This is a genomic window from Insolitispirillum peregrinum (genome assembly GCF_900156605.1).
GTDB lineage: Bacteria > Pseudomonadota > Alphaproteobacteria > Rhodospirillales > Rhodospirillaceae > Insolitispirillum > Insolitispirillum peregrinum.
The window spans coordinates 57,672-98,548 of record NZ_FTOA01000009.1; the positions used below are offsets into that span (position 1 = coordinate 57,672).

Annotated in this window: 31 protein-coding genes (1 of these 31 only partly in view); 8 read left to right on the forward strand and 23 right to left on the reverse strand. The window is 62.4% G+C overall.

Going from position 1 to position 40,877, the window contains the following annotated elements:
- Positions 1–725: the 5' end (the start) of a tetratricopeptide repeat protein gene (locus BW995_RS18535; RefSeq protein ID WP_076401922.1), read on the reverse strand. The gene continues 1,240 nt to the left of window position 1, outside the view; the window shows 725 of its 1,965 coding nt (coding positions 1–725); it begins with the start codon at positions 723–725; its stop codon lies beyond the left edge, outside the window.
- Positions 726–1,005: 280 nt separating this feature from the next.
- On the opposite strand from BW995_RS18535, the gene BW995_RS18540 reads away from it, so the two are divergent.
- Genes BW995_RS18540 through BW995_RS18550 form a run of 3 tightly spaced genes read left to right on the forward strand, consistent with a single transcriptional unit; the run spans position 1,006 to position 4,791 of the window.
- Positions 1,006–2,232 carry a flavin-containing monooxygenase gene (locus BW995_RS18540; RefSeq protein WP_076401923.1) on the forward strand — a complete coding sequence of 409 codons (1,227 nt, stop codon included), beginning with the start codon at positions 1,006–1,008 and terminating at the stop codon, positions 2,230–2,232.
- A 49-nt stretch (positions 2,233–2,281) separates the two neighbouring features.
- Positions 2,282–4,399, forward strand: a complete 2,118-nt coding sequence (locus BW995_RS18545) for an oxidoreductase (RefSeq protein WP_076401924.1) — start codon at positions 2,282–2,284, stop codon at positions 4,397–4,399.
- Positions 4,400–4,422: 23 nt separating this feature from the next.
- Positions 4,423–4,791: a cupin domain-containing protein gene (locus BW995_RS18550; RefSeq protein ID WP_175617124.1), complete on the forward strand. Its 369-nt coding sequence runs from the start codon at positions 4,423–4,425 to the stop codon at positions 4,789–4,791.
- Between the two features lie 70 nt (positions 4,792–4,861).
- Here the strand turns inward: BW995_RS18550 and BW995_RS18555 are convergent, their stop codons facing one another.
- The 7 genes from BW995_RS18555 to BW995_RS18590 all read right to left on the reverse strand — a co-directional run bounded on the left by BW995_RS18555 (position 4,862) and on the right by BW995_RS18590 (position 11,932).
- A complete protein-coding gene (locus BW995_RS18555) occupies positions 4,862–5,887 on the reverse strand; it encodes a sulfotransferase (RefSeq protein WP_076401926.1) in 1,026 nt (341 codons plus the stop codon).
- A 14-nt stretch (positions 5,888–5,901) separates the two neighbouring features.
- Positions 5,902–6,303 (reverse strand): hypothetical protein, encoded by a 402-nt coding sequence (locus BW995_RS20875; RefSeq protein WP_076401927.1) that lies wholly within the window; start codon positions 6,301–6,303, stop codon positions 5,902–5,904.
- Positions 6,304–6,507: 204 nt separating this feature from the next.
- Positions 6,508–7,806, reverse strand: a complete 1,299-nt coding sequence (locus tag BW995_RS18570) for an arylsulfotransferase family protein (protein ID WP_084194982.1) — start codon at positions 7,804–7,806, stop codon at positions 6,508–6,510.
- A gap of 518 nt (positions 7,807–8,324) precedes the next feature.
- Positions 8,325–9,083 (reverse strand): iron ABC transporter ATP-binding protein, encoded by a 759-nt coding sequence (locus BW995_RS18575; protein ID WP_076401930.1) that lies wholly within the window; start codon positions 9,081–9,083, stop codon positions 8,325–8,327.
- A complete protein-coding gene (locus tag BW995_RS18580) occupies positions 9,080–10,030 on the reverse strand; it encodes an iron chelate uptake ABC transporter family permease subunit (protein ID WP_076401931.1) in 951 nt (316 codons plus the stop codon). Before BW995_RS18580 ends, BW995_RS18575 begins: the two co-directional genes overlap by 4 nt.
- Positions 10,023–10,979, reverse strand: coding sequence for an ABC transporter permease (locus BW995_RS18585; protein WP_076401932.1), 957 nt, complete (start codon positions 10,977–10,979; stop codon positions 10,023–10,025). The genes BW995_RS18580 and BW995_RS18585 overlap by 8 nt, the downstream gene beginning before the upstream one ends.
- A complete protein-coding gene (locus BW995_RS18590) occupies positions 10,979–11,932 on the reverse strand; it encodes a siderophore ABC transporter substrate-binding protein (RefSeq protein WP_076401933.1) in 954 nt (317 codons plus the stop codon). Before BW995_RS18590 ends, BW995_RS18585 begins: the two co-directional genes overlap by 1 nt.
- A 212-nt stretch (positions 11,933–12,144) precedes the next feature.
- Here BW995_RS18590 and BW995_RS18595 point away from each other — a divergent pair, with 212 nt between their 5' ends.
- The 5 genes from BW995_RS18595 (at position 12,145) to BW995_RS18615 (ending at position 18,905) form a co-directional block, all read left to right on the forward strand.
- Positions 12,145–13,680: a glycosyl transferase family protein gene (locus BW995_RS18595; RefSeq protein WP_076401934.1), complete on the forward strand. Its 1,536-nt coding sequence runs from the start codon at positions 12,145–12,147 to the stop codon at positions 13,678–13,680.
- Positions 13,681–14,013: 333 nt separating this feature from the next.
- Positions 14,014–16,317, forward strand: a complete 2,304-nt coding sequence (locus tag BW995_RS18600) for a TonB-dependent receptor (RefSeq protein WP_076401935.1) — start codon at positions 14,014–14,016, stop codon at positions 16,315–16,317.
- A gap of 73 nt (positions 16,318–16,390) precedes the next feature.
- On the forward strand, positions 16,391–17,077 hold the full coding sequence (locus BW995_RS18605) for a Fe2+-dependent dioxygenase (RefSeq protein ID WP_076401936.1): 687 nt from the start codon (positions 16,391–16,393) through the stop codon (positions 17,075–17,077).
- Complete coding sequence (locus BW995_RS18610) at positions 17,074–17,760, forward strand: tetratricopeptide repeat protein (protein WP_076401937.1); 687 nt, start codon at positions 17,074–17,076, stop codon at positions 17,758–17,760. The genes BW995_RS18605 and BW995_RS18610 overlap by 4 nt, the downstream gene beginning before the upstream one ends.
- Before the next feature lie 62 nt (positions 17,761–17,822).
- Complete coding sequence (locus tag BW995_RS18615; RefSeq protein ID WP_076401938.1) at positions 17,823–18,905, forward strand: alpha-hydroxy acid oxidase; 1,083 nt, start codon at positions 17,823–17,825, stop codon at positions 18,903–18,905.
- Positions 18,906–18,928: 23 nt separating this feature from the next.
- On the opposite strand, the gene BW995_RS18620 is transcribed toward BW995_RS18615, so the two are convergent.
- The 15 genes from BW995_RS18620 to BW995_RS21015 form a co-directional block, all read right to left on the reverse strand.
- Positions 18,929–20,839 carry a DEAD/DEAH box helicase gene (locus BW995_RS18620; protein WP_076401939.1) on the reverse strand — a complete coding sequence of 637 codons (1,911 nt, stop codon included), beginning with the start codon at positions 20,837–20,839 and terminating at the stop codon, positions 18,929–18,931.
- 358 nt (positions 20,840–21,197) lie between these two features.
- The gene (locus tag BW995_RS18625; RefSeq protein ID WP_076401940.1) at positions 21,198–22,184 is read right to left on the reverse strand and encodes a hypothetical protein; all 987 of its coding nucleotides are present in this window, start codon (positions 22,182–22,184) and stop codon (positions 21,198–21,200) included.
- Positions 22,165–23,214, reverse strand: a complete 1,050-nt coding sequence (locus BW995_RS18630; protein WP_076401941.1) for a S1 family peptidase — start codon at positions 23,212–23,214, stop codon at positions 22,165–22,167. Before BW995_RS18630 ends, BW995_RS18625 begins: the two co-directional genes overlap by 20 nt.
- Positions 23,215–23,250: 36 nt before the next feature.
- Positions 23,251–23,757 (reverse strand): hypothetical protein, encoded by a 507-nt coding sequence (locus tag BW995_RS18635; protein ID WP_076401942.1) that lies wholly within the window; start codon positions 23,755–23,757, stop codon positions 23,251–23,253.
- Between the two features lie 167 nt (positions 23,758–23,924).
- A complete protein-coding gene (locus tag BW995_RS18640) occupies positions 23,925–24,644 on the reverse strand; it encodes a glycine zipper domain-containing protein (RefSeq protein WP_076401943.1) in 720 nt (239 codons plus the stop codon).
- 10 nt (positions 24,645–24,654) lie between these two features.
- The gene (locus BW995_RS18645) at positions 24,655–26,199 is read right to left on the reverse strand and encodes a formylglycine-generating enzyme family protein (RefSeq protein ID WP_245821539.1); all 1,545 of its coding nucleotides are present in this window, start codon (positions 26,197–26,199) and stop codon (positions 24,655–24,657) included.
- Positions 26,200–26,212: 13 nt separating this feature from the next.
- A complete protein-coding gene (locus tag BW995_RS18650; RefSeq protein WP_076401944.1) occupies positions 26,213–27,412 on the reverse strand; it encodes an ABC transporter permease in 1,200 nt (399 codons plus the stop codon).
- Positions 27,409–28,140, reverse strand: coding sequence for an ABC transporter ATP-binding protein (locus tag BW995_RS18655; RefSeq protein WP_217696140.1), 732 nt, complete (start codon positions 28,138–28,140; stop codon positions 27,409–27,411). Before BW995_RS18655 ends, BW995_RS18650 begins: the two co-directional genes overlap by 4 nt.
- A 3-nt stretch (positions 28,141–28,143) precedes the next feature.
- Positions 28,144–30,132: a vWA domain-containing protein gene (locus tag BW995_RS18660; RefSeq protein WP_245821540.1), complete on the reverse strand. Its 1,989-nt coding sequence runs from the start codon at positions 30,130–30,132 to the stop codon at positions 28,144–28,146.
- An 11-nt stretch (positions 30,133–30,143) separates the two neighbouring features.
- Positions 30,144–31,280 (reverse strand): SEL1-like repeat protein, encoded by a 1,137-nt coding sequence (locus BW995_RS20880; RefSeq protein WP_076401946.1) that lies wholly within the window; start codon positions 31,278–31,280, stop codon positions 30,144–30,146.
- A gap of 2 nt (positions 31,281–31,282) precedes the next feature.
- The gene (locus BW995_RS18670; RefSeq protein WP_076401947.1) at positions 31,283–33,994 is read right to left on the reverse strand and encodes a putative virulence factor; all 2,712 of its coding nucleotides are present in this window, start codon (positions 33,992–33,994) and stop codon (positions 31,283–31,285) included.
- Between the two features lie 44 nt (positions 33,995–34,038).
- Positions 34,039–37,008, reverse strand: coding sequence for a virulence factor SrfB (locus tag BW995_RS18675; RefSeq protein ID WP_076401948.1), 2,970 nt, complete (start codon positions 37,006–37,008; stop codon positions 34,039–34,041).
- Positions 37,009–37,027: 19 nt separating this feature from the next.
- Positions 37,028–38,404, reverse strand: coding sequence for an SrfA family protein (locus BW995_RS18680; protein WP_076401949.1), 1,377 nt, complete (start codon positions 38,402–38,404; stop codon positions 37,028–37,030).
- Between the two features lie 92 nt (positions 38,405–38,496).
- Positions 38,497–40,260, reverse strand: coding sequence for a VWA domain-containing protein (locus BW995_RS18685; RefSeq protein WP_076401950.1), 1,764 nt, complete (start codon positions 40,258–40,260; stop codon positions 38,497–38,499).
- Between the two features lie 371 nt (positions 40,261–40,631).
- A partial coding sequence (locus BW995_RS21015) for a hypothetical protein (RefSeq protein WP_217696141.1) occupies positions 40,632–40,877 on the reverse strand: 246 nt, incomplete at its 5' end.

Here is a 40,877-nt window from a genome sequence, read left to right on the forward strand (position 1 = left end):
TCGGGGGCAAAGGTGATCGCCTGCTCCAGCAGGCCCAGCGCCTCCTCGTGCTGCTCGCGTTCTTGCAGCAGCCGCGCCAGATTGTACAGGCCGTCAGCATCCTGCGGGCGATAGCGCACGGCCAGTGTCCAGGCGGTGATGGCTTCGGTGTTCTGGCCGGTGGAGGTCAGAATTTCAGCCAGCAGGCGGTGCAGCCAGCCGAGGGTCTGCGGCGGGCTGGCCCCGCTGTCGGCGATGGCATGGCGTAGCTGCGACAGGGCGAGGGCGGGCGGCAGTTCCCGCAAGGCCGTGGTCAGGTCAGCAATCACCGCCCCGCTTGTGGTGCCGGTGCGCAGCAGATCAAGGTACAGGGCCACCGCTGCCGCCGGTTGTCCGGCCAGATGCAGGGCGGCGGCCTGTTTGTGGATCAGGCGCGCGGCGTGGGGCGACGGGTTGGCCGCCCGCCGAAAGGCTTCGGCGGCCCCGGCGTATTCGTGCAGGGCATGCAGAATGTCACCCAGCAGTTCAAGGGCGGCGGCATGGTCGGGGTCGATCTGCAAAATGCGCAGACAGGCATCGGTGGCCGGGTCGAACTGCCCGCGTCGGCACCACAGGACCGCCTGCAAATTCAGGGCGGGCAGATGGTCGGGCTGGTCGGCGAGCAAGGCGGTACACAGTGCCATCGCCTGATCGAACTTCTGGTTCTGAAAGGCGGCAACGGCCTGTTGAAAGCGCGGTTCTGGCACCAGTCTTCTCCGTTGAAACGTTCTGAACACTGATACGACCGTCCGGCCTTGTCCGGTCTGGACCGCATGGATGCACGTCTTTGGAAAAACCTAATCAAGACCGAATTAAATCATAATTTCGCTGCCCCGGTCCCTTCAGTAGAAGGGGTACAGGGCCTCAGCCATGCGGGCTGATCCTCTGGAGAGTGCGCCCCCCCCCTTGCGGGGTGGCCAGCCCTCCATCCCCCCTGTTATTCCGGCAAATATGTCGCCACAGGTGACACACACAAGGATGCCGCGCATGTCAGTAGAACACGTCGATACCCTCATCATCGGTGGCGGTCAGGCCGGATTGGCGATGAGCGAACATTTGCGCGCCGAAGGCGTGCCGCATCTGGTCCTCGAACGGCACCGGATTGCCGAACGCTGGCGGTCCGAGCGGTGGGAGTCGCTGGTGGCCAATGGCCCGGCGTGGCATGACCGCTATTCCAGCAAGACCTTTGATCACATTGACCCGGACGGCTTTGCTCCGGCCAGCATGATTGTTGACTATCTGGAAGAGCACGCCCGCCAGATCGAGGCGCCGGTTCGCTGCGGTGTCGAAGTGACCCGCGTCACCCGCAAGGCTGACGGCAGCGGATTCGATGTCGAGACCTCGCAGGGGGCGATCAGTGCGCGCTCGGTGGTGGCGGCGACCGGGCCGTTCCAGCGGCCCCTGATCCCGACCGTTGTGCCTGAAACGGCTGGACTGATGCAGCTCCACTCGGCGCAATACCGCAACCCGGCGCAGTTGCCACAGGGCAATGTGCTGGTGATCGGCGCCGGATCGTCGGGGGTGCAGATTGCCGATGAACTGCAACGGGCGGGCAAGCAGGTCTACCTGTCGGTCGGCCCGCATGACCGGCCGCCGCGTCGCTATCGCGGCAAGGATTTCGTCTGGTGGCTGGGGGCGTTGGGCCTGTGGAATGCCGAAGCCTGCGAACCGGCGATGGAACATGTCACCATCGCGGTCAGTGGCGCACATGGGGGGCACACGGTCGATTTCCGCGCTCTGGCCGAACAGGGGATCACCCTGCTGGGGCGGGCCGAGCAGTTTGCCGATGGGGTGATGCACTTTGCGCCCGATCTGGCGCGCTCGATTGCGGGCGGGGATGCCAACTATCTGTCGATGCTTGATGCGGCGGACGCCTATATTGCCCGCGAAGGGCTGGACTTCCCCGAAGAACCGGACGCCCGGCTGATGCGCCCCGATCCGGCCTGTGTGCAACATCCGCTTGAACAGCTTGATCTGGCCGCTGCCGGGATCACCACCATTCTGTGGGCGACCGGCTATGGCCTTGATTTCGGCTGGTTGCAGGTGGACAGCTTTGACGACAAGGGCCGTCCGGTCCATCAGCGGGGGGTGTCGCCGGTGCCGGGGCTGTACTTCCTCGGGCTGGCGTGGTTGTCCCGTCGGGCGTCGCCGTTTATCTGGGGCGTGTGGCATGACGCCAAATATCTGGCCGGGCAGATTGCCGCCAGCCGGTAAGCCTGTTTTTCTCCGCCCGCTTTTCCCCCGATGACCACAGGAGACATTCATGGAGGACTGGATCGCGTGGGGCCAGCCACAGGCCCGCCCCGCACGCTATGACGTCCTGTTCGAGCCGGTGAAGATCGGCCCGCTGACCGCGCGCAACCGTTTCTATCAGGTGCCGCACTGCAACGGCATGGGCTACCGCGACCCGACGGCGCTGGCGCACATGCGCGGCATCAAGGCCGAAGGCGGCTGGGCGGTGATCTGCACCGAGCAGGTCGAACTCCATCATACCTCCGAAATCACCCCCTTCATCGAACTGCGGCTGTGGGATGACCGCGACATTCCGGCGCTGGCGCGGATGGCCGACAAGATCCACGAACACGGCGCACTGGCCGGGATCGAGCTGGCCTATAACGGCATGAACGGCTCGAACCTGTACAGCCGCGAAGTCCCGATGGGGCCGGGGCATCTGCCGGTGGCGACCTTTACCTATGACCCGGTGCAGGCGCGCCAGATGAACAAGCAGGACATCCGCAACCTGCGCACATGGCATCTGCAAGCGGTCAAGCGGGCCAAAACCGCTGGCTTTGACCTGATCTATGTCTATGCCGCCCACGCGCTGGGCTTCCTGCACCACTTCCTGTCGCGCCGCTATAACCACCGCATCGACGAATACGGCGGCTCGCTGGAAAACCGCGTCCGCCTGTTGCGGGAAATCACCGAGGAAACCAAGGCCGCCGTTGGTGACACCTGTGCGGTGCCGATCCGTATTTCGGTTGATGAACTGCTGGGTGAGGGCGGCCTGTACAAGGAAGAGGTCGAAGACATGATCGGCCTGCTGGGCGACATTCCCGACCTGTGGGATGTCACGCTGGCCGGGTGGGAAAACGACAGCCAGACCTCGCGCTTTGCCGAGGAAGGGGTACAGGAGCCATTCATTGCCAACATCCGCAAGCTGACCAGCAAGCCGGTGGTCGGCGTCGGGCGCTATACCTCGGTGGACCGGATGGTCAGTCTGGTCAACAAGGGCATTCTGGACATGATCGGGGCGGCGCGTCCGTCGATTGCCGACCCGTTCCTGCCCAACAAGATCGCCGAAGGCCGCTTTGACGATATCCGCGAATGCATCGGCTGCAACATCTGTGTGTCGGGGGATTTCACCCAGTCACCGATCCGCTGCACCCAGAACCCGACCATGGCCGAAGAATGGCGCAAGGGCTGGCACCCGGAAAAGGTCCGTCGCCACAAGACCGACAAGCCGGTGCTGATCATCGGTGGTGGTCCAGCCGGGCTGGAGGCGGCGCAGACGCTGGGCAAGCGCGGTTATGAGGTGACACTGGCCGAAGCCGGAACCGAACTGGGCGGTCGGGTGCTGAAGGAAGCCCGCCTTCCCGGTTTGTCGGCATGGGTGCGGGTGGCCGACTATCGCAAGATGCAGCTTCACCAGTTGCCGAACGTGACGCCCTATTTCGACAGTCGCCTGAGCGCCGATGACGTGCTGGGCTTTGGCATTCCGCGGGTGGTGATCGCCACCGGGGCCACCTGGCGGGCCGATGGGGTGGGGCATTTCCACACCCTGCCGGTGCCGATTGCCGACGGGGCTCAGGTGCTGTCGCCCGGCATGGTGATGGATGGTCAGCGCCCGATCGGTCGGCAGGTGGTGGTGTGGGATGACGACCACTATTACATGGGCGGCATCATGGCCGAGCTGATGGCCGACAAGGGCTATCAGGTGACCTATGTCACGCCCGCCTCCGAGGCTTCGACCTGGACCCGCAACACGCTGGAGCAACATGCCATTCAGCGGCGTCTGCTGGAAAAGGGCATCGTCATCCGCACCGCGCTGGCCCTGAGTGACATCGCACCGGACAGCGTGGGGATGAGCTGTGTCTACACTGGCCGTCGTCACGAACTGGCCGCTGATGCGGTGGTGCTGGTGACCGCCCGCCTGCCCAATGACGCGCTGTCGGTCGAGCTGGAGGAGCGGCAGGCCGAATGGGCTGATGCCGGAATCGAAAGCGTCACCGCCATCGGGGACGCGCTGGCCCCGGCGACCATTGCCCATGCGACCTATGCCGGACGCCGCTATGCCGAAGAGCTGGACGAGGCTCCACCGGCTGAGGGCGAATTGCCGTTCAAGCGCGAGATCACCGGTCTGGTGCCGCTGGATACTCTTTAATTCTTCTTTTTATGGAGCGTTTGATGCTTGCCTTTCACCTTGCCATGGATCGCACCGCCCTTGATGCCTGGGGCAATCCGGAAGATATCGGGGCGACCACGGTGGCCGGTCCGATTGCCGTGTCGGGAAAAATCCTGTTCGGCAGCCTCGACAGCCCGGTTTCCGGGGGGCTTTACGCCGCCACTCAGGGCCAGTACCGGGTGACCTATCCCTTTAACGAGCACGCCACCTTGCTGGAGGGCGAGCTGGCCTTGACCGATGAAGACCGTGGCGTAACCGAGGTCTACGGTCCCGGCGACAGCTGGATCATTGCGCAGGGAACCACGGTGTTGTGGGATATTCGTTCGGCGGCAATCCGGAAAAGCTATCTGGCGGTCAGCCTGTCGGTCTGATGGAGGGGGGGCCATCCCTCTCACGGTTGACCCGGGACCGCGTAACGCTGGGCGGATGCTCAGTCAGGGATCAGTGTGTCTCGCGCAGGGAGCGCAGGTTTTTGTAGACCTCACGGGCTTCCCTTAAGAGGTCCTGATCCATGTCCCGTTCGTCGGATCGTGCCGATGAAAGGCGGTATTCATTGTCCATACCGGATGCAACCTCGAGTTTTTCGGCCAGTTGCGTCCAATAGTGCGGGTCATCGCAAAGGGTTTCGTAGCATACGAAGATGGTAGAGGCACCGCCGTCATTCCGGGTTTCCCATAAATGACGGTATACCTCCAGCCACAGCTCGAGCCAATAATTCACGGACTCCGGTGTATCGTAACAAGGCTTGTTCTGGGAAAAGTGAAAGCGCAGGTGATCCGCACCAAATTCATGATGGGCTAGCCATGACATGTATTTTCTTGTAAAGACATCTGATGATTGAAAATGATGATGCTGCCGGTGAAGGCTTGAGGCTTGGGATGCCGGGTCTCTGAAGGGGGCTACGAATGCTGCATTTGGGAAGTGCTGCTTCAGTGCGGGTAACCGCAGGATGTTGTTGTTGCCTTTTGAGAGGTATCTGTTCCGCCCGGTGAGCTGCAGGAATCTGTTCACAAGCTGCTTGTAGCCCTCCAGTGCGGCAGCGTCAGGAGTATGCGCGAGAAGAAAGGGGGGCTGGATGTAGGACTCCCCCACTGTGACGCGCCAGTAGATTTCATCCAGGGCTTCCGGGCTATTGGCATCGACGTAGATTCCGTCTTTGTGTGCCCTCTCTTCTGGTGCCATCGGCTTTGTGTTGAGCCATCTGCTCATTTTGGACCACAGGCTGGGCATGAGGACGAATGGCATATCCCGATAGGTGAAGCTGGCGAGGCCAGGATCCTTCGCCAAATGCCGAAGAACCATGGTGGTGCCGCTTCGAGCAAGACCTGCCACAAAAATGTGTTTCTCGTTGCTGCGTTCCGGACACTCCCCCTGCGATAGCTCAATATTGAGGAAGGCCCGCGCAAGATGCCTGTTATCCAGGGCCAGCCAGTGGAGAAAGCGGGATGTTTTTGAGTGGTGATGCATGCGCCCCGCCTGCCTTATCGTGTATGCCAGTGTGTGAGACGTCTGACGATCTGTTTTCTGAGAACGAGCCACAGGGATGCAAGGATAAAAGATGCCGCAATCCCCATAGGTTGCATCCATATTTCTGCGGATCCACTCTCAATGGAATTGCTGATTTCACAGGCAGCCAAGAAAAGTCCGGCGATGATACATATCTTCGTGGTCATTCTTAAGCCTGCGATGAGCAGGGTCTGAGAGTATTTCTGGACAGACTTTTCCTTCCAGCAGTCAGATACCTTTTTAAGGTTTGCCCACCACCATATTTTCTTTCCGGTTCCATGGAGTGCATACACGTCTCGTGGAAAATTCATCATAATGACGATTTCCACCAGTGCGATGACTGTGATGGTGAAGAGGATGATCTGATTGAAATTCATCTCTTGTTACTTTTGGTTATTCTTTGTTCTTTTGATTAATCTTTTGAAGGGGTACCAAATAATTCCAAATAATCCGAGGATGATGGCAAAGACGATTGCCAGAACACCAGATATGGCTCCCAGGCCCATCCCCGGGCCTATGTAGGCATGGGCTGAGTTCACCATAAGAATGGAAAGTACAAGGCCAAGAAATGCTGACTGCATTTATCTGTTCCCTTCGTTCTTTTTGCATTCAAGAGAGATTGATGATATTTCGTCTTTCGACAAATATCGACTCCAGCCAATAATTCCTGCGGTCTGGGTATCTATTGTATTGACAAAGCTCCACACTATCCCTTTCTGGGATATGCGTAGCAGTCGTCCTGCACCTTCCTCGTCAACGATGGCGGATCCATCGTCCAGAATCCGGGCGCCACCGCCCGCTGCGGTCATGACCTGCAGGCGTTTCATGATGGCATCATAGGGCGTGCTGACGGTACCATTCGAGAGATTGTAAAGGTAGATGGTGTTGTGCCCATCTTCAAAAAAGCGGTAGCCGTCTGCCCGCACGACGTCGTTGCCGAAAACGCTGATGCTGTCTTCGCCGACAAAATCTGGTCGATGTTGGTTAAGCCATGGCCCGACCTGGAGCCACAGAATCTTGTTGGTGCTCGGCCTGTACAGGAAAACGGTGCTTGTGTGCCGCAGGCTGAGAAGAAGATCGCCTTTTTTCCAGTATTTTCCGTCATACAGGGCGGGCTGGATATAGTTCAGGTGCACAGATCGTTCTTCGATAGGGATCGAGCGGGATATGTTTTGAACGCCATAGATCAGCCCGCGATATCCGTTCTCGATCAAGATATCCTTTACGGGCTTTTCATACAGTAAGTCTCCGTTAGGAGAGAATTTTGCAATTCTGTCATCTTCAAAGTCATCATTTTCTTTATGAGGACGTAGAATGGGGGCCCAGATATTGCCTTCGTGGTCAACGGAAATCGAGTGGTGGGCTTTTATGTCGGCTGCCCACATGATTTCATTGCATGCAGAAAGCCGGACAAGAGGCCCCTTTTCATCATGAAATATAATTGATCCATCCTGCATTAGGTGTGGATGGAACATTTGATATTTTTCATTGCTTATTATGGTATTTTCTTTTACTTTTTTGTTTAATTCTTTTATATCCATGGCCCATGTATGTTTCACGGTCCATGTCTTTTCTTCGACGAGATCTACGATGGGACTGCCTCGCTCCATTGAGAAGCGGGGGACCAGGACATACCCATAAGATGTGGTTTCTTTATCATACGCAGTAAAGCCGGGCGTTGAGGCGAACCGGTTGGGTACGCTTTGCGGGTAAGCGAACAAGAGATTGTATGTCTCGATGACCATGCCTGGAAAAGCCGCGATGGCACGAACAGCCGAATACATATGCAGTGGGCCACTTGCATCATGTTCCCGATGGGATTTGCGCACAATCCACGCAAATGAAATTGAAAATATTACAATGATCCAAATGGATAGCATTGTGATATATGCTCTCTGCCGCAATTCTTGGTGCCCTTTTCCTGCGTGAACACTTTATGGTCTCTGCTGAATGGAAAAGCGACGGGGATGCCCGGATTGGAGCAGGGCCATGCTTTTGTCGTAAATCCGGGTCATGGACCGAATTCTCACAGAGCCATAAACTTAAAAGTTGTTATTTGTTTAGATTTCCCTCATTAATTCTCAAGAGGGCACGTAAAATTCTTTTACGATTAAAATTCATATCATTCTGTTCTGAGAATTTCTATTGGATTTATATCCATTATTGATCTGCGTATTCACCTATGGTTTAATTATATATTATATTCATGTTGTATTGATTGTTATTGCGCCTTGATAGTCTGAGAAAGATGCCAGTTTTGCCTTTTATGAGTGTATATTCTTGCCGACTGGAATCGAACGTCATCAACTGTGGTGCGGTAACACGCGGTTTTCACCTTTTCCGCACCTTGCTCAACGTGAATTGCGTCTACGATTCTGGTTATCCACAGGGCAGGCGATCAGCGGTAATAGACACCGACCGCCTGCCCCCGGACCTGCTCGACATGAACCGGGATGTCAAAGATGTCTTCCAGTACCCCTGGCGTCATGATGTGGTCCGGGGGACCGTCGTGGACCAGACGGCCATCCTTCATCGCCAGAATCCGGTCGGAATAGGCCGAGGCAAAGTTGATGTCGTGGATCACCAGCACCACCGTCCGGCGGAATTCGTCGGCAATGCGACGGATCAGGCGCATCATTGCCACTGCGTGCCGCATGTCGAGGTTGTTCAGCGGCTCGTCGAGGAACAGGTAATCGGTGTCCTGACACAGCACCATCGCCACATAGGCCCGCTGGCGCTGGCCGCCGGACAACTGGTCCAGAAAGCGGTCGGACAGGTCGGCGAGGTCGAGAAACTCCAGCGCCTCCTGCACCTTTGCCAGATCATCCGCCCCCAGACGCCCGCGCGAGTGTGGATAGCGGCCAAAGCTGACCAGATCGCGCACTGTCAGGCGGCTGACAAAGTGGTTTTCCTGCCGCAGAACGGCCAGACGGCGGGCCAGTGTCGGGCTGTCGGTGCGGCTGATATCCAGCCCGTCAATCAGCACCTGACCGCTGTCCATGGTCAGCAGGCGGCTCATCATTGACAGCAGGGTGGACTTGCCCGCGCCGTTCGGACCGATCAGTGATACCACCCCGCCGGGCGGAATGTGGAACGACACGTCATCGACCACCCGCTTGCCGGCATAGGTCTTGGTGAGAGTGCGGACGTCGATCATAGCCGCCCCTTTCGTAACAGCATCAGCAGAAACAGCGCACCGCCGGTGAATTCGATCACCACGCTGAGGGTACCGGTCATGGCAAACAGGTGTTCCAGCACCAGTTGCCCCCCAGCGAGAAAAATCACCCCCAGCAGGGCAGAGAACGGCAGCAACAGGGCGTGGCGCTGGCTGCCTGCCAGTTGATAGGCAAGGGTGGCGGTCATGAAGCCGAGAAAGGTCAATGGACCAATCAGGGCGGTGGAGGTGGAAATAAGCACGGTGATCAGCACCAGCGCACGGGTGACGATGCGCGGGTAATCGACCCCCAGTCCGATGGCGACATCCCGCCCGAGGGCGATCACATCAAAGTCCCGGCGATAGCGCCACAGCAGGGCGACACACAGGGCGACCAGCCCCCCGGCAATGCCCAACAGACGGCTTTCGGGCAGGGTCAATTGCGCAAACAGACGGCCTTGCAGGATGTTGAATTCATTGGGGGCCATCATCCGCTGCAACAATTCGGCGGCGCTGCGGAACAGGATGCCGAACACCAGCCCGGCCAGCAGCAGGCGGTACAGGTCTTCGCTTTTGCCCACCAGCAGCCAGCGGTACAGCGTCAGGGCAAACACCACCATTGCCGAGGTTTCGATGGCAAAGCGTCCAACCACCGGCACGCTGTCCCATCTGGCCGAGCCGATAAAAAAGATGATGCTGGTCTGGATCAGCACAAACAGCGCTTCGGCCCCCATCACCGACGGGGTCAGGATACGGTTGCCGGTGATGGTCTGGAACAGCACGGTGGAAACGCCGGTGGCGGTCCCCACCAGAATCATGGTGGCGATCACCTGTGCGCGGTAGCTGAGGATATAGGATAGCTTGCCGGTCAGATTGACCCCGAGGAACAGCGCGCAGACCAGCACGGCCAGAGCCGCCAGCAGGATTAAACGGTGACGGGGATCAGCCATGGCGCGGCTCCCGCAGCAGGACCAGCAGGAACACCACCGCCCCGAACACCCCCAGCAAGGCCCCGGCGGGAATTTCATAGGGGGCACGGATCACCCGACCGGCAATGTCACACAGCAGAGTAATGCCGCTGCCCAGCAGGCAGACCCAAGGAATGGTGCGGCGAATGTGGTCGCCTTTCATCAGGCTGATCAGGTTGGGGACGATCAGCCCCAGAAACGGCAGGGTACCGACCACCACCGTCACCACCCCGTTGACCATTGCCACGATCATCAGGGCAAACAGCATGGTCGAGCGGTAATTCAGCCCCAGAGTGATGGCAACATCCCGGCCCAGCCCGACAATCGACAGGCGGTTGGCGATCAGATAGACCATCGCGGTCAGCAGGCCGACCAGCCACAGGACTTCATAGCGGCCACGCAGGATCACCGAAAAGTCACCGGACAGCCAGGCAATCAGCGATTGCAGCATTTCATAACGGACGGCGACAAAGGTGGTGATGGCCCCAAGGACGGCCCCCAGCATGATGCCGACCAGCGGGATCAGCAGTGCCGAGCGCAGCGACAAACGGCGCAGGATCAGCAGGAACAGCGCCAGCCCGGCGATGGAAAATCCGGCGGCGACCAGCATTTTGACCACCACCGGCGCGGCGGGCCAGGCAATGCCGATCACCAGAATTCCCAGCGATGCCGCCGGGACGGTTCCGGCGGTGGCTGGTTCGACAAAGCGGTTCCGGGTCAGCACTTGCAGGATCAGGCCGCTGACGCTGACCGCCATCCCGGCCAGTACCAGAGCAACCGTGCGCGGCCAGCGGCTGATCAGCAGCACATCCCATGCCGCCGGATCGGACCACAGGCGCCCCCATGGAACGGCTCCGGCCCCGGTGGCGAGGCTGGCAACCACCAGCCCGATCACCGCCAGCAGGGCAACAGGAAAGGCGAGGGCTTTCATTACGGCTTGGCAGACAGGGCGTGATCGACCATCGCGGTCAGATGGCGGAAGGTCTGCAAGCCACCGGCAACATACATTTCAGCGGAATCGAGATAGACGATATGGCCGTTCTGATAGGCCTTGGTGCGCTGGACCAGTTCGTTGTCGAGCACCTGCTGTGCCGAAGCGGTGCCTTGTGTGCCGATGGCGGCATCCCGGCTGATGACGAACAGCCACTCCGGGTTGGCCTGTTGCAGCAGTTCAAACGACATGGCGTTGCCGTGCAGGCCCTTGTCCGGCAGGTCGATGGCCGGTTTGAAGCCCAGCACATCGTGGATGAAGCCAAAGCGTGACCCCGGACCATAGGCCGACAGGCGGCCACCGTTGATCAGGATGATCAACCCGGTCCCGGCCTGTTCGGCCTTGCCGCGCACGGCGGCGGTTTTCTGGTCCAGATCGGTCAGTGCGGTGCGCGCCTGATCCTGTTGGCCGAAGATGTCGCCCAGTTGCAGGATGCGCTGGCGGAAGCTGTCGGTGAAATGCTCGTCATCGACATTCAGGTCGATGGTCGGGGCAATCTTGCTCAGCTCGCCATAGGCCTTGCTGGCACGACCTCCGCCGATGATCAGATCGGGGGCGGCGGCACTCAGCGCCTGAAAGTTCGGCTCGAACAGGCCGCCAGCGTTGAAATAGGGTTGGCCCTGATATTTGGCGAGGAACGGCGGGTAGGTAACGGTGGTCTGCGGCACCCCGGCCACCGGCAGGCCCAGCGCATCCATGGTGTCGAGCATCGCGGTATCGAACACCACCACCTTTTGCGGGTGGAGCGGAATGGGGGTCGTTCCCGCCGCGTGGGTCAGCGAGCGGGTTTCCTGACCGCTGCTGGCTGCGTCATCATCGCAGGCGGTCAGGGTGATGGCGGCCAGCAGGGCCGCCATCAGCGGCAGTTTCAATCCTCGCACCAGACCGTGCATTGGGGGCTCCTTGAAAACGTCGTTTGGCAGGGTTCCGAGGGGGATCACTCTTGCTCTCGACGACGAATAAGTATCATTATCATCTGTCCGCTATGGTTAGCGCAGTGCAGCATGTCGGGCAATGCCCCTGTTTTAGAGATGATCCAAATTGTCGGCAGCGCAAAAGGGCTGCCGCTCATTCCGATGGTGAGGATTGGAAAGGAGACCGCTTGATGGCCAAGGAGGAAAAAACGCCGGTTTCACCGCCATCCGGGCCGGAAACGCCAGCGCTGGAGTCTTTGACCAAGGGGCGGTTGCTGGTGGCCCTGAATGCCCTGCTGTCGCGGCGGAACGTCACAAAGGCAGCCCATGATCTGGGGGTGCAAACCTCGGCACTCAGCCGGATGCTGGCGCAACTGCGCGAAGAACTGGGCGACCCGCTGTTCGTCCGTTCGGGGCGGGGGCTGGTGCCGACTCCGTTTGCCGAGTCCCTGCGCCCGCGTGTCCATGCGGTGGCCAAGGAGCTGGAGGCGATTTTTGCCACTCCGGCGCCGGTCAGCCACAGTGGCGCGCCGTTTGATACCCGCTGGAACGTTCCCAGCCAGTTCAAGGCGGCGCCGCTGGCGGTGCGGCCCGCGCATTTGCTGGACGGCGAGCCGTCGCATCACGAGGTGGTGCGCAAGCTGGAACAGGTGGCCGATGATGCGCCGCCGCAAAAGCGCCTGGCCCGCCACATCGGCATGATGGGCATCGCTGGCGGTGGCAATGGCCGTCCGCTGACCATCGAGGAAGCGGAGGAAGCGCTGGACATCATTCTGGCCGGGCAGGCCGATCCGGTACAAATCGGGGCCTTGCTGGGGATGATGCGGCTGCGCGGGACCACCGCTGCCGAACTGGCCGGGGTGGTCCGGGCGGTGCAACGCCATACCCGGATGGTGTTGGGGACTCCGGCGCAGACGTCGTTAACCGCCGACCTTGATTGGCCGTGCTATACCTCGCCGCACAACACGGCGCCGCCGTGGTTCTTTCATGCCGCCCGGCTGGTGGCGCAGGCCGGGGTAACGGTGCTGATGCACGGCAGCACTGGCTCCGGGGCGGTGGCGGGCCGTTATGAGGTGATCGCCAAAGCGGTCGGGATTCCGGTCTGCACCACCGCGGTCGAATGCGCTCAGGCGCTGGCGACCCGGAATATCGCTTATATGCCGCTGGTGACGCTGGCCCCGCAGGTGTACCGCCTGTTGGGCCTGCACGGGCTGTTGGAAGTCCGCTCGCTGATTTTTGAAAGCCTGCCGATGATCCGTCCGGCCAACAGCAAAACCAGTCTGCTGGGGGTGACCAAGCCCTCGTACAAGGAGTTGCACCGCGATACGGCGATGCTGTTGGGGTGGTCTGATCTGTCGATTTTGGGCAGTGTACGCGACATCGCCCAGTTCTCTCCGTTCCGGCTGACCTCGCTGCACCAGTTGATCGACGGCAAGCCGCGTGATGTGCTGATCCCGGCCCTGATGGCCGAGCCGCCGGTGGCCCCGCGTCCGCGCGGGACGCCGCTGGAATACTGGGAAGCGGTCTGGACCGGAGCCATGCGCGACGCTCGTGCCGAGCAGATTATCGTCAGCACCGCAGCCTTTGCCCTGTTTGCCATTCCGGGACGGGCGGCGACCTTTGATGCGGCACTGGAGCAAGCGCGCGGAGTGTGGAAAGACCGCCTGACCGCGCCGACTCAGCACGGGGTTTCCTCGGTGGAAGATGGCAGGGAACGGTTGTTTTGATGGGGAAATTCTTATGCATATGATAATCACTCGCATCTGTTGCTTCGCTGCAACATGTCCGGTTGGCCATACTCATGACCGGGGCAGGGTATCGTGTGCTAATATCATGATTTAGAATTGTTTTTCCGTTCAGGGGGAATTCAAGGACGGGGGAGCAGTCTGGTACTGTCCCCCCGTTTTCATTGGGAGAACAGACTGTCAGCGGGCATTTGATTTTTGCGCTGACAGCAATTTAGATTGTTTCTTAATCTCAGGCGTTGCCGCCGCCGTGACGGCATTGTTACAGAGCCTCTCAGACCCCGTCCGTTCTTCTGGCGAAAGAGAGAGGCTCCGATGCCCCAGCCATCCGTTTCCACCCCGACATCCCTGCGCCCGGTCCTGTCCGGCGTTGCCGCCACCGCCAGTCTGGCCGTTGGCCTGTCGTCACTGTCTGCCGCTGCTCAGGCGCAGAGCGCCCCCACCGTCCCCCCGGTTGATCCGGCGCAACAGACCGTCGCCCCGGACAACAATACGGTGGTGTTGGCCCCGGTGAAGGTCAATGCCGATGCGGTGGACGAAGAGGCAAAGAGCAACGTCAACAACAGCGCCCCGCGCATCTCGCGCTTGCCGGAAACGGTCAAGGAAACGCCACGGGTGATCAACGTGGTGCCGCAAGAGGTGATCGAGCAGCAAAAGGCCACCTCGCTCGATCAGGTGCTGCGCAATGTACCGGGGATTACCGTCTCGACCGGCGAAGGCAACGGTGGCCAGAACGGCGACCAGTTCCGCATTCGTGGCCTGTCGGCCCGTGGCGACATTTATAGCGATGGTCTGAAGGACTTTGGCGTTTACACCCATGATGTGTTCAATACCGAAACCGTGCAGGTGATCAAGGGGCCGTCCGGCGATGGCTTTGGCGTTGGCAATTCGGGGGGCCTGATCAACCAGTCCACCAAGCAGGCGTCGCTGACCAGCAAGAATACCGTGCAGCAGTCGATTGGCAGCGGCTCGCTGACCCGCACCACCGCCGACATCAACCAGAAAATCAGCGATACCGTCGCCCTGCGGGTGAACGCGCTGTACCACGATCAGGAAACCCCCGACCGCGACGGTATCGAAGCCGAACGCAAAGGGGTCGCCGCCGATCTGGGCGTCGGGCTGGGCACCGATACCGTCTGGCACCTGAACTACGCCTATCTGCATGGTGACCAGACCCCGGACATGGGGCAGTCGATGGTGCGCGGTGGCGATGGCCTTTATCGCCCGGCGGCGGAGTATGGTCTCGACAGCACGATTTCCTACGCCCGCAATCTGGACCGCGACATCACCGAAAACCATGTGGTGACCTCGACCCTGTCCCACCAGATTTCAGACAGCCTGAGCGTCTATAACGACACCCGCTGGAGCCTGTACGAGCGCGACTTTGCCGCCACCAACCCGGCGGCGCTGACCAGCGTGGCGGCCCTGAACGGGAACCTGACCTACGGCGCGGGCGGCGGGATGGCCTACAAGCAGGATGGCTGGGGCATTCAGAACATCTCGGGCGTCAAGGCCGAAGGCTCGGTACTGGGGCTGAAGACCAAGGCCACCGGTGGTCTGGACCTCAACTATCAGGAAGACACCCGTCAGACCGGCACCTGGCGCAACCGCACCAATACCCAGAGCGTGCAGAATCCGACGCACTCTTATGCTGCGAATGCCTATATCGACTATCTGCCGTCGGGCATCCGCAGCTCCAGCGTGGAAAACATCGGTGTGTTTGCCAATGATCGCCTGTGGCTGACGGAAGACTGGTCGGTACAGGGTGGCGTCCGCTTTGACTACTTCCGCACCTCGTTCCGCTCGGCCAACGGCACCATCGCCAACGGCAAGGATATCGCCCACACCATCAGCCCGTCGGGTAGCGTGATTTACGAACCGACCAAAGACGCTTCGCTGTACGCCACCTATTCCCAGTCGAACAAGCCGATCGGGACCGATATCGCGGCGGCGATCACCAACGGGACGGCGGAAACCCCCAACAATAACCGCAACTTCGAGCCAGAACAGACCAACCTCTATGAATTTGGTGGCAAGGCTGACTTCCTTGACAAGCGTTTGGGCCTGAATGGCGCGGTGTTCCTGATCGACAAGAGCAACACCTATTCTGTGGCCTCGGATGGTACCGTGACCGATGGTTTCTCGGAAGCCGGGATGGGGACGCGGACCAAGGGCTTTGAAACCGGTATCAGCGGCAAGGTAACCCCGGCCTGGACGGTTTATGCCAACTATGCCTTCCTGACCGCCGAGGTGAAGGATTCCCGTTCGGCTCCGGCCACCGTCGGCAACGATGCCCCGAACACGCCGAAGCATAACGCCAGCCTGTGGAGCACCTATGACCTGAAGGACGTCATCGGAACCACACTGCCGGGGAAAATGCTGGTCGGCGGCGGGGTGCGCTATGCCTCGCAGTACTGGACCGACAGCGCCAATACGGCGGTGATCCCGGAAACCTTCACCGTTGATGCGATGGTGTCGTATGAGTATGAAAACCTGTCGCTGTCGCTGAACGGCTATAACCTGACCGATCACCAGAATTACCTGTCCGGCTTTGGGGCGACCCGCGCCGTTCCGGCATCGGGGCAGACCTGGATGCTGACCACCGGGGTCACGTTCTGATCCGGGCCTGAAAGGGGAGGGGGAATGTTTCACCCCCCCCCCCCTGTTGTGTATGAAGCAAGGAGTCCTGCTGATGTTGTTGCGTCTTCCCGATGTGCTGACCGCCGACGAAGTACGCGAGTGCCGGACCATGCTGGAAACAGCCGGTTGGATTGACGGGCGGGTGACGGCGGGTGATCAGGCGGGGAAGGTCAAGGACAACCTGCAAATCCCTGAAGACACCCCGACCAGTCGGGCGCTGGGCGAGATCATTTTGCGGGCGTTGGCCCGTTCTGCGGCGTTCTCGTCGGCGGTGTTGCCGTTGCGGGTGCTGCCGCCGATGTTCAATCGCTATGATCCGCAGATGACCTATGGCTATCACGTCGACAACAGCATTCGCAGCATCCCCGGCACTGGCGGCATGCGCATGCGGGCCGATGTCTCGACCACCATTTTCCTCAGTGATCCGGCCGATTACGACGGCGGCGAGCTGGTGATTGATGACACCTATGGCACCCACAGTGTCAAGCTGCCCGCTGGACATGCGGTGGTCTATCCGTCCAGCAGCCTGCATCAGGTCCAGCCGGTGACGCGCGGCAGCCGCTGGGCGTCGTTCTTTTTCACCCAGTCGATGGTCAGGGACGATGGTCTGCGGGCGATGCTGTACGATCTGGATGTGGCAATCATCGCCTTGCGGCAGGAACTGGGCGACCAGCACCGGTCGGTGCTGTCGTTGGTCAATCATTACCATAACCTGCTGCGGCGCTGGGCCGAGCTATGAGTGCGGCGACCTCGACCACCGATGGCTTGCTGGTGCTGGGGCAACTGGCCCTTGATCAACAGGATGGCGCGCAGGCGCTCGACTGGTTCCGCAGTGCTGCCCGCAGTGGCGATGGACGGGCGCTGAACATGGTTGGCCGCTGCCACCAGAGGGGCTGGGGAACCGCTGTCGATCCCGCACAGGCGGCAGTGTACTTTCGTGCCGCTGCCGAGCGGGGCGATGCCTGGGGGATGTTCAATCTGGCGGACCTGCTGTATCGCGGCGAGGGTGTGGCGCAGGATGATGCGCAAGCCTGCCACTGGTATTGCGAGGCCGCCCGGCTGGGCCATGCCAAGGCCCTGAACATGCTGGGACTGTTGTACGAAGAGGGCCGGGGCGTTCCGCCCAGCCTGCCGGATGCCGCCGCCTGCTTTCAGGCCGCTGCCGAAGGTGGTGATTGCTGGGGCTGTTTCAATATCGCCCGCCTGTGTTTGCAGGCTGGCCGCAAGGGACAGGCCATCCGCTGGTTCAAGGAAGCCCTGAGCTATGGCTTCCCGGATTTTTTCCGCGCGATGGCCAGCGCCTTGAGCGCCGAGCAGGATGCCTGCCTGCGGGCCTTGGCGCGGCGGGCGGAATTTTTAGAGCATTGTGCGAAAAGTGGGAACCGGTTTTCGCAACAACAATGCGGCAATACAAAAGATTAGACCAGCGTGCCTTGCATCAGATTTAACGCATGCTGGTCTAGCGCAGACAACGGGAACCGGCGATGTCCATTCCAGCCGACACGGTTAGCCTTGAGGATTATCAGCGGGTCTTTCTCCAGCGTACCGACCCGGCGATTGCCGCCTATCTGCATGGCGCGGCGGCGGATGGCCTGACCGAGCAGGACAACCGTGCGGCCTATCACCGTCTGCGGCTGATGCCACGGGCGTTGCAATCCCTGCGTGGGGCTCAGACCGGGCTGACGCTGTTCGGTCAGGCGGTACCGTCGCCGATCCTGATTGCCCCGATGGCCTTTCATTGCCTCGCCCATCCCGAGGGTGAGCGGGCTACCGCCACCGCTGCCGGATTGACCGGAACGGTGATGACCGTCAGCGCGCAGGCCAGCCAGACGCTGGAGGAGATTGCCGCCGTGGCACAGGCACCGCTGTGGTTCCAGCTCTATTTCCAGCCGCGCCGCGCGGACAGCCTGACGCTGGTGCGACGGGCCGAACAGGCAGGCTATCAGGCACTGGTGCTGACCATCGACGCCCCGGTGTCAGGGGTGCGCAACGCCGAGCAGCGGGCCGGGTTTGTGCTGCCCGCCGGAATTGCGGCGGTGAATCTGGCCGGTTTTCCGGCTCCGCAAATCCCGCGCCATCGTCCCGGAAGCCCGGTGTTTCAGGGAATGCTGGATGCTGCGCCAACGTGGGACGATCTGGCCTGGCTGTGCCAGCAGACGACCCTGCCGGTGCTGGTCAAGGGGCTGCTCAATCCGCTGGATGTGGACCCGGCGCTGGCCGCCGGAGCGCAAGGGGTGATCGTCTCCAATCACGGCGGGCGGACACTTGATGGCCTGCCAGCGACGATCGACGCCCTGCCGCCGATTGTGCAGCAGGTCGGTGGACGGGTGCCGGTGCTGGTCGATGGCGGGATTCGGCGGGGTACCGATATCGTCAAGGCGATTGCCTGCGGGGCAACGGCGGTGATGATCGGCAGGCCGGTTCTGCATGCGCTGGGCGTCGGGGGCATGGTCGGAGTCGCCCATGCCCTGACACTGCTGCAAACCGAGCTGGAAATGGCCATGGCCCTGCTGGGCAGGCCGACGCTGGCAGAGGTGGATGCCAGCGTCCTGTGGCGACGGGGGTAACTTTCCCCCCCGTCGCTGTTTCCTTACGGGCGGGCTTTGGGCTTGCCGAACGGCTTGCTCTTGCCAAACGCGCCGGATTTGGCCGGTTTGTCAGCGGACTTTTCGCGGAACGGCTTGTCGGCGGATTTGGCCCGGAACGGCTTGTCGCCGGACTTCTCACGGAACGGCTTGTCGCCCGATTTTTCACGGAACGGCTTGTCACCCGACTTTTCACGGAACGGCTTGTCGCCGGACTTTTCATGGAACGGCTTGTCGCCGTCGGTGCGCGGGCGCGGGGCGCGGCGCGGCGCATCGCTGGGGGCACCATCGAGCAGGTCGATTTTGCCTTCCGGGTGCTGCACCTGGCTGAGCGCCTGCTGGAAGCGTTCCGCGACGGCGGCGTCCACTTCAAACTGGGTTTCGCGTTCCAGAATGCGGATTGAACCGATATCGGGCTTGCTGATCCGGCCCTGACGGCAGATCAGCGGCAACAGCCAGCGCGGATCGGCATTCTTTTGGCGGCCAATGTTCAGGCGGAACCACAGGGTCGGGCGGTCGGAATCCCCACGCGGGCCGCGTTCCGGGCGTTCCCGCCGTTCGCTGTACTCACCCTTTTCGCGCTTTTGGCGCGGCAGGTCCGGGCCGGGGTTGAACACGTCTTCGGCGGCGGGAAGCTGTGAGCGATAGAGCTGCACCAGCGCGGCGGCAATGGTTTCCGGGCTGTGGACAGCGGTCAGGCTTTGCGCCATCGCCACGGTTTCTTCGTCAGCCTGTTCGGTCAGCACCGGGTGGGCCAGCAGGCGCTGTTGATCCAGCGCGCGGATGTCGTCAACGGTCGGGACGTCGGTCCAGCTCAGTTCCAGACCGGCGCTGTGCAGCAGTTGTTCGGCCCGGCGGCGACGCGACAGCGGCACCATCAGGACGCTGACCCCCTTGCGACCGGCACGGCCAGTACGACCGCTGCGGTGTTGCAGGGTTTCGGCAGTGCGCGGCAGTTCGGCGTGAATCACCAGATCCAGGCTGGGCAGGTCGATGCCACGGGCGGCCACGTCGGTGGCGACGCAGACACGGGCGCGGCCATCGCGCAGGGCCTGCAGGGCATGGTTCCGCTCGTTCTGGCTCAGTTCGCCGGACAGGGCGACCACCCCGAAGCCACGTTCCAGCAGGCTGCTTTGCAGATGGCGGACGGCTTCGCGGGTCGAGCAGAAAATCATCGTGGTCGGCGAGTCATAGAATCGCAGCAGGTTGACCACCGCGTGCTCGGTATCGGTCGGGGCAATCCGCACCGCCTTGTGCTCGATGTCGGCATGGCCCTGCGGCCCGGCAGACAGGGCAATGCGGCAGGCGTTGCTCTGATAGCGCTGGGCGAGGGTGACGATTTCCTTCGGCAGGGTGGCCGAGAACAGCAGCGTCCGGCGACCGGCCGGCGTGGTGTCGAGAATCGCTTCCAGGTCTTCGCGGAAGCCCATGTCCAGCATTTCGTCGGCTTCGTCGAGCACCACCACCCGCAGGGCTTCGCTGCGCAGGGCACCGCGTTCCAGATGGTCACGCAGACGGCCTGGGGTACCGACCACAATGTGCACACCACGGCTGAGCACGCGCTGTTCGGCGCGCGGGTCCATGCCGCCAACGCACGAGGCAACGCGGGCACCGGCCAGACCGTACAGCCAGCTCAGTTCGGTGTGGACCTGCAAGGCCAGCTCGCGGGTCGGGGCCACCACCAGCGCCAGCGGCTCGGCGGGGGCATCAAGGGTGCCGTCTTCGTTCAACAGGGTCGAGGCCATGGCCAGACCATAGGCGACCGTCTTCCCCGATCCTGTCTGAGCCGAAACCAGCAAATCGCGGTTTTCGGTGCCGGGGGCCAGCACGGCCGATTGTACCGACGTCAGATCGGTATAGGCGCGTTCGGCCAGCGCCCGGGCAAGGGGGTGATCGGAAGGAAAGAGATCCATCATGGTGGTGATACGTCTTTGCGTCAAAAGGTGAGAAGCCGCCTCCTGCTCCGTCTGAAGCAGAAGTGGCGGCATGGATGTCCGGCAGATAGAGCAAATCCCGAGCAGGTACAAAACCCTGCGACGGCGCATTCACTGGCATAACACAAGGCCAGGGCATCTGCGGTGACCGCAAAGGTACGAACAACACTCTGGACCGGAAACGGGTGCGGGCGAATCATCGGACCGCGCCTTTCTTCTAATGCATCGCGCGAAAAGTGGAAACCGCTTTTCGTCGTCTTTATGGTCTGGCCTGCCATCTGGTGGCTGCAATGCAGGCTTTACAGACTGTTTCGGTGGGAAAAGCCGACCTGTGCGGGTGTTACGGGACGGTGAAGGAGGTCACCCGCAGGTAATCCCGTCCACTCACCCGACCCTGAACGTAGCGGGCCTTGCCCTTTTCCACGACTCGCACGGTAAAGGCGCTGGTGGTCAGGCCCTGCCGCTGGCGGAACAGGTGGACGCCGACATGATAGGTGCCGCTGACCGTCGGCCGTTGTGACCAGACGATGTTTTCCACCGGCTCGGGGCTGATCGACTGGTCGAAGGCATTGCGGTCGATATCGAGAATCCCGCCGCAGGCCGCCTTGTTGGAAAAGGAAATTTCGCTGCCATCGGGGCACTCAACGTGCAGGTCCAGATCGTTGGCATCGTTCCACAGCAACGAGACAGTAATTTCGCCGGTTTTGGCTCCGGCGCGGGTCAACCGGCCAAGAAAGGACTGCTCGCGCTGACGGTGGGCGGCCTGCTCGGCGGCTTGGCGGGCGCGGTCGCGCAACCGTTGCCGCCACTGGGCGAGGAACGGGCCGACCGTATCAACCGGACGCACCGAGGCACTTTTGTTCATTCCCCAGTTGGTGACCACCGGCTGGGTGCCGACCTGAAACAGATGGTATTCGACCGGCTGCGGGAAATTCAGCAGCAGCGGCATCAACTGGGTATACAGCAGGCGGTCGCCGCTTTGCGGTTGGGTGGACAGCTCCTGTTCCATCGCCAGCACCTGCTGGCGGGTCTGCTCCAGTTGATCCAGCAATGCCGCCTGCTGGTCATCGGGCAGTTCGACAAACGGCGTCACCGCGCCTGTGTGCTGGGCAAACCACCGTACCGCCGTCCGCGCTTCATCAAAGCGGGGAATGGCAAACGGCGCTGCCGCCTGCGCACCCTGACGGCGTGCCAGCAGGGTCAGCAGCTTTTCGGCATTGACGGTGACCTTTTCGCCGCTTTCCCCGACGAACAGGTATTCGTCCAGCAGGTTGCGGTCAACGAACTGACGCGGGGCAACACCGGGCCTATTTTGCATCACAGCCATTGGTCGTCGTTTGCGGCTGAATGCCCAGCCCCTTCAGATAGGCGGCCAGATCGGAGGACGCCTGAGCGAAACCGGCGCTGGAGGCCTGTTCGACCGAGACGTTGATGAAGGTGTTGATGCCGACCACCCGGCCACAGCCATCGACCAGCGGCCCGCCGCTGTTGCCACCGGAAATCGGGGCGGAGTGGACGATCACCGGCAGGCCCTGAGTGCGGTTTTGCAGCGCCATCACCGCGCCCTGGCTCATGCCCAGTTCCGGCATGGCTTTCATGTCGCCGCGAATCAGGGCGCTGAAATTCATGTCGGTATCGAGCAGCAGGCCGGGAAAACCGGCGGCCACCACCGGCGTCAGTTCGCTGGTTTCCAGCGCCAGCGGCAACACCGTGCTGCTGCTGCCGTCCTGCACCTGCAACACCGCATAGTCGCGGCCATTCTGGGTTTTGGCGTTGGTCGAGGCGATCACGCGGGCGATTTTCGGGCTGTTCAGTCCCTTGCCCGCCACCACCACTTCGCCATTTTTGGCGGTTGCCACCACATGGCTGTTGGTGACCACGATTGACGGAGTGACGAAAAAGCCCGAGCCGGAATCCTTTTCCGCCAGCACCAGCACCACTCCCTTGTGCAGGCGGTCCACCAGCTCCTTGCGGGCGATGGCCTGAGCATCTCCGGCATGAGGAGCCTCGGCGGCAGGCTTGCCGGAGGCGGCAGCCGGGGGGGCTGCGGTGTTGGTCAGCGGCGTGCTCAGGGGCTTGCCGTCCTGTGCTGGGGTGCCATCCTGCAAGACGGCCTGCGCCTGCCGGGGATCGGCGCAGACATCCCCGGCCAGAACGCTTTGCAACTGTTCGGACCGCAGGCGCAGGGCATCCACTTCGGCCTGACGGGCGGCCAGCGCGTCTGCCGCAGGAGGGGGAGGAGAGGCCGCCGACTGGGCATGGCCGGACTGGGGCAGCCCGGCCAGCAGCGGACCGGCCAGAACCAGCAAGGCACAGAGGGTGCGGTGCGTGCGATCGCGTGGCGAACTGTGCGTCATGGTCTGTGGCTCTCCCTTCCCCGTATCGTGTGTGACTTACCGGCGGACCAGCAGATCGACTTCGCGTTCCAGCGCTTCGCGTTCCTTGCGCAGGTCGTCCAGTCGCTTCTGCTTGTCGGCATCCGGGGTAAAGGTGTCTTGCTGCAACAGCTTGATCTTCTTTTCCAGCGAGTCGATGTCACGGTTCAGCGCGGTAACGTCGGCCTTTTTCTTGCTGTTGGCCTTTTGGGCTGCCGCCAGCTTGTTACGGCTGGCCTGCAGCGACTTCTGGAAGTCGGCGTACTTGGCTTCGGCAGCCTCGCGCTGGGCCTTGACGTCGGCGCTCTGGGCGGCGAGGCGTTCGGCGGCGCGGTTCTGTTGAAGGTTTTTGTCCTGCTCGTCTTCCAGCGTCTTTTGCCGTTCGTCGATGCGGTTCTGGTAGGTGCCGTTCGACAGGTTGCTGACGCCGGACAGGAATCCGCCCTGGGCCGGGTCTTCGCTGGTGGTGCAGCCGCTGACGCCAACGGCCAGCAGGACGGCGAGGGGGAGGAGGTGGGCGCGCATGGGGGTTACTCCTCTTGGAGCGTTTATCGGAATCCCGAGAAACGCTCCCATAAAATGTTGCTTCAGCAAATACGTCGCCGCAGGGGCTTTGCCCCTGCTCGGGATTTGAGTCTGTTCATTCAGCAAATACGTCGTCACAGGGGCTTTGCCCCTGTTCGGGATTTGCTTTAGCCGACGCGGGACACGGTACGGCGCTTGGCCAGCGAGTCGCGTTCGGCCTGCAACTGGCTGATCTGGCGTTCCATATCGGCGATTTCGCTGTTCAGTTCCTTGGCCTGTGCCGATTTTCCTTTGCCTGCCAGTGTGTTGGCGGCTTCGGTGTAGTTGGCCTGCCGCTTGCGCAGCTCGGTCAGGGTGCTGTCGAGGTAGGCGGTGTTGGAATCCACCGAGGCCATCTTGCTCTTGGCCTGATCCATGGTGATCTTGCCCGCTGCCAGATCCTTGTCGATCTGCTCGATGCGCTCCTTGTCTTCGGCAACCACCTGCTCGGTGGTGGCGATGACGTTGGCGAGGCGGCCGTTTTCTTCGCGCACGTCGGCGATCATCGAATCAAGCTGTTGTTCCTTGTTGGCGTATTTTTCCTGCTTGTCGGCGACATAGGCCCCGGCGCCAGCGCCGATGCCGCCGCCAATGGCGCAGCCGATGGCGGCATGTTGCAGGCGGTTGCCCTTTTGCGCCGTCGCCGCCCCCAGCACGCCCCCCAGCACGCAGCCCAGCAGCGCGCCTTCGGCGATGGTCTGGTTATAGGTGTCGGCCTGCTGGCGCAGCCGCTGTTCGGCGGGCGACAGCGGCTCGCCGTTGCTGTTGGTGGTGGTCTGACAGGCCGACAGCAGCAACGAAGCGGACAGGGTCAGGGCGGTCACTTTAAACAGGGTCTTCATCATCATCCCTCTTCCGTTAAGGAGCCTGCAGTTTGTTCCAGTCGCCAAGCCACTGTATGCGGGCCACTTTCTTATCTTTCTGATAGGCGGCGATATGCGTAAAATACTGATCTACATAAGGTTTCAGTTCCGCCAGCCCCATGCCCTGCAATTCGACCAGCAGGATTTCGCGCTGATGTTTGAGGGTGTCGCTGCTGTAGTCTTCGGCGGTGCGGATCAGGGTGTCGGCATAATATCGCAGGTTGCCGTCCATGACCGTCTGCTCATGATCCAGCTCTTCCTTATAGCTTTTGGCGCGCGGATCATCTACCCCCCCTGTCTCGACCCGGCCCTTGTACACCTTGGCCAGTGCATCAATCGCATGGGCGTCATCGCTCAGCTTGCGGCCCAGAAAGGCTCCCAGCCGCAGCGATGCCTTGGCGGCACGGTCGCGCTGGTCATCGCGGGCGGCGATGTTGGCGCGCAGGGTGGTTTGCACCTTTTCCAGCCGGGCTTTGGTCGCCGGGTCGGTGCTGGCCTTGGCCAGCAGAGCCAGGTCTTCCAGTGGATCATCGGAGGTCTTGGCCGGAGCGGCATTGTCCGCCGCCGAGACCGCCCCCAGCTTGCTCCATTCATCCTTCAGCGTTTGCAGGCGCTTTTGCGAGGTCAATACCGGGGCGGCGACCACCACCCGAAAGCCGGTGGTCTTGCTGCGGCGAGGCGTGGCGCCTTCGTAGAACGGCACTTCCTGCCGGTCGGCGCTGCGCATGTCTTCGGCGCTGGTCATGTAATTGCCGCCGCGCACCACGAACGAGCCGCTTTGCCCGTGCAGCCGGTCCAGCCGGTTGAGGCGGAACGGTTCAAAGATGATCTCGTCCATGTTGCCCAGTACGTCGAACAGCCCCAGCGGATTCGGTTCCAGCTGGCCGGTCAGGTTCGGTTTGCCGTTGGCTGACTGGGTGCCAGCGAACCAGGCGTATTTGTTCAGGCCGCCGGTCATCGGGAACAGGCGCTCGTTGAATTCGGCGGGCGAGACCTTGATGCCGCCCCGGGCGGCAAATTCCCATTCGACCTCGGTCGGCAGGCGGACATAGCCCGCTTCACCGTCTTCGCTCGGCAGGGATTTCAGCGCGTTTTGCCGCAGCCATTGACTGTACTTGTCGGAAAAGGCGATGGCGTCAAACCAGCTGACGCCGCCCTTTGACAGCCGTTTGGCCTGTGATGGCTTGCTCTCCGGGCAGCTGTCGTTCATCACCGCGTCGTACTGGGCTTCGGTGATTTCGTATTTGCCGATCAGGTAATAGCGGGCCTTGGCCTTGCTGTCGGTAAAGCTGCCTGCGACATAGGCCGGGTGGCTGCCTTCGGCAAAGCCGCGCTCCTGATCCTGTCCGCCGACGGTGATCTGATAGTCGCTATAGGCGTCACCGCCCGGCACCTGCACCGGGCGAAACACCATCGACCCGCCGCAGGGCATCGGCAGGACGGTATCCCCCTCCAGCGGCTTGGGATTATAGACCTTGCTGTCCCACGGCTCGGGGGCGGCAAGGGCCGGGGTGATGCTGGCCAGCAGGGAAGCGGCCACCAAGCCCAATGCTCTAAATTTCACGCAGGCTTTCTGCCGGATCAATGCGCGCTGCACGATATCCCCCCAACGAAGAGGCCAACAAGGCCAGGACTACAGTCACTGCCAGCGCAACGGCGATATCGCCGGGGAGCAGCAGGCAGGCGAATTCTTCCCGGCTCAGGGTGTTGGCGAGCATCGTATTGACGATCCACGCCACCCCCCCGGCCAGAGCCGCCGACAGGCTGGTGCCAAGGATGGCGATCAGCGCCGCCTGCACCACCGGAAAAGCCATCACCGCGCCGGGTGGAAAGCCAACCAGCCGCATCAGTGCCAGATCCTTGCGCTTGCGGTCAACATTGGCCCACAGCGAGGCCGCCAGCGACAGAAGATAGCCACCGATGGCCAGCGACGCGATGATGGCAAACAGCGAGCCGAGTGTCTTGTCCACCGATTTGACCATCGCAATCTCGTCGGCCTTGGTGCGTACCTCGATGGATTGCGCCCGCAACTGGTCGGCCAGTCCCTGTACCGCATCCAGCGAGGCGGCGAACAGCCGCAGGCTGGCAAAGGTGCGGCTTTGCAAGGGCTGCGGCGTGTCGTGACCGTCGCGGAAATCCTCGACCGCCGCCAGCATGTCGAGGCTGACGAACGCCCCGTCGCGGCCAAAGCTGGCTTCGGGCAGTACGGCGCCGACAGTCAACGGCAGGCGCTGGACCTGACGGCCGCCGTTGAGGGTGCGGGCGACCAGCGCGGTGATCTGGCTGCCGGGGCTGACCGCCAGTTTCTGCGCCGCGCTGTGGCTGAGGATCACCTGATCCCGTCCGTTCGGCGGTGCCTGTCCGGTCAGCAGCGGATCGCCGCTGGCGGTGGGCACCAGTTCCGCCCCGGCCAGCGAGCGGCCTTCGGCGGCTTGCAGGTCGATGGTGGCGGCCAGCGAGCGGGTGCGCGGGATGGCAAAGCCGACCGCCGGGTTGTTGGCAAGACTGGCAAACCACGCCGGATCGAGGCGATAGCTGCCGACCACCACCACTTCCAGCGTGCGCGGGTCGGACAGCAGGCGGTCGCGCATGGTGGTGACGATGCCGGATTTCAGCCCGAACAGCACCAGCAATGGCGCCAGCACGGCGGCCAGCGCCAGAATCAGGCAAAAGGAAACCCGCCATTCGTGCAGGATGTCGATCAGGGCCAGCCGGGCGGTACTGCGATAGGCGGACAGACGGGGAGTGCTCATTCGTTTTGCCCTCCCTGACGATAGGCAAGGTCACTGAAGCAGGTCAGGCCGCTTTCGGCCATCTGTGCCTGCACCGGCCGCACCTCAAAGCGCGAGAGAAGATCCCAGTCATGGCTGACCACCAGAATGCCGACCGACAGCGCGCGGGCGATGTGCAGCAGCAGTTCCATCACCCGCACCGAATGGGCCGGGTCGAGGGAGGCGGTCGGCTCGTCGGCCAGAATCAGGCGCGGCTTGTGGGCCAGCGCACGGGCAATCGCCACCCGTTGCCGCTCGCCAATCGACAGGGCGGCGGGCTTGTTGTCCAGAAGCCGCCCCAGTCCCAGCACCTTGATCAGTTGTTGTTCGTGCTGGCTGTTGCGCGGCAGACCCAGCAAATCGCACGACAGGCGGATGTTGTCGCGCACGCTGAGAAACGGCAGCAGACCGCCGGTTTGCAGGACATAGCCAATGTGCTGCGCCCGCACGGCGGCCAGGGCTGACTGCTTGTCCTGCTGCCACAGGGCGGCAATGTCGTGGCTGCCCAGCCGGAAGCACCCGGCCTGCTGCGGGCGCAGCACCAGCCCGACCAGATCGAGCAGGGTGCTTTTGCCGCAGCCACTGGGGCCGATGATGCCGACCGCTTCGCCCTGATGCAGGGTCAGGGCTTCGATCTGCAAGGTGAAGCCCTGCGACCCTGCACCCCGGTTGCCGGTCAGATCGCGGATATCAAGCAACGCTCCGGCCATTCCTTACGGCAGTGCATCAAGAGGAACCGGATAGACCGCTTCGCCGGGGTCGGCACCGCCGTCCAGTGCCACCCAGCGGTCCACATCGTCGTGGTAAATCTGGTACAGGCGCAGCTTGCGGTTCACTTCGTCGAGGAAGGTTTGCTGCTGGCTGATGCTCCAGCTGGACCACATCTGCTGGTCGATATCCATCACCTTGCTGCGATAGGGCAGATCGTCGAGGTATTCGCCCATCAGCCCCAGATCGGCCAGCTTGACCGCCTTGGGGTCGTTGATGGCGTTGGGGTCACGCCCCAGCACCACCGCCGCCGAGCGCATGCGGGAAAAGAAGTCGTTCGGCGACAACTGCGCTGCCTGTCCGGCGTCGGCAATGCTGCGCAGGACCTGCTGCATGTCGGACAGCTGGTTCTTGGTCAGCAGAACCCGCACGTCGGTGGTGGCGATTTCGGGCTTCTTCAGGTCACGGTCGGTCAGCCAGGCGCTGATCATCGGCGGGGCGCTGGTGCCTTCGGTGCGGCCCAGATAGGCCAACTGCATCGCTTGTCCCAGCATGGCGGCGTCCCTCTGCATGCGGGCGGCGTCATCCTTTGGCGGTTCCTTGCCAAAGTTGGGGTCGGCAGAGCGGGCCGACCCGGCGACTTCCTCGCCACGGTAGGCGCCGTTGACCTGTGCGACGATGGTTTCCGACAGCGTATCAACCATCTTGCCGAACTGGTCCACCGATCCGGCATCCACCGGATAATACAGCGGGTTGGGCAGCAGCGGATGGGTGGACAGCGCCTTGTACTGTGCTTCGGCTTCGGCGTGGTTCTGTTTGCCCGAGGGGGTCTTCAGGTGCAGGGTGTAGAGGGCAACACCGCGATGCTGGGCCTCCAGACGGACCTGTTCGGCGTCGAGTTTGGTGGACGACAGCGGGTCGCCGCCGCGCAACGCCCCGGCGTCGGTGATCAGCACCACATAGCGACCGCCAAAGTTGGTCCACCCCACCTTGTCCAGCGCTTCCATCACCCCGGCATAGGAGTCTTCGCTGAATTTGGCCGACGAGACGGTGGCCCCTTTCAGGGCGGCGACCTGTTTCAGGAAGTCCTTGCCATCCTTGGTCTGTTCGGGGTCGGCATACAGTTTCGAGACGTATTCCAGCCCCGGCGTGGCCTGCACGCTGGAGCGGAAGGCCACCAGCCCGAAGCGCACCCGGTCACTCAGCCCGGCCTTGTCGATTTTGGTGGTGATCTGTTCAACCGCCTGTCGGGTGCGGTTGATGTAGGGGTCCATCGACAAGGTGGAATCGATGACGAACACCACCGCCGCCCGGAAGTTTTTCAGCACGCTGGCCGAGGCGGGGGGTGTGTTGGCCTTCTCGTCTTTGGCCGACACCGAGGCAATGTGCAGCATCCGCACCCGGAAGCCGGGGCCGGAGAAGGTTTCCTCGGCGTCCAGAATCGGCAGCAGATAGAATTTCTTGCTGATATCGACGTAGGTCGCCGGTTCGATCGACACCACTTGCGGCGACGGCTTGCCCGCCTCGGCGGCTTTCAACAGCGGCTCTTCCTGTTTGCCGGGGTCGTCGGCTTCGAGAATCTTTGCCAGATCCTGCCGCTCCTTGAACATCAGCGCCCGGTCGCGGCCCGCCGGATTGGTAAAGGCCAGCGTCAACTGTTGCTTCCACGGCAGGGTGAACTCTTCCTGAATCCAGCCGTCGGTCTTGCCCTTGGCGGTCAGGCCGACCTCCAGCCAGGCTTGCGTGCCGACCATCTGGCGGCCATAGACATAAAAGCGGGTCAGCGCCGGTTGCTGTGCGCCGGGGCCATCGCCTGCCTGTCGCTTCAGCACGGCTCCGGGGCGGGACAGCACCCGCTGATAGAGGGTCTTTTTGCCCTCCATCAGCAACGGGGTACGGTCAGCAGCCCAGGCGGAAGAGGTCGCCAGCGGCGACCACAGGGTCGTTCCCGCCAGCAGGACAGCGGCCAGAGAGGCAGTCAGCGAACGGCGCACGGCGGTTCCCCTTATTTCACGGTGGCGAGCAGGTCTTTGGCTTTGGCATCACCGGCATCAGCGGCCTTTTGCAGCCAGTCCTTGCCCTTGTCATGCTGGAAGCCGGACGGCTGCAACTGGGTCAGAATCTTGCCCAGTTGGCGCTGGGCTTCGGTATTGCCGCCCTGTGCTGCCGGTTCGTACCAGTAGGCGGCGGTTTCGGCGTCGGCGGCGGGCATCGGGCTGGTGGTTTTGCTCCAGCTGTCGGGATCGTACATTTTCGCCACTGCCACCGAGCCGTCGAGGCTGCCATTGCGGGCGGCGTGCTGGAACAGCAGCATGGCAAATTCCAGCTTGCCCTGCGTGGCCAGCGTGGTGGCCGCCTGATAGGCCTTGGCCCCGTCCGGGGTGGCCTGAATGAACTTCGCCAGATCTTCGCGGGTGTTGATGGCCTCCACCGCCGGGGCTGCCGGAGTGGCGGGAGTCGTGGCGGGAGCCGGTGTTGCAGGCGGCGTGCTGGCGGTCTGGGTGGCCGGTGCCGGGTCGGTTGCGGCTGACGGCGGAGCATTGTTGTCCCCGAACAGGCCGAGCGAATAGGCTACCACCGCCCCGGCGATGGCCAGCACCACCAGTGCCGCCACCAGTATCATCGGCAGCAGGCTCTTTTTCCCGCCATCGCTGGCGGGCAGATCGTCGTCAGGCTGATGCTCACCACCGCGCATGTCCTGCGGGTCCATCTGGATCGGGGTGTAGTCCGGCTCGGCGGGGGGGATTTCGATCACCGGTTCCTGACGGACCGGCTCGGTGGGCGGGGCCTCGCTGCGGGCCAGACCGGACGGGCGCAGGTCTTTTACCACCAGTCGGCCTTCGTCGCGCAGGTCGCCCAGTTGCACCGTTGCCAGCACGATGTCGGCATTGCTCAGCAGGGCCAGCGGATCGACCAGATCGGCATCAGCTTGTCCCACCAGTGCCTTGCCATCTAGCGTCAGATCGGGCAGCGGCAGCCAGTGGTCATCGGTCAGCCAGCGCCCGTCGGGGCCGAGGATTTTTTCATCCTTGCGCATCAGGCGGATCAGGCCGCCGCTGGTGGTGGAGGCCTGAGCCAGCCCGAGAATGCGCAAACCCGCCTGTCCGGGGGTGTGGCCGATGAGTTCAACCTTGATGGGCATTGTCAGGCTCCTGAAAAACCGGTGGACGGCGTACTGGTGGTGATGACCGCAAGAATTTGCCCCAGCCGGTGATTCTGTTCGGGGGTGATTTCGCTGCCCGCGGCATGACCGGCATTATCGCGGGTGGTGGCGCGGAAGGCCTCGAACCAGTCGAGAATGTACAGCGCCGAATAGTTCATCGGGGTCGGCTGCAAGGTCGGCAGGGCATCCGGCGCAATCGGGGCCGGAGGCAGGAAAATGCACTGACCGGGCATCACCGACTTTGGCCGCTGGGTCGGGTCGCTGTCCGAATAACCGAGGTAGTCGATATAGTCGTTGATGATGGTCGAGGCGACCAGCACCTGCTGATCCGCCAGCTTGCTGCGGGTGGCCCCGGCGCGGTTGCTGCTGTGGTGCAGGGCTTCGGCCACCTTGTCTTCCAGCCGGAAACGCATCGCCCCGGTGATCACTTCATCGACCAGATTCTGCAAAACCTCGCTGGTCAGGCTGAGGAAGCGCTGGGTATCGGGCGAGTCCGGCAACTGGCGCAACTGGCGCAACCAGTCGCTGATGGCGGCCTTGGCAAAGGCGGCAGCCCGCCGGTTGACCGCCGGAGCTGCCGGGGCCGCAGGTGCTGCGGGCGTTGCGGCGGGCGGCGGGGCAAAAATGTCGAGCGAGAACAGACCGCCTTCCGCCGGAGCGGCGGCGGCCACCGGCGCCGCTGCCGGGCTGTCGGTCGTTTCCGGGGTGGTGCTTTCGGCGTTCAGGTACAGGGCGCGCAGGTGCTCGGTGGACGGTTGCAGCAGGCGCAGGATTTCCCCGAACAGGCTGGAGCGGGTGCGCAGGGCGGTCAGCACCAGATCGGCAATCCGGTTCTTGCGCGCCACTTCATCGGCACCATCGGCCCGGTAATAGGAGCCAAGCTGGACCTCGACCAGTTCCCGTTGCAGGTGGGCAATCTGTTCGGCAATGCGGTCCAGTTTGGTCTGGACGTTGGCCACTGTTTGCAGGTGGCTGACAATCCGGCTCATGCCGCCGTCATCCTGACCGATCATCGCATCCCACGTCGGGGCCGGGTCGTGGACATGCTTTTGCACCAGCTCGTTGGCGATAAAGGTGCTGCGCATCCGGCTCAGGTCGTCGCGGATATCCTCGCGCACCGGGCCTTCGCGGTCGTCGTCCATGTCAAAGATACCCTTTGACATGCCGGGCTTGCGGACCAGAAACAGGTTGTCAAAGGCCCGCCCTTTGGACCATTCGCGCACCCATTGGGCTTGCCCGAACCGTTCCAGCAGGGCCAGCTCCATCATCCCGCTCCATTTCAGGTCGAGATTGCTGTCGTTCTGCCCCATGCTGTCCTGCAGGCGCTTGTCGAACATGGTCAGCGCCCACAGCAGGCCGGGGTTGCGCTGCGCCCGTTCCGCCGGGGTTGCCCCCTGCGTCGCATCAACCCAGCTGTCGAGCACCGGCCCGAGGGCAGTGATTTCGATCTGTTTGTCGGACGGGTTGCACAACACCAAAACGTTCATTTCCTGATCGTCGGTGTAGCGTTCAAACAGGTAGGACACCTTGCCGCGCAGGAACAGGGTGCCGATCGGGTTGGCTCCCTTGTCCTTGATGGCCGCTTCGGCGATGCCGGTCAGTCCCATGCGGCCGCGATAGCCGGGGAAGTCGAGCAGATCGACCTGTTCCAGCAGCGAAACGCGCGGCGTTTCGGCCAGCGGGAACACCATTTCCTTGGTCAACGCGGCAAGGAACGACCGTTGCAGGCGGACTTCGGCCAGCGGCTGGCCCTCCTGCACCGGCAGGACCCCGACCTGTGCCGCGCTGTCGCTGCCGAAGCGGGCGCGCACCGCATCGACGTTCATGATCGAATTGGCCTGGGTATAGGCACCATTCTCCCGCTCGACCAGTGCCGAGGTGGGGGCGTGGACGTCGCTGGCAAAGCTCAGGCTGGCAAGGGCGGTGCGCAGGGTGGCGTAGCAATCGGTGAACTCGGGCAAATCGCCCCACACCAGCGCAAACAGGCTCGCCCGGTCCTGTGGCAGCAGATAGGGGGCCAGCGCGGTGGCGGCGGGCCAGAACACCCCGGCCAGCCCTTCGTTCGACTTGCGGAACCGGCGTTCGAAATAGTCGGCCAGATCAACCACATCATCTTCGCTCATGCCGCCGGTGGCGGCAGGCTGGCGGCGCGGTTCCAGAGTCCGCAGGCGGTCGGTGATCTGTTCCGGGGTCAGGTCAAAATTGACCTTCTCGCGGTCGAAGTCGAGGAAGAAGCTGTTGCCGAGAATCTTGATCACGTCGGCTTCGTTCAGCAACGACAGCTGCACCGGATAGCCGGGGGTGGTGCGTGACGGCTGACGGGTAAAGCGTGTCACCAGCCCGGTGGCTTCCTTGCCACCGCCCGGCGGGTTGATGTGGTCGATGAAGTCCAGAAGCTCGCCATCGAGCAGCGTTTCCAGATGGCCGTTGGTGCCGCGTGCCAGCGACGAAATCAGGTACGACTTGCCCGCCTGCGACAGACCGAAAAAGCCGACCGACATCGGGCGCAGCGAGGCCTGTGCCAGACGGCGGGCCAGATTGCGCTGGCGCCGCAGGCGTTCGATCAGGCCGTCGGCATCGCGGTCCAGTCGTTGCGCGCCGCCACGGACGTCATTGACCCAGGCGATGGCCTGACCGGCCCCGGCATGGATGGATTGGCAGCGTTGGGACAGGAATTCGGGAGTCTTGCTCACGGTCTGTTACCCCTCTGGACCATGTGAAGGTGAGTCATCGGATGTCAGTGAACGATGCTGCCGGTGTCCAGCCAATAGCTGTTGCCACCGATACCGGCATTGTTCAGGGTGTAAAGGCGCAGACGCAGGATAGTGCTGCTGAGCGTGCTGCCGCCACGTTCTTCCACCCGGGCGATTTCCAGGCTGTCGATCTTGTCGCGCTTGCCGCGCCGGAGGGTGACTTCCAGCACGCCCGAGCTTTGTCCATAGAGCTTTTCCGCCGCCTTGCTGCTGTCGGGGGCAAAGTCGAGCAGGTACAGCGGGCTGGCTCCCCAGCGTTCGGCGGTCAGCTGGCGGAAGCCCAGCAGCATCCGCCCGCGCATTTCAAAGGACTGCTCAGGGAACTGATAGTCCGGGCTGTCGAGATCAACGTCACGATAGTAAACGTCGGCGTCCTTGATGGTGTTGTTCTGGTCCATCAGGCCGATGTGGCGCACCGTCGAATAAATCTTCAGCTCGTTGGCGCGGAAGAAGAAGTTCGGGATGCGGCCTTGCCCCAGAACGCACAGCATCGCCCCGACGGCGGCGGTGGTCTTCGGGTCGTCAATGCGGCCCTGACGGTGGAATGGATACCAGTTGCCGGTGCGGTAGTTGTTCATCGGTACGATGCGGTCCGGCGGCAAGGCGCACAGCGCCCGCAGCGAGGCCTGGACGCCGGGCAGGCGCGACGGGCGGCCACTGATCAGCAGCACGTCGCAGTCATACAGGTGGACCAGTTCGCACAGCGAGCGCAGGGTGTTGCAGATTTCAAATTCGCCGCGCAGGAACATCAGGTGCAGGGCGTTGAGATCAATCGGCAAGCGCACCGACAGCAGGTCAAAGTCCGGCGTGCCACTGCCGAGGATCGCGCGGACCCCGGTAGCAACATAGTCCAGTACCTGCCGCGACGGTTCGTGGTTCGGCAACAGGATTTCGCCGATGGTCGGGCTGATCACCTCGGCCCCGCTTTGCGGGTTATAGCCCTCGTAGTCTTTCAGGATGCGCAGGGCCAGCGGATACATCACCTGCAACGCCAGTTGCTGGCGCATCACCATGTGCTGCACGATTCCGGCTTCCGAGCCCATCAGGCGCGACAGCAGCGGGTCGGGGTCGCTGAGGCCATGGGCGCGCAGGGCCACCGCCACCGCCGGGATCACCACCCGTTGCAGGACTTCCAGCACGATGTCATCACCGGCCACCTTGAAGCCATCGCGGAAGCGCTGGCGCGGCTGGATATAGACGTTGCCGCCCTGACCACTGAGCGAATAGTCGTTGATCACCAGATCGGTGGTGCCACCGCCGATATCAATCGAAGCCAGGGTGATGGCCTGTCGCGGCGTGCCGGGACGGCGGCGACGGATCACCTCGATGAACTCTTCCGCCCGGCCACCAAAGTGGTTGACCGTTTCGGAATAGAGGAACACCGCCTGCGCACACGAGGCTTCGTCCCACTGGGTGGAGAAGGTTGGCAACGGCGGCCAGGCACTGTCGGTGCCACCGTCCTCGATATCCAGTTCTGCCGGGTGCCAGCCCATTGCTTTCCACACCAGACCAATCGCCTGCCGCATCCGTTCGCGGAAAATGTCGCGTTCGGGCTTGGGCATCGACGGCGGGACAGTCAGGATGATCGACCGCAGTTGGCGGGCGACATTGGCATGGCTCTGCTTCATGCGCTGGCCGGGGCTGTTCATCTGGCACAGGGCCTGAACCAGCACTTCGGACAGCATGAAGGTCATCAGCGTCGAACGGGCATAGTGCGGGATAAACACCTGGAACTGCTCGTCTTCGGGCAGGGTGAACAGGGCTTCGCCGTCTTCGTTGATCAGGTCGGCAAACGGCATGGCGGTGGCCAGCGGCTCGCTTTCGGCCTTGTTGAACGCCGAGTTGAAGCGCCATCCGGCTTCGTAGCGGTCTTCGTCCCACAGGTACCGCTTGGGGCTGGACAGGCCGGTAGAGCCTTCGGTTCCCCGGCGGCGCGAGGCCAGACGGGTGGCTTCGGGGCCGACACGGGCGATGGTCGGCCAGACAAAGGCATCGTTGCGGCCAGAATAGCACGAATGATCAACCTTGCCGAAAACGGCTTCGGCGAATTCGACCCGGCTTTCAAACGGCTCGGAATAGACCTGATGCGGGCGGGACAGGTCGCGCAGCTCCAGTTCATAGCGGGTGCGCAGGCCGTCGTTTTCCTGCGGGTGGTCTTCGATCAGGATGCCGCAACTGCGCGAGTTGCCGATGTCGAGCACCATGTCAACCGGGATCGCCTTGTAGACATCGTTCGGCTTGTTGCTGAGAATCCGCATCTTGGGCAGGGACGCCCGCGTCCCCAGCACCCACAACAGGTTCAGGTAATGGGCGTGCGGCAGGTGCTTTTCCAGCGCCTCTTCAATGTCTTCTTCGGCCAGCCGCAGACGGGGCCTGGCGGTGTCGGTGAACACTTCGCGGATCCAGTCGGAAAACCACGGCTGTTCGGCAAACCAGCCCATTTCGTGGCTGCGGGCAGCCAGCCCGAAACGTGCACCGCTGGCCACATCGGCTTCGGTCGGGGCCAGATAGGTGTTCAGGCTGTCGTCGTCCTCGAACACCTTGGTGTCAAAGGCCAGCACCAGCCGGTGGGTATGGCCGTCGATGTCATCGCCGGGATTCAGGCGGGCCAGCCGGGCGCGCACCCAGTTGGTCGGGCCTTCGACATGGCGGTTGGCGTGCAGGCGCAGGAACGGCACCGGCAGCCACAGGTCTTCCAGCAGGGCCAGCGAGTCGGCCACCGCCACTTCTTCGGCCCCCTTTTCCGACGCCGGGGTGCGAGTGCCGGAGTAGAAGTAACGGCCTGCCTGCTCGTCATACTCCAGACGCTGCACCGAGGCATTGCTGTCTGTTTTCACAAACAGGCCGGGCATTTCTTTTTTGAGGTCCAGGGTCAGGCCAAAGTCCATGAACTGGACGCCGGTGGACATGATGACGGTTGCTTCTTCCTCGAAGCGAATCAACTCAGGGAGCATCGTCTTACCCTCGAGGCTATTACTTTACAATTTGAACGGAATAGTCGCTGCCATCGGGATGCAGGCCCTGACAGTCGGCCTTGCCGTCCTTGCCCTGTTTGCAGGCGACCTTTGACGGATCAAACACCTGACCGTCGGGGCAGGTGGCTGCCGCTGTCTGGTTCAGCGTCAGTTGCCCACCCGCAATGGCGGCAGTGACCGGTGCGGCGCACTTTACCCCGTCGCTGCGTTCGATGGTGGCGGTGCCTTTGCCGTCCTTGATGTCGTATTCGACTTCCAGCGGGCGGCCGGTCTGGCTGTCCATCAGGCCCGTGCGCGAGCGCCAGTGGCCGTTCAGAAAACTGGTGTCGCCCTTGTTCATCGCATCGGCGGGCAGGATCAGCGGCTGCGGCGGGACGGTGGTGCCATCCTTGCCCTTGTCTGCCGCTGTCTTGTCGGCTGGAAGGTCGGTTTTTTTGTCCGCGTTGGGGGCGGTGCCGTCCTTGGGCTGGTCTTTTGGCAGCTCTGGCGGGGTCTGGGGGGGCTGATCCTGATTCTTGTCCTGATTCTGGTCTTTGTTCGGGCTGTCGATCGGCAGGGCCGGATCAACGGTGGCGGGGGTGGAGGCGCTGCCGGTACCGGGAACCAGCACCGCTCCGCCCTGAGGCGTGACCGGGACGACCGGGACCACGGCGGTTCCGGTATCCGGGGTGGTTGGCAGCGTCGGAGCATCGACGGTCGGGAGCGGCAGGACAGGCAGGATACCGGGCAGAGGTACCGCTACGCCACAGCTGCGCAGGCCAAACAGCAGGAGGGCCAGCAGCAACAACAAGGGCAGCAACAGCCACAGCCAGCGCCACCATGGACGGGATACGACCACCGGGGCCAGCACCGGGGCTGCCGCAGCAGGGGTTGCAGCGGTTGCGGCGGGTTGCCATGGCAAATCACGCAGCACGTCATGGTCCGGTGCTGCCCCCAGTGGGTCAAAGCCCCAAAAGGTCAGCACCGGACGGCCGTCAACCAGATGGATGTGGCTTTCATCGGGAATGTGCAGGGCCAGGGGCAGCATCCGCCCGAGGACTTCGGCGTCGTCACTGCTGCCGGGGCGGGCGAGCAGGCTTTGACTGTGGGCGGCGAAATCCTGACGGGCCTGCGCAATGATGGCCCGTGCCGGGGCGCGCTCTTCTTCCGAGGCGGCAGACCACGGCACCACAAAGCTGCCGCTGGGGGCATACCACGAGATGGTGTCGCCGGCTTCGTTCACCTGCGGGATGGCCAGCAGGTTGGCATACTCGGCCCCCATCCGGCGTTTGACGATCGCCCGCAATTGCGGGGCAGCCGAGCTGACCGGGCGGCCAACAGCCCCCAGCGCCTTGTACTCGCGCAGGCGACCGGTTCGTAACAGAACCCCTGACATCTCTCGGTTTCTCCCCTTGGGCGGTCGGCAGAATGTTTCAGTTAAGAATCCCGCGACGGCGCAGGATCAGCAGGCAGGATGGTCTACAGCCGTTATTGCGGGCAGTTTGCCGGGACCGGCTTTTCGCCCGATGCCTGCTGAACCAGCTTGGGCAGGTCGTCGATCGACTTCATGGTCAGCAGCTTGCCGCCGGTGGCGTCGGCGATACAGCGGCCCTCGCCCATGCCGTTCACGTCGATGACGTTGATGGTCAGGTTCGGCTTGCTGGCCTTCAGCGCGCGGGCCGTGGCGCACGGGTCGCCCCCACAGGAGTCTTCGCCATCGGTGACCACCACCAGCGTCGCCGGAACCGAGCGGCCATCAACCATGTTGCCTGCGCGTTCAATGCCACGGGCGAGGGGCGTCCCCTTTTGCGGGGTGATGCTGCTCAGGCGGCTGCGCAGTTCGCCCCGTTCGGCCGGGCTGAAGAACTTGTAGTTGTCGGCTCCCTGACATTTGCCGAACACCACCAGCCCGACATCCATATCCTTGGGCAGCGTTGAAACGGTGTAGTCCACCGCAGTCTTGGCTGCGCTGAGACGGTCGTTGCCGGTTCCCCCCTGCATGGATTCCAGTTGGCGCAGGGCCTGACCATCGCCACCGCGGGCGCGGGCGATCAGGCTGCGGATTTCAGCCTCCGAGACGCCAGCCTTCAGGGCCATGCTGCCCGAGCTGTCGAGCAGGATCACCAGTTCCGGGGCTTCCCACTTTTTACGCGGCGGAGGGCAGCTTGCCTGTTGCTGGGTGCTCTTGGGTGGTGCCTTGGCGGCTCCGTCCTTGGGGGGCGTTTCCTTTTGAGGCGGCGGGGCTTCCTTGGTGACGGGCGGTTTGGTCGGTTGCGGCTTTGGTGGTTCGGTCTTGGTCGGCTCTTGGGGAGGCTCCTGTTTGGGAACCTCTGTCTTGGGCTGTTCGGGCTGCGGCGGGACCAGCGGAGCCGGTTCGGTGACCGGTGGAACCGGCGTCGGGTCTTGCGCTGGCGGAGTGTCGGGCAGGGTGGTCGGAGCCGGGCAGGCTGCCAGCCGGGCCGCGAGGTCCTTTTCTGCCTTGGCAATGTCAGCCCGCAGCTTGTCTTCCTCGGCCTGCAAGGCAGCGAGGCGGTCTTGTTGCGATGTGTCGGTGGTGACCGTGGTGTCCGGCAGGGCAGGCGACAGCCAGGGCAGGGGCCAGAATTTCCACCAGATCAGCAACAGCAAAAGAAGCAGCAGCAACAGGCCGATCAGGGTCGCCCACAGGCAACCCCGCTTGGGGGCAGCGGCAACGGCAGCCGTTCCTGCTGCTGCGGTCGCTGCTGTCGCAGCAGGGGCGGCGACATCTGGACTGGTGCCCGCGGTCGGCGGCTCTGCCGGGCGGACAGGCGTCGCCGGAATGCGGCTGGCCGGAACGGCCATCGCCGCCCCTGCGCTCAGGCGTCCCCAGCCAATCACCACCGGCTGCCCGTTCAGCACATAAACGGCATCCTCGGGCGGCAGGGCACTGACCGTTGCCAGAACAGAAGACAGCGGATTGTCCGGGTGGCGGGCGGCCAGATCGCGCAGCGCGCTGAGCCGGTCAGACAGCAGCTTTGCCGCCCGTTCCTTTTCTCTGGCAGGCAACGAGCTGTAGGGCACGGGTTGCCCGCCAATATCGCTGTACCATTCGACAAAAGCCGCGCCGGGAACCAGCAGGGGTTCGGCAAGAACAGAGGCCGATGCAGGCTGAAGGTAGCGGCGGATAAAAGATGTCAGTTGTGGATGAAACTGCCAGATCGGGCGGTTTTCATGCAGGGAAGGATGGAGAGTAGACGTTTCCGTCCGTGCAATTCTTACTTTTTGCACCATTCTCCTGAAACCTTCTTTTCAGCGTATCTCTGCTTTTTTACATAGCAGATTGCTGTAAAAAGAGGAATAGCCTATCTCGATTCGCCTGATAGTGGGCGGAATGAGCCTTTCGATGGGCAGGTTGGTGACGGCATTCTATATAGGGAGTGTCGCCCATTGGGAGGGGGCTTTGATTTTCGATGTGCTGCCGGTCGATGTGCACGGGTGCATTTGAGAAAATGCAGACTGTGAGAAAAAAACTGTTGCGCCCGGCGACCTGTTTCGCTAAGTTCAATCCCTCGGCGGCGTTCGCTGCCTCTTCGATCTTCCTCTGATCGGTATCGCCATCCAAAACGCTTCGGCGTCGGCGACTGGTCGTCTCTGGTTTCTGCCTATTGGCGGTGCTGAAGAAAAAAGAAAGATTGATGAAAAAAAAACGGTTGACAGGCTGCTGATGCAGCGGTAGAAACCGACCTCCCGCTGACGGGGAGCTTCGAGAGAGGCAAACGGTCAAGAAATTCAGGGCCTTCGGGGCTCGCCGGCAACGGTTCGCTGTTTGACATCGTGAAGAGACGGAAGGGATGCGTGGGCGGTTGCTCGATCAGTTGAGCAGTTGTCGCACACATCCTTAAGCCAAG

Excerpts from the sequence above, each read along its gene's own strand:
- BW995_RS18540 (WP_076401923.1), top strand. The coding sequence starts at position 1,006 with ATGTCAGTAGAACACGTCGATACCCTCATCATCGGTGGCGGTCAGGCC.
- BW995_RS18545 (WP_076401924.1), top strand. The coding sequence starts at position 2,282 with ATGGAGGACTGGATCGCGTGGGGCCAGCCACAGGCCCGCCCCGCACGC.
- BW995_RS18550 (WP_175617124.1), top strand. The coding sequence starts at position 4,423 with ATGCTTGCCTTTCACCTTGCCATGGATCGCACCGCCCTTGATGCCTGG.
- BW995_RS18555 (WP_076401926.1), bottom strand. The coding sequence starts at position 5,887 with ATGCATCACCACTCAAAAACATCCCGCTTTCTCCACTGGCTGGCCCTG.
- BW995_RS20875 (WP_076401927.1), bottom strand. The coding sequence starts at position 6,303 with ATGAATTTCAATCAGATCATCCTCTTCACCATCACAGTCATCGCACTG.
- BW995_RS18570 (WP_084194982.1), bottom strand. The coding sequence starts at position 7,806 with ATGCTATCCATTTGGATCATTGTAATATTTTCAATTTCATTTGCGTGG.
- BW995_RS18575 (WP_076401930.1), bottom strand. The coding sequence starts at position 9,083 with ATGATCGACGTCCGCACTCTCACCAAGACCTATGCCGGCAAGCGGGTG.
- BW995_RS18580 (WP_076401931.1), bottom strand. The coding sequence starts at position 10,030 with ATGGCTGATCCCCGTCACCGTTTAATCCTGCTGGCGGCTCTGGCCGTG.
- BW995_RS18585 (WP_076401932.1), bottom strand. The coding sequence starts at position 10,979 with ATGAAAGCCCTCGCCTTTCCTGTTGCCCTGCTGGCGGTGATCGGGCTG.
- BW995_RS18590 (WP_076401933.1), bottom strand. The coding sequence starts at position 11,932 with ATGCACGGTCTGGTGCGAGGATTGAAACTGCCGCTGATGGCGGCCCTG.
- BW995_RS18595 (WP_076401934.1), top strand. The coding sequence starts at position 12,145 with ATGGCCAAGGAGGAAAAAACGCCGGTTTCACCGCCATCCGGGCCGGAA.
- BW995_RS18600 (WP_076401935.1), top strand. The coding sequence starts at position 14,014 with ATGCCCCAGCCATCCGTTTCCACCCCGACATCCCTGCGCCCGGTCCTG.
- BW995_RS18605 (WP_076401936.1), top strand. The coding sequence starts at position 16,391 with ATGTTGTTGCGTCTTCCCGATGTGCTGACCGCCGACGAAGTACGCGAG.
- BW995_RS18610 (WP_076401937.1), top strand. The coding sequence starts at position 17,074 with ATGAGTGCGGCGACCTCGACCACCGATGGCTTGCTGGTGCTGGGGCAA.
- BW995_RS18615 (WP_076401938.1), top strand. The coding sequence starts at position 17,823 with ATGTCCATTCCAGCCGACACGGTTAGCCTTGAGGATTATCAGCGGGTC.
- BW995_RS18620 (WP_076401939.1), bottom strand. The coding sequence starts at position 20,839 with ATGATGGATCTCTTTCCTTCCGATCACCCCCTTGCCCGGGCGCTGGCC.
- BW995_RS18625 (WP_076401940.1), bottom strand. The coding sequence starts at position 22,184 with ATGGCTGTGATGCAAAATAGGCCCGGTGTTGCCCCGCGTCAGTTCGTT.
- BW995_RS18630 (WP_076401941.1), bottom strand. The coding sequence starts at position 23,214 with ATGACGCACAGTTCGCCACGCGATCGCACGCACCGCACCCTCTGTGCC.
- BW995_RS18635 (WP_076401942.1), bottom strand. The coding sequence starts at position 23,757 with ATGCGCGCCCACCTCCTCCCCCTCGCCGTCCTGCTGGCCGTTGGCGTC.
- BW995_RS18640 (WP_076401943.1), bottom strand. The coding sequence starts at position 24,644 with ATGATGATGAAGACCCTGTTTAAAGTGACCGCCCTGACCCTGTCCGCT.
- BW995_RS18650 (WP_076401944.1), bottom strand. The coding sequence starts at position 27,412 with ATGAGCACTCCCCGTCTGTCCGCCTATCGCAGTACCGCCCGGCTGGCC.
- BW995_RS18655 (WP_217696140.1), bottom strand. The coding sequence starts at position 28,140 with ATGGCCGGAGCGTTGCTTGATATCCGCGATCTGACCGGCAACCGGGGT.
- BW995_RS20880 (WP_076401946.1), bottom strand. The coding sequence starts at position 31,280 with ATGCCCATCAAGGTTGAACTCATCGGCCACACCCCCGGACAGGCGGGT.
- BW995_RS18675 (WP_076401948.1), bottom strand. The coding sequence starts at position 37,008 with ATGCTCCCTGAGTTGATTCGCTTCGAGGAAGAAGCAACCGTCATCATG.
- BW995_RS18680 (WP_076401949.1), bottom strand. The coding sequence starts at position 38,404 with ATGTCAGGGGTTCTGTTACGAACCGGTCGCCTGCGCGAGTACAAGGCG.
- BW995_RS18685 (WP_076401950.1), bottom strand. The coding sequence starts at position 40,260 with ATGGTGCAAAAAGTAAGAATTGCACGGACGGAAACGTCTACTCTCCAT.